At 64.5% G+C, this 54,064-nt stretch carries 52 protein-coding genes and 6 pseudogenes; 36 read left to right on the top strand and 22 right to left on the bottom strand.

Features of this window, described 5'->3' with window-relative positions; translation table 11 throughout:
- Nucleotides 1–211 precede the first annotated feature (211 nt).
- The 4 genes and pseudogenes from AC629_RS30060 to AC629_RS30045 form a co-directional block, all read right to left on the bottom strand.
- Complete coding sequence (locus tag AC629_RS30060; protein ID WP_084808467.1) at nucleotides 212–1,012, bottom strand: phytanoyl-CoA dioxygenase family protein; 801 nt, start codon at nucleotides 1,010–1,012, stop codon at nucleotides 212–214.
- A 162-nt stretch (nucleotides 1,013–1,174) separates the two neighbouring features.
- On the bottom strand, nucleotides 1,175–1,852 hold the full coding sequence (locus AC629_RS30055; RefSeq protein WP_084808466.1) for a GntR family transcriptional regulator: 678 nt from the start codon (nucleotides 1,850–1,852) through the stop codon (nucleotides 1,175–1,177).
- A 198-nt stretch (nucleotides 1,853–2,050) separates the two neighbouring features.
- Nucleotides 2,051–3,307 carry a M20/M25/M40 family metallo-hydrolase gene (locus tag AC629_RS30050; protein ID WP_084808470.1) on the bottom strand — a complete coding sequence of 419 codons (1,257 nt, stop codon included), beginning with the start codon at nucleotides 3,305–3,307 and terminating at the stop codon, nucleotides 2,051–2,053.
- An 88-nt stretch (nucleotides 3,308–3,395) separates the two neighbouring features.
- Nucleotides 3,396–4,247 (bottom strand): annotated as a pseudogene (locus AC629_RS30045) (sigma-70 family RNA polymerase sigma factor); the annotation flags it as partial.
- A 119-nt stretch (nucleotides 4,248–4,366) separates the two neighbouring features.
- Here AC629_RS30045 and AC629_RS30040 point away from each other — a divergent pair.
- Nucleotides 4,367–4,822, top strand: coding sequence for a carboxymuconolactone decarboxylase family protein (locus tag AC629_RS30040; RefSeq protein WP_084808464.1), 456 nt, complete (start codon nucleotides 4,367–4,369; stop codon nucleotides 4,820–4,822).
- 182 nt (nucleotides 4,823–5,004) lie between these two features.
- Here the strand turns inward: AC629_RS30040 and AC629_RS30035 are convergent, their stop codons facing one another.
- Both AC629_RS30035 and AC629_RS30030 read right to left on the bottom strand, forming a co-directional pair.
- Nucleotides 5,005–5,817, bottom strand: coding sequence for an alpha/beta fold hydrolase (locus AC629_RS30035; RefSeq protein ID WP_084808463.1), 813 nt, complete (start codon nucleotides 5,815–5,817; stop codon nucleotides 5,005–5,007).
- A 2-nt stretch (nucleotides 5,818–5,819) separates the two neighbouring features.
- Nucleotides 5,820–6,638 (bottom strand): alpha/beta fold hydrolase, encoded by an 819-nt coding sequence (locus tag AC629_RS30030; RefSeq protein WP_084808462.1) that lies wholly within the window; start codon nucleotides 6,636–6,638, stop codon nucleotides 5,820–5,822.
- Nucleotides 6,639–6,777: 139 nt separating this feature from the next.
- Between AC629_RS30030 and AC629_RS30025 the strand changes: the two genes are divergently transcribed.
- Complete coding sequence (locus AC629_RS30025; RefSeq protein WP_084808461.1) at nucleotides 6,778–7,320, top strand: methylated-DNA--[protein]-cysteine S-methyltransferase; 543 nt, start codon at nucleotides 6,778–6,780, stop codon at nucleotides 7,318–7,320.
- 141 nt (nucleotides 7,321–7,461) lie between these two features.
- Here the strand turns inward: AC629_RS30025 and AC629_RS30020 are convergent.
- Nucleotides 7,462–9,005 (bottom strand): annotated as a pseudogene (locus tag AC629_RS30020) (acyl-CoA synthetase).
- Nucleotides 9,006–9,113: 108 nt separating this feature from the next.
- A pseudogene (locus AC629_RS30015) lies at nucleotides 9,114–10,287 on the bottom strand (acetyl-CoA C-acetyltransferase).
- Nucleotides 10,288–10,525: 238 nt separating this feature from the next.
- Between AC629_RS30015 and AC629_RS30010 the strand changes: the two are divergent.
- The 8 genes from AC629_RS30010 (at nucleotide 10,526) to AC629_RS29975 (ending at nucleotide 19,750) form a co-directional block, all read left to right on the top strand.
- A complete protein-coding gene (locus tag AC629_RS30010; protein ID WP_245332039.1) occupies nucleotides 10,526–11,104 on the top strand; it encodes a TetR family transcriptional regulator in 579 nt (192 codons plus the stop codon).
- A 57-nt stretch (nucleotides 11,105–11,161) separates the two neighbouring features.
- The gene (locus AC629_RS30005) at nucleotides 11,162–11,920 is read left to right on the top strand and encodes an SDR family NAD(P)-dependent oxidoreductase (protein WP_084808459.1); all 759 of its coding nucleotides are present in this window, start codon (nucleotides 11,162–11,164) and stop codon (nucleotides 11,918–11,920) included.
- Nucleotides 11,921–12,111: 191 nt separating this feature from the next.
- Nucleotides 12,112–12,918: an enoyl-CoA hydratase/isomerase family protein gene (locus tag AC629_RS30000; RefSeq protein ID WP_084808458.1), complete on the top strand. Its 807-nt coding sequence runs from the start codon at nucleotides 12,112–12,114 to the stop codon at nucleotides 12,916–12,918.
- Between the two features lie 44 nt (nucleotides 12,919–12,962).
- Nucleotides 12,963–14,834: an AMP-binding protein gene (locus AC629_RS29995; RefSeq protein ID WP_084808457.1), complete on the top strand. Its 1,872-nt coding sequence runs from the start codon at nucleotides 12,963–12,965 to the stop codon at nucleotides 14,832–14,834.
- Nucleotides 14,835–15,012: 178 nt separating this feature from the next.
- Nucleotides 15,013–16,140: an acyl-CoA dehydrogenase family protein gene (locus AC629_RS29990; RefSeq protein ID WP_084808456.1), complete on the top strand. Its 1,128-nt coding sequence runs from the start codon at nucleotides 15,013–15,015 to the stop codon at nucleotides 16,138–16,140.
- Between the two features lie 122 nt (nucleotides 16,141–16,262).
- Nucleotides 16,263–17,510, top strand: coding sequence for an acyl-CoA dehydrogenase (locus AC629_RS29985; RefSeq protein ID WP_084808455.1), 1,248 nt, complete (start codon nucleotides 16,263–16,265; stop codon nucleotides 17,508–17,510).
- A 125-nt stretch (nucleotides 17,511–17,635) separates the two neighbouring features.
- A complete protein-coding gene (locus tag AC629_RS29980; RefSeq protein WP_084808454.1) occupies nucleotides 17,636–18,880 on the top strand; it encodes an acyl-CoA dehydrogenase in 1,245 nt (414 codons plus the stop codon).
- 171 nt (nucleotides 18,881–19,051) lie between these two features.
- Entirely contained in the window at nucleotides 19,052–19,750 is a 699-nt protein-coding gene (locus AC629_RS29975) for a nitroreductase (RefSeq protein WP_084808453.1), read from the top strand.
- A gap of 104 nt (nucleotides 19,751–19,854) precedes the next feature.
- Here AC629_RS29975 and AC629_RS29970 read toward each other — a convergent pair whose 3' ends face one another.
- Both AC629_RS29970 and AC629_RS29965 read right to left on the bottom strand, forming a co-directional pair.
- Nucleotides 19,855–20,403 (bottom strand): sigma-70 family RNA polymerase sigma factor, encoded by a 549-nt coding sequence (locus AC629_RS29970; RefSeq protein ID WP_084808452.1) that lies wholly within the window; start codon nucleotides 20,401–20,403, stop codon nucleotides 19,855–19,857.
- Nucleotides 20,403–20,633 carry a NepR family anti-sigma factor gene (locus AC629_RS29965; RefSeq protein WP_074121551.1) on the bottom strand — a complete coding sequence of 77 codons (231 nt, stop codon included), beginning with the start codon at nucleotides 20,631–20,633 and terminating at the stop codon, nucleotides 20,403–20,405. The genes AC629_RS29970 and AC629_RS29965 overlap by 1 nt, the downstream gene beginning before the upstream one ends.
- Nucleotides 20,634–20,860: 227 nt before the next feature.
- On the opposite strand from AC629_RS29965, the gene AC629_RS29960 reads away from it, so the two are divergent.
- Nucleotides 20,861–21,667: a response regulator gene (locus AC629_RS29960; RefSeq protein ID WP_084808451.1), complete on the top strand. Its 807-nt coding sequence runs from the start codon at nucleotides 20,861–20,863 to the stop codon at nucleotides 21,665–21,667.
- 167 nt (nucleotides 21,668–21,834) lie between these two features.
- Complete coding sequence (locus AC629_RS29955; RefSeq protein WP_084808450.1) at nucleotides 21,835–22,434, top strand: nuclear transport factor 2 family protein; 600 nt, start codon at nucleotides 21,835–21,837, stop codon at nucleotides 22,432–22,434.
- An 8-nt stretch (nucleotides 22,435–22,442) separates the two neighbouring features.
- On the opposite strand, the gene AC629_RS50285 is transcribed toward AC629_RS29955, so the two are convergent.
- The 4 genes and pseudogenes from AC629_RS50285 to AC629_RS29945 all read right to left on the bottom strand — a co-directional run bounded on the left by AC629_RS50285 (nucleotide 22,443) and on the right by AC629_RS29945 (nucleotide 24,503).
- Nucleotides 22,443–22,961: a sensor histidine kinase gene (locus tag AC629_RS50285; protein WP_349531253.1), complete on the bottom strand. Its 519-nt coding sequence runs from the start codon at nucleotides 22,959–22,961 to the stop codon at nucleotides 22,443–22,445.
- Nucleotides 22,962–22,979: 18 nt separating this feature from the next.
- Nucleotides 22,980–23,042 (bottom strand): annotated as a pseudogene (locus tag AC629_RS50280) (hypothetical protein); the annotation flags it as partial.
- A gap of 19 nt (nucleotides 23,043–23,061) precedes the next feature.
- Nucleotides 23,062–23,832 carry a hypothetical protein gene (locus AC629_RS50275; RefSeq protein WP_349531252.1) on the bottom strand — a complete coding sequence of 257 codons (771 nt, stop codon included), beginning with the start codon at nucleotides 23,830–23,832 and terminating at the stop codon, nucleotides 23,062–23,064.
- Nucleotides 23,829–24,503: a response regulator transcription factor gene (locus AC629_RS29945; protein WP_084808449.1), complete on the bottom strand. Its 675-nt coding sequence runs from the start codon at nucleotides 24,501–24,503 to the stop codon at nucleotides 23,829–23,831. The genes AC629_RS50275 and AC629_RS29945 overlap by 4 nt, the downstream gene beginning before the upstream one ends.
- A gap of 107 nt (nucleotides 24,504–24,610) precedes the next feature.
- On the opposite strand from AC629_RS29945, the gene AC629_RS49095 reads away from it, so the two are divergent.
- The 5 genes from AC629_RS49095 to htpG all read left to right on the top strand — a co-directional run bounded on the left by AC629_RS49095 (nucleotide 24,611) and on the right by htpG (nucleotide 28,973).
- Nucleotides 24,611–24,895, top strand: a complete 285-nt coding sequence (locus tag AC629_RS49095; protein ID WP_245332038.1) for a hypothetical protein — start codon at nucleotides 24,611–24,613, stop codon at nucleotides 24,893–24,895.
- A 58-nt stretch (nucleotides 24,896–24,953) separates the two neighbouring features.
- A complete protein-coding gene (locus tag AC629_RS29935) occupies nucleotides 24,954–25,328 on the top strand; it encodes an ArsR/SmtB family transcription factor (RefSeq protein WP_084808448.1) in 375 nt (124 codons plus the stop codon).
- A complete protein-coding gene (locus tag AC629_RS29930; RefSeq protein ID WP_084808447.1) occupies nucleotides 25,325–25,816 on the top strand; it encodes an SRPBCC family protein in 492 nt (163 codons plus the stop codon). Before AC629_RS29935 ends, AC629_RS29930 begins: the two co-directional genes overlap by 4 nt.
- Before the next feature lie 743 nt (nucleotides 25,817–26,559).
- Nucleotides 26,560–26,976, top strand: a complete 417-nt coding sequence (locus AC629_RS29925) for a hypothetical protein (RefSeq protein WP_084808446.1) — start codon at nucleotides 26,560–26,562, stop codon at nucleotides 26,974–26,976.
- 122 nt (nucleotides 26,977–27,098) lie between these two features.
- Nucleotides 27,099–28,973 carry a molecular chaperone HtpG gene (gene htpG, locus AC629_RS29920; RefSeq protein ID WP_084808445.1) on the top strand — a complete coding sequence of 625 codons (1,875 nt, stop codon included), beginning with the start codon at nucleotides 27,099–27,101 and terminating at the stop codon, nucleotides 28,971–28,973.
- Nucleotides 28,974–29,214: 241 nt separating this feature from the next.
- On the opposite strand, the gene AC629_RS29915 is transcribed toward htpG, so the two are convergent.
- The gene (locus tag AC629_RS29915) at nucleotides 29,215–32,349 is read right to left on the bottom strand and encodes a multidrug efflux RND transporter permease subunit (RefSeq protein WP_084808444.1); all 3,135 of its coding nucleotides are present in this window, start codon (nucleotides 32,347–32,349) and stop codon (nucleotides 29,215–29,217) included.
- 420 nt (nucleotides 32,350–32,769) lie between these two features.
- Between AC629_RS29915 and AC629_RS29910 the strand changes: the two genes are divergently transcribed.
- Together AC629_RS29910 and AC629_RS29905 are read left to right on the top strand one after the other, a co-directional pair.
- Nucleotides 32,770–33,048: a DUF3551 domain-containing protein gene (locus tag AC629_RS29910; protein WP_084808443.1), complete on the top strand. Its 279-nt coding sequence runs from the start codon at nucleotides 32,770–32,772 to the stop codon at nucleotides 33,046–33,048.
- A gap of 32 nt (nucleotides 33,049–33,080) precedes the next feature.
- Nucleotides 33,081–33,350 (top strand): DUF3551 domain-containing protein, encoded by a 270-nt coding sequence (locus AC629_RS29905; RefSeq protein WP_084808442.1) that lies wholly within the window; start codon nucleotides 33,081–33,083, stop codon nucleotides 33,348–33,350.
- Between the two features lie 13 nt (nucleotides 33,351–33,363).
- On the opposite strand, the gene AC629_RS29900 is transcribed toward AC629_RS29905, so the two are convergent.
- Both AC629_RS29900 and AC629_RS29895 read right to left on the bottom strand, forming a co-directional pair.
- A complete protein-coding gene (locus AC629_RS29900) occupies nucleotides 33,364–33,777 on the bottom strand; it encodes a hypothetical protein (protein ID WP_084808441.1) in 414 nt (137 codons plus the stop codon).
- A 91-nt stretch (nucleotides 33,778–33,868) separates the two neighbouring features.
- Nucleotides 33,869–34,849 (bottom strand): Bug family tripartite tricarboxylate transporter substrate binding protein, encoded by a 981-nt coding sequence (locus tag AC629_RS29895; RefSeq protein WP_084808440.1) that lies wholly within the window; start codon nucleotides 34,847–34,849, stop codon nucleotides 33,869–33,871.
- Nucleotides 34,850–35,078: 229 nt separating this feature from the next.
- Between AC629_RS29895 and AC629_RS29890 the strand changes: the two genes are divergently transcribed.
- From AC629_RS29890 to AC629_RS29870, 5 genes are all read left to right on the top strand, one after another.
- Nucleotides 35,079–36,893, top strand: a complete 1,815-nt coding sequence (locus AC629_RS29890) for a long-chain-acyl-CoA synthetase (protein ID WP_084808439.1) — start codon at nucleotides 35,079–35,081, stop codon at nucleotides 36,891–36,893.
- Between the two features lie 148 nt (nucleotides 36,894–37,041).
- Nucleotides 37,042–37,287 carry an acyl carrier protein gene (locus AC629_RS29885; RefSeq protein WP_074121533.1) on the top strand — a complete coding sequence of 82 codons (246 nt, stop codon included), beginning with the start codon at nucleotides 37,042–37,044 and terminating at the stop codon, nucleotides 37,285–37,287.
- Nucleotides 37,274–38,656, top strand: a complete 1,383-nt coding sequence (locus tag AC629_RS29880) for a class I adenylate-forming enzyme family protein (protein WP_084808438.1) — start codon at nucleotides 37,274–37,276, stop codon at nucleotides 38,654–38,656. The genes AC629_RS29885 and AC629_RS29880 overlap by 14 nt, the downstream gene beginning before the upstream one ends.
- Nucleotides 38,649–39,371 carry an SDR family NAD(P)-dependent oxidoreductase gene (locus AC629_RS29875; protein WP_084808437.1) on the top strand — a complete coding sequence of 241 codons (723 nt, stop codon included), beginning with the start codon at nucleotides 38,649–38,651 and terminating at the stop codon, nucleotides 39,369–39,371. Before AC629_RS29880 ends, AC629_RS29875 begins: the two co-directional genes overlap by 8 nt.
- 128 nt (nucleotides 39,372–39,499) lie before the next feature.
- The gene (locus AC629_RS29870) at nucleotides 39,500–39,709 is read left to right on the top strand and encodes a hypothetical protein (protein ID WP_143199547.1); all 210 of its coding nucleotides are present in this window, start codon (nucleotides 39,500–39,502) and stop codon (nucleotides 39,707–39,709) included.
- A gap of 101 nt (nucleotides 39,710–39,810) precedes the next feature.
- On the opposite strand, the gene AC629_RS29865 is transcribed toward AC629_RS29870, so the two are convergent.
- Nucleotides 39,811–40,197, bottom strand: a complete 387-nt coding sequence (locus AC629_RS29865) for a hypothetical protein (protein WP_084808436.1) — start codon at nucleotides 40,195–40,197, stop codon at nucleotides 39,811–39,813.
- Between the two features lie 212 nt (nucleotides 40,198–40,409).
- On the opposite strand from AC629_RS29865, the gene AC629_RS29860 reads away from it, so the two are divergent.
- A complete protein-coding gene (locus AC629_RS29860; protein ID WP_084808435.1) occupies nucleotides 40,410–41,555 on the top strand; it encodes a DUF3095 domain-containing protein in 1,146 nt (381 codons plus the stop codon).
- Nucleotides 41,556–41,686: 131 nt separating this feature from the next.
- Here the strand turns inward: AC629_RS29860 and AC629_RS29855 are convergent, their stop codons facing one another.
- From AC629_RS29855 to AC629_RS29845, 3 genes are all read right to left on the bottom strand, one after another.
- The gene (locus tag AC629_RS29855) at nucleotides 41,687–42,127 is read right to left on the bottom strand and encodes a DUF2147 domain-containing protein (protein WP_084808434.1); all 441 of its coding nucleotides are present in this window, start codon (nucleotides 42,125–42,127) and stop codon (nucleotides 41,687–41,689) included.
- 67 nt (nucleotides 42,128–42,194) lie between these two features.
- Nucleotides 42,195–43,595, bottom strand: a complete 1,401-nt coding sequence (locus tag AC629_RS29850; RefSeq protein WP_084808433.1) for an MATE family efflux transporter — start codon at nucleotides 43,593–43,595, stop codon at nucleotides 42,195–42,197.
- Between the two features lie 83 nt (nucleotides 43,596–43,678).
- Nucleotides 43,679–44,206 carry a GNAT family N-acetyltransferase gene (locus AC629_RS29845; RefSeq protein WP_084808432.1) on the bottom strand — a complete coding sequence of 176 codons (528 nt, stop codon included), beginning with the start codon at nucleotides 44,204–44,206 and terminating at the stop codon, nucleotides 43,679–43,681.
- 244 nt (nucleotides 44,207–44,450) lie between these two features.
- Between AC629_RS29845 and AC629_RS29840 the strand changes: the two genes are divergently transcribed.
- The 11 genes and pseudogenes from AC629_RS29840 (at nucleotide 44,451) to AC629_RS29790 (ending at nucleotide 52,542) form a co-directional block, all read left to right on the top strand.
- Nucleotides 44,451–45,047 (top strand): superoxide dismutase, encoded by a 597-nt coding sequence (locus tag AC629_RS29840; RefSeq protein ID WP_084808431.1) that lies wholly within the window; start codon nucleotides 44,451–44,453, stop codon nucleotides 45,045–45,047.
- Between the two features lie 304 nt (nucleotides 45,048–45,351).
- On the top strand, nucleotides 45,352–45,963 hold the full coding sequence (locus AC629_RS29835; RefSeq protein WP_084808430.1) for a permease: 612 nt from the start codon (nucleotides 45,352–45,354) through the stop codon (nucleotides 45,961–45,963).
- Nucleotides 45,960–46,462, top strand: a pseudogene (locus AC629_RS50270) (hypothetical protein). Before AC629_RS29835 ends, AC629_RS50270 begins: the two are co-directional and overlap by 4 nt.
- Before the next feature lie 44 nt (nucleotides 46,463–46,506).
- On the top strand, nucleotides 46,507–46,743 hold the full coding sequence (locus AC629_RS49085; RefSeq protein WP_084808429.1) for a hypothetical protein: 237 nt from the start codon (nucleotides 46,507–46,509) through the stop codon (nucleotides 46,741–46,743).
- A 2-nt stretch (nucleotides 46,744–46,745) separates the two neighbouring features.
- Nucleotides 46,746–47,498: a metal ABC transporter ATP-binding protein gene (locus AC629_RS29820; RefSeq protein ID WP_084808428.1), complete on the top strand. Its 753-nt coding sequence runs from the start codon at nucleotides 46,746–46,748 to the stop codon at nucleotides 47,496–47,498.
- 6 nt (nucleotides 47,499–47,504) lie between these two features.
- Complete coding sequence (locus tag AC629_RS29815; RefSeq protein WP_084808427.1) at nucleotides 47,505–48,374, top strand: metal ABC transporter permease; 870 nt, start codon at nucleotides 47,505–47,507, stop codon at nucleotides 48,372–48,374.
- A gap of 5 nt (nucleotides 48,375–48,379) precedes the next feature.
- The gene (locus AC629_RS29810) at nucleotides 48,380–49,243 is read left to right on the top strand and encodes a metal ABC transporter substrate-binding protein (RefSeq protein ID WP_084808426.1); all 864 of its coding nucleotides are present in this window, start codon (nucleotides 48,380–48,382) and stop codon (nucleotides 49,241–49,243) included.
- A 56-nt stretch (nucleotides 49,244–49,299) separates the two neighbouring features.
- Nucleotides 49,300–50,349 (top strand): CobW family GTP-binding protein, encoded by a 1,050-nt coding sequence (locus AC629_RS29805; RefSeq protein WP_084808425.1) that lies wholly within the window; start codon nucleotides 49,300–49,302, stop codon nucleotides 50,347–50,349.
- Nucleotides 50,349–51,368, top strand: coding sequence for a WD40 repeat domain-containing protein (locus tag AC629_RS29800; protein ID WP_084808424.1), 1,020 nt, complete (start codon nucleotides 50,349–50,351; stop codon nucleotides 51,366–51,368). Before AC629_RS29805 ends, AC629_RS29800 begins: the two co-directional genes overlap by 1 nt.
- 30 nt (nucleotides 51,369–51,398) lie before the next feature.
- Nucleotides 51,399–52,115 carry an MgtC/SapB family protein gene (locus tag AC629_RS29795; RefSeq protein ID WP_084808423.1) on the top strand — a complete coding sequence of 239 codons (717 nt, stop codon included), beginning with the start codon at nucleotides 51,399–51,401 and terminating at the stop codon, nucleotides 52,113–52,115.
- A gap of 100 nt (nucleotides 52,116–52,215) precedes the next feature.
- Nucleotides 52,216–52,542: a hypothetical protein gene (locus AC629_RS29790; protein ID WP_084808468.1), complete on the top strand. Its 327-nt coding sequence runs from the start codon at nucleotides 52,216–52,218 to the stop codon at nucleotides 52,540–52,542.
- Between the two features lie 203 nt (nucleotides 52,543–52,745).
- Here AC629_RS29790 and AC629_RS29785 read toward each other — a convergent pair.
- A pseudogene (locus AC629_RS29785) lies at nucleotides 52,746–54,064 on the bottom strand (homospermidine synthase); the annotation flags it as partial.

Raw genomic sequence — 54,064 nt, 5'->3', positions numbered from 1 at the left:
TGCAACTGTTCAGGTTGATAGATGGAACGGGCGGGAGACCGAGCCGGCTCACGGCGTCAAGCGCCAAGGACCCAACGGCTTCCCGCCCACCCTATCCTGACAGACTTCCAAGACACAGGGACCCAGGAGGAAAATTCCTTGTAGCATGGGCCCCGGCTCTGCAGCGCATCGTCGAAGAGACGCTGCGCTGCGTCGGGGCACGAGGCATTTCCTACTCCGCCGCCTGCCGCGGTGCACGTGCAAGGCGCACCAGCGCGTCGTCGTCCACCGTCTTGATCGGCGCGAAGTCGCGATGCGCGATGTACTCCGGCCGCGTCGGGGTGCGGATGTAGTTCGAGACCGCGTTCAGCGTCAGGTACACGATCTTGCGCGGATAGGGCGTGATGTTGCCGGCCGAGCCGTGCACGAGATTGCCGTGGAACATCAACATGCCCCCGGGCTTGCCGGTCGGCGCCACGATGCCGCCCTGCTTGACGAGGCGCGTCACCGTGTCCTCGTCCAGCGTCCACAGCGGATAGGACGTGGTGGCAAGGTCATGCGAGGCTTCGAGATCGCCGGCATTCTGGCTGCGCGGCACCAGCATCAGCGGACCGTTGATCGGCATCACCTCGTCGAGGAAGATCGCGATGTTCATTGCGCGCGGCTCCGGCATGCCATCGTCGCGCTTCCAGGTGCCGTAATCCTGGTGCCACTGCCAGACGTCGCCGGTGAAGGCCGATTTCGCGTTGATCTTGAACTGATGCATGTAGACCGGCTCGCCGAACACCTGCTCGACCGGCTCGATCATGCGCGGATGTGCGCCGAGGATGCCGAAGGCCTTGTTGTAGAGATGCGCGGCAAACGCCGTGCGTGGTGCGCCGCTCTTCTCGCGCCAGACCTCGGGCCGGTTGGCGTCATAAATGCCGACCGCCTCCCGCGCGAGGAAGTCCACCTCCTCCTGGCTGAACAGTTCGGGCAGGAACAGCCAGCCCTCGCGGTGGAAGAACTCCAATTGCTCCTGAGACAGTTTCAAGGGTCGTCCTCCTGTTGTTTGTTATTGTCATTCCGGGGCGATGCGCAGCATCGAACCTGGAATCCATTTATCCGCAGTCTCTGTGGTCCGATGGATTCTCTGATGCGCAATTGCGCATCATAGTTCACGCTACGCGTCGCCCCGGAATGACGGCGCGAATAGCTACGCCGCCGCCTCTTCCGTCGCCCTCAATCTCTCCTCAGTCATCCGTCCCGCCGTCTGCGCATGCGCCAATGCCGCGCTTTCGGCTGCCTTTGCGTCACCTGCCAGGATGTGGCCCGCAATCGTCGCATGCTCGGCCCAGGCGCTGTCGCGATAATCGAGCTCCGACAGCACCGTCGCCATCGAGCGGCGCATATGCGGCCATTGCGGCGCGATCGTTTCCTCGATCACGGGATTGCCGGCGAGCTGATAGATCGCGCGGTGAAAGTCGACATCGAGCACGATGAGCTCGGCAAGCGATGTCTTGCGGTCGATGCGGCGTCCGGCGGCGAGCGCTGCGTCGAGCCGCGCACGTCCGGCCGCGTCGCTTGCGGCGCGCATCGCGGCGAGCCTGGCGGCGAGCGCGTCGATGGCCCCGCGCACTTCGTAGAGCTGGCGGATGCGGGAGGGGTCGAGCTGGGTGACTTCAAAGCCGCGACGGCCGCTCTCGGCGACGAGCCCCTGCCGGTGCAACAGATGCAGTGCATGCGACACCGGCTGGCGTGACACGCCGAGCTTGTCGGCGAGCTCGTTCTGCCGGATGCGCTGGCCGGGCTGCAGCGTGCGATCGGAGATCGCCTCCAGGATCCGTGCGTAGACCTGGTCGATCAGGTTCGGGAGCGGATCGAGAGGGATCACGCCGGCAGCTCCGGAGGATGAGTAAGGAATACGGAATTCTGTATTCGAAGGTATCGCGGGAGGGGGAGGGCGTCAAGATATGCTTCGAGAGCGGCTCAAGCGGCCTTTTGAGCTGCTCTAAGTCGTTGATATTGCTAGGCCCCATCTACTGTGCATGGGGTTGTTATCGCCAAAATGGCTTGGCCTGCGCCGGACGTCCTACTTCTTCTTCCCCTGCTCGATCAGCATACGGGTCATCAGATAGAGCCGCGGCACGATCGAGCTGGTGTCGATGAATTCGTCGCGCGCGTGATAGCCGAAGCCGGCGAGGCCAAAGCTCTCGACCACGATCGCCTTGCCGCTGCGGTTGGCGTAGCCGGCGTCGGTGGCACCGCCGGTCATCTCGACGATGTCGAGCTTGCGGTCGATCTCGGCATAAATCGCCTGCCCCTCCTGCGCCAGCGCGCGGCCGCGATCGCTGGCGACGAATGGCGGGCGTCCCGCCGTGATCGTCACCGTGGTTTCGGTGTCGGTAACGAGCTTCTCTTTCAGCTTCGCGTCGAGCGCTGCCTGCAGTTTGGCGATGCCATCGGGAATGGTGAGGCGGATGTCGGCGCCGGCCTCGGCCTTTTCCGGGATCTGGTTGCGCACCATGCCAGCTTTCGCCGTGGTCCAGTTGAGCTGTGTGCCCGGGATAGACTTGGCGACGTCCCCGGTTTGGACCAATTGGTGCGCGAGCTCGATCAGCGCATTGCGGCCGAGATCGGGCGCGACGCCCGCATGCGATGCGCGGCCCTTCACCTCCATCTTCGCGGTCGCGGTGCCGCTCGCCCCCAGCAGCAGCGAGTCGTTCTTCGCCGGCGGCGAGGCCGCCGTCGGCTCGCAGGAGAGCACGACGTCATGCTGGTCGGCGAGCTCTGCGATGATCTCGCCCGATCCGATCGAGCCGACTTCCTCATCCGGGTTGAACGAGACGGTAAGCTTCGCATAGTCCTTCCAGCCCGCGTCCTTCAGGATCTTGAGCGCGTGCAGCACCACGGCGATGCCGCCCTTGTCGTCGGCGATGCCTGGTCCAAAAATCTTCGTGCCATCGACATGATACGGGTCGGTCGAGAGGATGCCGCGCTGATAGACCGTGTCCATATGCGCGATCAGCATCAGCTTGCGGGTGCCCGTGCCCTGGAACGTGGCGATCACCATTTCGGCGCGTGTACCCGCGGTGGTCTTGCGCCGCTCGGTGGTGGCGCCGAGCGCCTTCAGCCGTGCTTCCGTGAAGTCGGCCATCTTCTTCAGCCCTTCGGCATCGCCGCTGCCGCTTTCGATCAGCACCATGTCGTGCAGCGTCTCGATCAGCGGTGCCTTCTCCTGCTCGGCGGCGGCCTTCAGCTGTTCGTCGGGGGCCGCAAGTGCGGTCGTGCTGCCGGCGGCGAGGCCGAGCAGGGACAAAGCGAGCAGGGAAATGAAGCGGGCTGTCATTGAAGCATCCTTTCGCGTCTCGAGCGCCGGCACTGCGCGCGATTGGACAGAAGTGTAGCATCGGGACGGTCCGGATGCCACGCTGCCCCTAGCGCTCCAGCACCTCCACATCGAGCGTCGCAATCCGCTCGGCATCGGCCGTGGCCTCGATCGCTGCGATGCGCTCGCCTTTGAAGGTGATACGCAGCGCGATGCGCAGATGTCCGCCGAGGATGACCGCGACGCCCATCTCGCCATCGACCAGCGCAGTCCGTGCAGCCTGGGCGCGGCCCTTGTAGAGCTGCGCGACCGCATCCACGCCACGGATCTCCGGCAGCGTGCCAAGCCGCACCGCGGCCTGGTCGGCGCGGAACACGACATCCGGATCGAGCACGGCCAGCAGGCCCTCGAAATTGCCGTTGCGCGAGGCTTTGAGGAAGGCATCGACGATCTTGCGCTGGCGCGACCGATCCGCCTCGGGCACCGGCGCGCCCTGCACGCGGCGCCGCGCTCGGCTCGCAAGCTGGCGCGAGGCGTCGACCGAGCGGCCGACGATCGGCGCGATCTCCTCGAACGGCACCGCGAACATATCGTGCAGCACGAAGGCGAGCCGCTCCGCCGGCTGCAATGTCTCCAGCACGACGAGCAGAGCCGCGCCGACGGAATCGGCCATCTCCGCCTCGCGCTCCTGTGTCTCATCGACGGGCTCCGGCAAATGCGGGCCCATCGGATCCTCGCGGCGCGACTTTCGGGCGCGCAGCATGTCGAGGCAGATGCGTGCGACCACGGTGGTCAGCCAGCCCCGCAGGTTCGCGACGTCAGACGTATCGCTCCGGCTGAGCCGCAGCCAGGCCTCCTGCACCGCGTCGTCAACCTCGCCGCGCGAGCCCAGCATCCTGAACGCAACGGCGCGCAGATGGTCCCGGTTGGCCTCGAACTGCCGGGTGAGAAAATTTTCTTCAAAGTTTTTTTTGGGTCATCGGTCACATTCCCTCATCGCGATCCGTCATGCCCATGACGAAGCCAATCCGGCCGATGTGACCGGAACCTTCGAAATTCGAGAAACGGAGACGCAAGATGATGCACGCACGCATGAATCACCCGGTCATGGTTCTTCCTGAGGCCATGAATCACCTTCAGTCGCTTGGCAACCTGACCAAGCAGGGCCTTCCGGAAAAGCTCCTGGAACTGGTGCACCTGCGCGCAAGCCAGATCAATGGCTGCAGCGTCTGTGTCGATATGCATCCCAAGATCGCCCGTAAGCTAGGTGAGACCGATGAGCGCCTGTTCGCCGTGTCAGCCTGGCGCGAGGCGCCCTATTTCACTGATGCCGAGCGCGCCGCGCTGGCGCTCACCGAAGCCGTCACGCGCCTTGCGGATCGCGAAGATCCGGTGCCGGATGCGATCTGGAACGAGGCGGCCAAGTATTTCGACGAACGCGAGCTCGCATCCCTGATCCTCTCAATCGCGGCGATCAACGTCTGGAACCGTCTCAACGCGGCGATCAAGATGCCGGTCGGCGTGTGGAAGGTGTGAGGAATGTGAGGTGAGCACCGGTCGTGCACTCCCTCGCCCCGCTTGCGGGGAGAGGGTGAGGTGAGGGGGAGTCTCCACAGGGACGGTGACAGCTGGACTCGCGGAAGCTCCCCCTCACCCGGATCGCATCTTGCGATGCGATCCGGCCTCTCCCCGCACGCGGGGAGAGGCGAGGAGCTCGCCTACTCCGCCAGAAACCTGTTCACCACCTCGCCGAACTCCAGCGGCGCCTGCTCGAACATCCAGTGGCCGGCATTGGGGATCACCACCGTCTTGCTGCCTGCGATGTGCTCGGCCAGCACGCGCCATATCGCCGACAGGCTGCCGGTGGTGGCGCCGCCGCCGATCAGAAGCGTCGGCGTCCTGATCGCCTGCGCGTCCGCGAGCGTATAGGGTCTGCGCTGCTCGTTGATCTGGCCGATGAAGGTGAGCGCATTGTCGCGCAATTGCTGCTTGGCCGCTGCCGGCACGCGTCGCCACGAGCCGTCGCCCTCGATGCCCTCGTAGAAGTTCTGCAGCGCGCCCTCGATGTCGCCGGCATGGATCATCTCGACCGAGCGCGCGGTGCGTGCGCCCAGCGGCGGATGCGCGGGCGTGCCTGCCGGCAGCGGCAGGCTGGCATCGAGATCGCCACCGGGCTCGGCCAGCAACAGCTTGCGCAATAGATCGGGCCGCGCCTGGGCGACGCGAAACGCGATGTGGCCGCCGCGCGAATGTCCCATCAGGTCGACCGGTGCGGGCATGACCTGCTCCAGGAAGGTGATCATGTCGGCGACGTGCTGGGCCATCTTGTAATCGTCGCCGACGGCATCCCAATGTTCAGGGAAGAAATGTCGCAGGCTCACCGAGATCACGCGATGGGATTTCGACAGAGGCCCGAGCACCGGATACCAGGTGCGGAAATCGCCGAGCGTGCCATGCACGCAGATCAGCGGCCGGCCGTCTCCGACTTCGAGATAGGCCATGTCGTAACCGTTGACGCGAAAGCTCTGCATGGTCAGCTCGCCAGGAAATCCAATACCACTTCGGAATATTTCTGCGGCGCCTGCTCGAACATCGGGTGCGTCGCGTTCGGGATGATCGCCGTCTTGGAGTAGGGGACGTGCGCGGCGAGCGCATGCAGCACCTTCGGCAGCAGGCCCTTGGTCCGCGCGCCCAGGATGAACAGCGTCGGCATCTTGACCGACTCCGCATCCGCCTTCGAGAAGGGCGGGCGATTGTCGCGAACCTGGCCGATCAGGGTGTAGGCGTTGTCGCGCAGATTCTGCTTCACCATCGCCGGCAGCCGCGGCCAGGTGCCGGCCCCTTCCAGCGTGTCCACGAAGACGGCGAGGCCGCCGTCGACATCGCCGGCCGCGATCTTCTCGGCCGAAGCGGTGAAGTGCGCCAGCAGCGGCGAGGGGCCGCCGGCATAATCGGGATCGAGGCTCGCATCGAGCTCGCCCCCTGGCTCGGCCAGGATCAGCCGCCGCAACAGCTCCGGCCGCCGCTGGGCCACGCGGAAACAGATGTGGCCGCCCCGGGAATGGCCCATCAGGTCGACCGGGCCGAGATCGAGTTTCTCGATGAAGGCGATGACGTCATCGACATGCTGGGCGATGGAGTAGGTGTCGCCGACACCGTCCCAGCGGTCGGGGAAGAAGTGCCGCAAGCTGACGGGGATCACCCGGTGCCGCTGCGTCAGCGGCCCGAGCACGCAGCCCCAGACGCGGAAGTCGGACAGCGAGCCGTGCACGCAGACCAGCGGCGGGCCGCCTTTGGCTTCGCCCACGTCGAGATAGGGCATGTCGAATCCGTTGACGTGGAGGCTTTGCATTCTGGGCTCGCGAGAGTGGACAGGAACTCCCGTGCAAGATTCCCGGAAACCGGGTGGATCGCAACTATTTCCAAGCCTAGATTTGGCTGGAGATCACAATTGGGGCATGCGTCGAGGACGAGAGGCAAGGAACCAAGCCATGACCGACCAGCATTTTGCCCTGTTCGACACCAAGATCGGCCTGTGCGCCATCGCCTGGGGCCCGCGTGGCATCAACGGCACGCAATTGCCGATGGGCGGCGAGGAGAAGATCCGCACCCGCATCAGCCAGCGCCACGCTGACGCCAGCGAGGCCGAGCCGACCGAGGAAGTGCAGCAGGCGATCGACCGAATCACAAAACTGCTCGCGGGCGAGCCCGATGACCTCACGGACATTCCGCTCGATCTCGAGGGCGTGCCCGACTTCAACCGCGGCGTCTACGAGATCGCCCGCACCATCCCGCCCGGCAAGACCATCACCTATGGCGACATCGCCAAGCAACTCGGCGGCGTCCAGCTGTCGCGCGACGTCGGCCAGGCGCTCGGCCGCAATCCGTGCCCGATCGTTGTGCCCTGCCATCGCGTGCTGGCGGCCGGCAACAAGCCCGGCGGCTTCTCGGCGAATGGCGGCGTGGTGACGAAGCTGAAGATGCTCGAGATCGAAGGCGCGCCGGTGAACCACACGCCGAGCTTGTTTGATTGAGGCGGCCTTGAGCGTGCCCCGGACGCAGTGCAGCACGAAGTGATGCACTGCAGAGCCGGGGCCTAGCACCTCAACGAGGTGGGTCCCGGCTCTGCGGCGCACCGCTACGCGCTGCGCCGCGTCCGGGACACGAGATCTCTGCTAAATCTTCGTCGCCGTCTTCGGCCAATACTTGTCGCGCAGATGGCGCTTCACCAGCTTGCCGGTGGGGTGCGCGGCAGCTCGGCCTCGAAATCGATCGAGCGCGGGCACTTGATCGCGGAGAGGCGCGTCTTGCAGTAGGCGATCAGGTCGGCCTCGAGCTCCTTGCCTGCACGCTTCATGTCGTGCGGCTGCACCACCGCCTTCACTTCTTCGCCCATCTCCTCGTTCGGCACGCCGAACACGGCGACGTCGGCGATATCGGGGTGGGTGATGAGCACGTCCTCGGTCTCCTGCGGGTAGATGTTCACCCCGCCCGAGATGATCATGTAGGACTTGCGATCGGTGAGAAAGAGGAAGCCGTCCTTGTCGAGATAGCCGACGTCGCCGAGCGTCGACCAGCCCTTGGCGTTGTAGGCCTTCTTCGTCTTCTCGGGATCGTTGTGATAGGCGAAGGCCGGCGCATCGGCGAAATAGACCGTGCCGATTTCGCCCGTCGGCTGCTCCTCGTCGTTCTCGTCCAGGATCTTGATCTTGCCGACCACGGCGCGGCCGACGCTGCCGCGATGTTCAAGCCACTGCTGCGAGTTGCAAACGGTGACGCCGTTTCCTTCCGAGCCCGCGTAATACTCGATCAGGATCGGCCCCCACCACTCGATCATCCTGGCCTTGACGTCGATCGGGCAGGGTGCGGCGGCGTGGATCGCGCCTTTCAGCGTCGAGACGTCGTACTTCGCGCGGATCTCGTCCGGCAGCTTCAGCATGCGCACGAACATGGTTGGCACGAGCTGGGACTGTGTGACCTTGTATTTCTCGACCAGCTTCAGGAAATCCTCGGCGTCGAAATGCTCCATGATGATGGAGGTGCCGCCAAGCACGATCGCCATCATGTTGAAGCGCAGGGGAGCCGCGTGATAGAGCGGCGCCGGTGAGAGGTAGGTGCTGTCGGCGTTCATGCCGCACATGTCGGCGCAGAGCACGCGCAGGAATGCGTTAGGGGCGTCAATGGGATTGCCCTCGAACGCCTTCTTGATGCCCTTGGGGCGGCCGGTGGTGCCCGACGAATACAGCATGTCGTAGCCCGCGACCTGATCGGCGATCGGCGTCACCGGCTGGCTTGCTGCTTCCTTGTCGTAGGAGCGGAAGCCGGGCAGCGGCTCGTCGACCATGTAGAAGATCGGTTCGCCTGCGGTACCCCTGATCAGACCCTTGATCTGGTCGGCGCATTTCGGCGTCGTGATCACGACCTTGGCGCCGCAATCGCCGATGATGTATTCGATCTCGTCCTGCTTCAGGTAACGGCTGATCGCGGTGTAATAGAGTCCGCTCCGTTGCGCGGCCCAGCAGATCTCCATGAACGCAAGGCGGTTCTCCATCAGTAGCGCGATATGGTCGCCGGCCTTGAGCCCGAGCGAGCGGAACAGCTGCGCGCCCTGGTTCGAGAGCTCGTCGAGCTCGCGATAGGTGATCGCCTTGCCGGTTCCGGCCATCTGGTAGGCGATCTTGTCGGGCGTGGTCTTCGCGTAGACGGACGGATGGGTCATGGCGTTTCCTCAAAAAAAGAGGCGAGCGGTGAATGACGACCGGGGCGGATACCGCTCCCTATCGTCACTCGCCACTCGCCACTCGCCATTCGTTCTTCGCTTTTCTTCTTACAGTCGTTCGACGATCGTCACGTTGGCCATGCCGCCGCCTTCGCACATGGTCTGGAGGCCGTAGCGCTTGCCGCGCTGATGCAGGGCATGGACCAGCGTCGTCATCAGCTTGGTGCCGGAGCCGCCGAGGGGATGACCGAGCGCGATGGCGCCGCCGTTGACGTTGAGGCGGGCCGGATCGGCGCCGGTGGTCTTCAGCCACGCGGTCGGCACCGAGGCGAAGGCCTCGTTGACCTCGAACAGGTCGATGTCGCCGATCTTCATGCCGACCTTATCCAGCGCGCGCTTGGTGGCGGGCAGCGGCGCTTCCAGCATGATCACGGGGTCGCCGCCGATCATGGTCATGTGATGGATGCGGGCAAGCGGCTTGACGCCGAGCTGCTTGAGGCCGCGCTCGTTGACCACCATGACGCCGGAGGCGCCGTCGCAGATCTGGCTGGCGCTTGCCGCGGTGAGCTTGCCGTTCTCGGCGATCAGTTTGACGCCCTTGATACCTTCGATCGTGGCGTCGAACCGGATGCCTTCATCGATGTGGTGGGTGTCCTTGGAACCGTCGGCGCGGGTGATCTCGAGCGGCACGATCTCCTTCTTGAAGTGACCGGCCTGCGTCGCCGCGATCGCGCGCTGATGGCTGTTGTAGGAATATTCGTCGAGTTCGTCCTTCGACAGACCGTACTTCTCGGCCATCATCTCCGCGCCGGTGAACTGGCTGAACACGATGTTCGGATATTTCGCCTCGATGCCCGGGCTCTTGTAATTGCCGAAGCCGTTCTTGGCGGGCAACTGTGAGGACAGGCCCATCGGCACGCGCGTCATCGATTCCACGCCGGCGGCGATCACGACATCCATCGTACCGGACATCACGGCCTGCGCCGCGAAGTGCAGCGCCTGCTGCGACGAGCCGCACTGACGGTCGATCGAGGTGCCCGGCACGCTCTCCGGCAGCTTCGAGGCCATGATCGCGTTGCGCGCGACGTTGTTCGACTGCTCACCGACCTGCATGACGCAACCCATGATCACGTCCTCGACCAGGGCGGGATCGACCTTGGTGCGATCGACCAGCTCGTCCAGCACCTTTGCGGCGAGATCGGCCGGATGCCAGCCGGCGAGGCGGCCCCCCCTTGCGCCCGCCTGCGGTACGCGCAGCGGCGACGATATAAGCCTCGGCCATTTCGGTCTCTCCCTTGATTGTTCTGAAGCGGGTTGGGTTGTCGGGGGCGGATTTAAGGGACGGGAGATCGTTTAGTCAATCGATCAATTAACTCTTGTGATGAGACGCTGCTTCGGCTTATCTGCGCCCCGTTCATGCGGCGAGAACAGGGATCTCCGTGACTACCAGCGTACCGAACAGGCTCCCCAGCGGAAAGAGTTCCACGGCAGAGAAATTGCTCGTGGCCGCGAGCGAGCTGATGATCGAACGCTCCTCGATCGAGATCTCCCTCTCCGACATCGCCCAGAAGTCCGGCGCCAACGCCGCGCTGGTCAAATATCATTTTGGCAACAAGGACGGCCTCCTGCTGGCGCTGCTCGCGCGCGACGCCGCGACCGAGATGTCCAATCTCGAATATCTGCTGGAGCAGCCGATCACACCGACCGCCAAGCTGAAGCTGCATATCGGCGGCATCATCCGCGCCTATTACCGGTTCCCCTACATGAACCGGCTGATCCACTATCTCCTGCACGAGAGCAGCGCCGCCTCCGCCGACGAAGTCTCGAAGTTCTTCGTCGCGCCGCTGCTGGACTTCCATCGCCGCCTGCTCGCCGAGGGCATCAGCCGCGGCGAGTTCCGCCAGACCGACCCGGTGCTGTTCTACACCAGCCTGATCGGCGCCTGCGATCACCTGTTCTTCGGCCGGCACGCGATGTCCCGCGCGACCGGCGTCGGCCCGGTCACCGATGAAGTCTGCCGGCAATACATCAAGCACATGGAAACGCTGATCTGCGGCGGCATCCTCACGCAAGCCGAGGAAGCTGCCGCGGCCGGATAATCCGGCCGAAACGCTTCGAGTCCAGAGAAGAAACGCCCAAGGAAAAGGTAGCTTACGATGCAGTTGAAAGATGTAGCCGTTCTCATCACCGGCGGTGGTTCGGGGCTTGGTGCTGCGACCGCCCGCGCCATGGCCGCCAAGGGCGCCAAGATCGGTGTGATCGACCAGAGCAAGGAAAACGCCGAGAAGGTCGCCGCTGAAGTGAAGGGCGTCGCGCTTCATGCCGACGTCACCAGCGAAGAGCAGATCAAGGCGGCGATCGCCAAGGCGGAAGCCGCGCATGGTATCGCCCGCGTGCTGATGAACTGCGCCGGCATCGGCGGCTCGCAGCGCATCGTGGGCCGCGACGGCGTCTACCCGCTCGAAAAGTTCGCGCGCATCATCAACGTCAACCTGATCGGCACCTTCAACTGTCTGCGCCTGTTCGCCGAGCGTCTCGTCACCATCGAGCCGATCGGTGAAGAGCGCGGCGTCATCGTCAATACGGCCTCGGTCGCCGCGTACGAAGGCCAGATCGGCCAGATCGCCTATGCAGCGTCGAAGGGTGGCGTTGTCGGCCTCACCTTGCCGGCCGCGCGCGACCTCGCCAGCCAGAAGATCCGCGTCAACACCATCGCGCCCGGCCTGTTCTTCACGCCGCTGCTGATGGGTCTGAGCGAGGAGGCCCGCAAGAGCCTCGGCGCCCAGGTGCCGCATCCCTCGCGCCTCGGCGATGCCAACGAATACGGCGCGCTCGCGGTCCACATCGTCGAGAACCCGATGCTCAACGGGGAGACCATCCGCCTCGACGGCGCCATCCGCATGGCTCCGCGGTAACTCCGCTGTTCTTTCCTTCTCCCCCTGTGGGAGAAGGTGCCTTGCCGAAGGCAAGGCGGATGAGGGGTTTGCATCCGCGGAGACAGACCCCTCACCTAGCGAATTCCTGGCTAGCGACGTACATGCCCTCTCCCACAAGGGGAGAGGGCGCAATAACCGCCACTTCAAGCGCGGACGCAGGAGCGCCCCCCATGTCCCAACCGCTGCTGATCGAGCACAACGACGGCGTCGACCGGGTGACGCTCAATCGTCCTGGCAGCCTCAACGCGCTCGATCCTGCGCTGATCGACGCGCTCAACGTCTACTTCCAGGGCCTCCAGCGCAACCGCGACACACGCGTCGTTGTGCTGAAGGGTGCCGGCAAGAATTTTTGCGCGGGTCTCGATCTCAAGGCCGCGATGGCTCGCCGCGCCGGGCAGCAGGAGCCGCCCGGCGTCACGGAGTCGCTGGACTCGCAGCGGCGTATCGCCGACATCGTGATGCTGATGCGGCGCTGTCCGCAGCCTATCCTTTCGCTGGTGCAGGGCGCGGCGGCCGGTGGCGGTTTTGCGCTGGCGCTTGCGTCCGACATCCGCATCGCGACGAAGTCGGCGCGGATGAACTGTGCCTTCATCAAGCTCGGCCTCGGCGGCTGCGACATCGGCACCAGCTATTTCCTGCCGCGGCTCGTCGGCGTGTCCGTGGCCTCCGAGCTGATCCTCACCGGGCGCTTCATCGGCGCCGAGCGCGCGCTCGCGGTCGGGCTGGTTTCGGAGGTCGTTGACGAGGACAAGCTCGACGAAGCAGCCGAGCCTTATGTCGATGCGATGATGACCGCGTCGCCTGTCGGCCTGCGCTTGTCAAAGGAATGTCTCAACATGAGCGTGGATGCCGGATCGCTGGAAGCGGCGATCGCGATGGAGGACCGCAACCAGGTCCTGTGCAGCCGCTCCGAGGAGTTTTCGGAAGGCATCAGGGCCTTCCTTGAGAAGCGAAAGCCTGTCTATATCAGGCGCTGAACGACAAAGATCCGCAAAGGACCAATAATTCCGGGAGACGCAAAATGAGTGGAAGTGCGGCGGCGGTGATGTCAAAGCCCGCCTTTCGCAAGGTCGAGTGGCTCAAGCGCGACATCGACGTCGAACGCCGCGGCGACGGCACGGTGCTGCTGAAGTCGCGCATTCGGCTGCAAGCTTACGAGAAGCACCTTCCGGCCTCGCTCGCGAAATGGGCGAAGGAAGCACCCGAACGCATCTGGCTCGCGCAGCGCGGCGGACCGAGCCGCGAATGGCGCAAGGTCTCCTACGGCGAAGCGAAGCGCACCGTGGATGCGCTGACGCAGGCGCTGCTGAATCTCAAGCTCGACGGCCGCCCGGTGACGATCCTCTCCGGCAATTCGATCGAGCATGCGTTGATGACGCAAGCCGCGATGCAGGCGCGCTCACCGGCCGCACCGGTGTCGCCGGCCTACTCCTTGATGAGCCATGATCACGTCAAGCTGAAATACCTCTTCGACCTGGTCAAGCCGGCCGTGGTGATGGTGCAGGATGGGCCGACCTTCGAGAAGGCGCTGAAGGCGCTCGATCTCACTGGCGTCACCGTGGTCCACGTCGCGCGTCCCTGCGACGGCATCAAGAGCGCCAGCTTCGCCGAACTCGCCGCGACACCGGTGACGAAAGAGGTCGAGGATTCGATCGCCAAGATTACGCCTGACACCGTCGGCAAGCTGCTGTTCACGTCAGGTTCGACCGGCATGCCAAAGGCCGTCATCAACACGCAAGGCATGATGTGCGCTAACGCGGCGATGATGATGCAGGTGCGGCCGCGCACGCCGGGTGGGCCGCTGCCGACCATGCTGGACTGGGTGCCCTGGAATCACACCATGGGCGGCAACGCGGCGTTCCATCCCATTCTTGTCGATGGCGGCACGCTCTATATCGACGACGGCCGGCCGATGCCGGGCCAGTTCGACGAGACCCTGCGCAATCTGCGCGAGATTTCGCCGACCTATTATGCCAACGTGCCGGCCGGCTATGCCGCGCTCGCGGCCGCGATGGAGAAGGACGAGGCGCTCTGCCGCTCCTTCTTCAAGAACCTTTCGATCATGGCCTATGGCGGCGCGCGCCTGCCCGACGATCTCTACGAACGCATGCAGGCGCTGGCGGTGAAGACCACCGGCGAGCGCATCGTGTTCTACACAGGGTGGGGCTCGACGGAGACCGCGCCGACCTCGACCGGCACCTATTGGGACACCGAGCGCGTCGGTCTGATCGGCCTGCCGTTCCCCGGCGTCGAATTGAAGATGGTGCCATGCGGCTCGAAATACGAGCTGCGCCTGCGTGGCGTCAACGTCACGCCCGGTTATTTCGGCCAGCCGGATCTGACGAAGAAGATGTTCGACGAGGAAGGCTTCTACTGCATCGGCGATGCCGGGATCTTCGTCGACGATGCCGATCCGGTGCAGGGCATCATCTTTGCGGGCCGCGTCGTCGAAGACTTCAAGCTCACTACCGGCACGTTCGTCCATGTCGGCTCGCTCCGTACCGACGCGATCGCCGCCGCGACGCCTGTCGTGCATGACGCGCTGGTCGCCGGCCAGGATCAATGCTCCATTGGCCTGCTTGCCTGGCCGAACCTGCATGCCTGCCGCCAGCTCGTCGGCAATTCCGATCTGAGTTTCGAGGATGCGGTGAAGCATCCCGAGGTGATCGCCTGCTTCAAGCGTGGGCTCGAAGCGCACAACAAGGAGTGCGAAGGCGCGAGCAGCCGCATCATCGCGCGCGCGATGCTGATGGTCGAGCCGCCCTCGATCGACGGCAACGAGCTCACCGACAAGGGCTACATCAACCAGCGTGCCGGCCTCGAGCGCCGCGCTGCGCTGGTGGAGCGCCTCTATGCCGACAAGCCGGACCAGGATGTGATCGTGCTGCGATGAATGCGCAACTCTCTCCCATTGTCATTCCGGGATGGCCCGAAGGGCCAGGCCCGGAATCCATAACCCCGGCTCGTGGTTATGGATTCTCAGATGCGCAATTGCGCATCATAGCTCGCGCTCCGCGCGCCCCGGAATGACGGCATCAATGAGTATGACGAATCAACAAAGGTAAGCCGCCATGAACTTCGATTTCTCTGACGACCAGAAGCAGCTCCGCGATCAGGCGCGCAAATTCCTCGCCGAAAAATGCTCGCCCAAGGCGGTGCGCGTCGTGCTCGACGGCAAGACGCCCTATGACAAGGAGCTCTGGAAGGGTCTTGCCGAGATGGGTTTTCTCGGTGTCGCGATTCCCGAGGAATTCGGCGGCGCCGGCGCCGGTCATCTCGAACTCTGCGTGATCGCGCAAGAGATGGGGCGTGCGAACGCGCCGGTGCCGTTCTCCTCGACCGTCTATCTCGCCGCGGAAGCGCTGCTCATCGCCGGCAGCGACGCGCAGAAGAAGAGGTGGCTGCCGGCGATCGCCGCTGGCGAGGCGATCGGCACGCTGGCGCTGTTCGAGGGCAAGGGCAATCCGTCGCCGAAGAACGTCAAGCTGACGGCTGCGAATGGCGTGCTCAACGGCGTCAAGAAGCCGGTGGCCGATGGCGCGATCGCCGATTTCGCGGTGGTCGCCGCGCGCACGGGATCGAGCGGGCGAGAGGGCGACATCTCGCTGTTCCTGGTCGATCTCAGGGCTGGCGGCGTCGAGGTGAAAAGCCTCACCAATCTCGATCCGACCCGTGGCCAGGCCGAGATGACCTTCAGGGATTGCAAGGCCGAACCGCTGGGCGCCGCTGGCGAAGGCTGGAGCATCCTGAGCCAGGTGCTGGACCGCGCCGCGGTGCTCTGTGCTTTCGAGCAGGTCGGCGGCTCCGACCGCGCGCTGGAGATGGGGCGCGACTACGCGCTCGATCGCATCGCCTTCGGCCGCCAGATCGGCTCGTTCCAGGCGGTCAAGCATATGCTCGCCGACATGTACGTCTCGGCGACGCTGGCGCGCTCCAACAGCTATTACGGCGCCTGGGCGCTCTCGACCAACGCAGCAGAGCTGCCGGAAGCCGCCGCGGCCGCGCGCATCAGCGCGACGCAGGCGTTTCAGCACTGCGCCAAGAACAACATCCAGGTTCACGGCGGCATGGGCTTCACCTGGGAGTTCGACTGCCACATGTACTATCGCCGCGCCAACGCCATGGCGCTTGGGCTCGGCAGCTTGTCCTATTGGGAAGACCAGCTGATCGACCGCATGCGTAAGAAGAACGCGGCGTAATGATAGGTGCGTAGGATGGGTAGAGCGAAGCGAAATCCATCACACACGAATGCTGGACGAGATGGGTTTCGCTGCGCTCTACCCATCCTACGAGATGAATGGCGCGGCCGAGGACTAAGACCATGAACTTCGACGACACCCCGCAGGAAGCCGAATTCCGCGCCATTGCCCGCGCCTGGATCAGCGCGAACGCGCCCAAGCAGTATGAGGAAGAGCTGCGCAAATCCTCGCTCGGCCGCACCCAGCTCAAGAACGCCAACATCCTTGAGGTCGCAAAAGCCTGGCAGAAGAAGAAGGCCGACGCCGGCTGGGCCTGCCTGCACTGGCCGAAGGACTATGGCGGCCGCGGCTCGTCGCCGATCGAGCGCGTGATCTGGCAGCAGGAAGAGGGCGTGTTCGGCAAGCTCTCGCAGATGTTCATCATCGGCCATGGCATGTGCGGGCCGACCATGATGGCGTTCGCGCGCGAGGAGCATAAGCGCACCTATCTGCCGCCGCTCGCTTCCGGCGAAAAAGTCTGGTGCCAGCTCTTCTCCGAGCCCGCCGGCGGTTCGGATGTTGCGGGTCTGCGCACGCGCGCGGAAAAGGACGGCGACGAATGGGTCATCAACGGCCAGAAGATCTGGACGTCGGGCGCGCATTATTCCGACTACGGTATCCTGCTCACCCGTACGGATCCGACGGTGCCCAAGCACAAGGGCCTCACCATGTTCTTCCTGGACATGAAGAGCCCGGGCGTTGAGGTGCGGCCGATCAAGCAGGCGAGCGGGGCCTCCGACTTCAACGAGGTCTATTTCACCAATGTCCGCATCCCCGATCATCAACGCCTCGGCGAGGTCAATGACGGCTGGAACGTCTCGCTGACGACGCTGATGAACGAGCGCATGTCGATCGGTGCGGGCGTTGCGACGGGTTTCCCCGAGCTGTTCGACTATTGCTCCAGCCTGATGCTCGAGGATGGCCCTGCGATCGAGGACCGTGCGGTGCGCTCGAAGCTGGCGAACTGGGCGGTCAAGGCGAGCGGCTTGCGATATACCAGCATGCGCGCGATCTCGGCGCTGTCGAAGGGCGAGCGGCCGGGGCCGGAAAATTCCATCGGCAAGCTGGTCGCGGGCTCGATGATCCAGGACGTCGCGACCTACGCGCTGGACTTGCAGGGCGCGAGTGGCGTCGTCAGCGGTCCCGAGGACGCCGAGGTCGCCGGCCGTTTCCAGGCGATGCTCTTGCGCGCGCCGGGCACCCGTGTCGAGGGCGGCACCGACGAGATCATGCGCAACATCATCGCCGAGCGGGTGCTGGGCCTGCCCGGCGACATTCGTGTCGACAAGGACGTGCCGTTCAACAAGATCCCGACGAAGGGAAGAGGTTAGGAATCGTAGGGTGGGCAAAGGCGCGGAACGCGCCGTGCCCACCATCCTATCGAGAACGAGGGAAGGCGGTGGGCACGCTTCGCTTTGCCCACCCTACGCACCGAGCAAGGATTGAGAGGTTCGCCATGAATTTCGACGATACCCCGCAGGAAGCCGCATTCCGCGAGACCGCGCGCAAATGGGTCAAGGCCAATGCGCCGAAGGAGTTCGAGGAGGAGTTGTCGAAGTCTTCGCTCGGCCGCATCCGCCTCGCCAAGCACGACATCGTCGAGGTCGGCAAGGCCTGGCAGAAGAAGAAGGCGGAAGGCGGCTGGGCCTGCCTGCACTGGCCGAAGGAATATGGCGGCCGCGGCGCCACGCCGATCGAGCGGGTGATCTGGCAGCAGGAGGAGGGCGTCTACGGCAAGCTGACGCAGCCGTTCCAGATCGGCGAGGGCATGTGCGGCCCAACCGTGATGGCCTGGGGCAGCGAGGACGCCAAGCGCCGCTATCTGCCGAAACTCGCTTCGGGAGAGGAGATCTGGTGCCAGCTCTTCTCCGAGCCGTCCGCCGGCTCAGACGTTGCCGGCTTGCGAACGCGCGCGGAGAAGAAGGGCGACAATTGGGTCGTCAACGGCCAGAAGATCTGGACCTCGGGCGCGCATTATTCCGACTACGGCCTGTTGATCGCGCGCACCGATCCGAACGTGCCCAAGCACAAGGGCCTCACCATGTTCTTCCTCGACATGAAGAGCCCGGGCGTCGAGGTTCGCCCGATCAAGCAGGCCTCCGGCCTGCACGAGTTCAACGAGGTCTATTTCACCGACGTGGTGATCCCGGATAGCCAGCGGTTAGGTGCGGTCGGCGAAGGCTGGAACGTGTCGTTGACCACGCTGATGAACGAGCGCATGTCGATCGGCTCGCGGCTGGCGACCGGCGTCCCCGAATTGTTCGAGCTCTGCTCGAATTTGATGCTCGAAGACGGCCTCGCCATCGACGATCCTGCGGTGCGCTCCAAGCTCGCGAATTGGGCGGTGAAGTCGAACGGCCTGAAATTCACCAGCTACCGCGCGATTTCGGCGCTGTCGAAGGGCGAGCGTCCCGGACCGGAAAACTCCATCGGCAAGCTCGTGTCGGCCGCCATGCTGCAGGATATCGCGGCCTATGCGATGGATCTGGAAGGCGCGGCCGGCGTCTTCACCGGCGAAGCGGAAGAGATCGCGCGCGGCCAGTTCCAGCAGATGCTGCTGTCGTCGCCGTCGGGGCGGATCGCCGGCGGCACCGACGAGATCTTGCGCAACATCATCGCCGAGCGCGTGCTGGGCCTGCCCGGCGACATCCGCGTCGACAAGGACGTGCCGTACAATAAGATCCCGACCAAGGGACGCTAATCCCTCTCGTGTCCCGGACGCGGTGCGGCGCGAAGTTCCGCTCCGCAGAGCCGGGACCCAGGACCTACAATGGGCCCCGGCTCAGCAGCGCACCACCATAGCGCGTCAAAGACGCGCACAAACGCGCTTATGGTGCTGCGCTGCGTCCGGGGCACGAAAGCGAGCTGATCCATGGACGCTAAAGTCAAACAGAACGACCGCATCGGCGTGCTCGAAGAGCTCCTCAATGAGCGCTACTCCGTCCGCGCCTTCCTTCCGAAAGAAGTCGACCGGGCGACCATCGAGCACGTGCTGAAGACCGCGCAGCGCACGGCGTCATGGTGCAACAGCCAGCCCTGGCAGGTGCTGATCGCCAGCGGTGCGGCCAAGGAACGCTTTCGCAAGGCGATCTATGCGGAGGCGGCGAGCGGCGCCAAGGAGGACCACGACTTCACCCCGCCGCGCGAATATGTCGGCGTCTATCTGGAGCGACGGCGCGAGAGCGGCTTCCAGCTCTACAACACGCTCGGCATCGCTCGCGGTGACAAGATGGCCTACGCCAAGCAGGCCCTGGAGAACTACAATTTCTTCGGTGCGCCGCACGTCGCTGTTATCCACACCAACGAGCCACTCGGCATCTACGGTGCGATCGATTGCGGCGCCTATGTCTCGAACTTCATGCTGGCCGCGCAGGCGCTCGGGCTCGGCACGATTCCGCAGGCGGCGCTCGCGCGGCACTCCGGCCTGATCCGTCGCCACTTCAACCTGCCCGACGACCGCCGCGTCGTCTGTGGCATCTCGTTCGGCTATGCCAACGACGCGCACACGGTCAACAGCTACCGCACCTCGCGTGCGAGCGTAGCCGACACCGCGACCTTCGTGGACGAGTGATCGAGCGTTGCAGGCTCGGCGCCATCAGGTTTTCACACCCGCGTAAAGACGGCCGCGGGAACGGCCGCCTTCACGCTTTGTCTCGGGTCGCTTGACGTTGGCCTTTAGCCGCCGCTGCCACCGATCACGGCGCGCACGGTCTCGTCGGGCCCGAAGTCTTCGGCGCCATCGACGTAGAGCAGCGCGGCGAGCTTCGAGCGCGCGCGGTTGACGCGGCTCTTGATCGTGCCGACCGCGCAGCCGCAGATCGAGGCCGCGTCCTCATAGGAGAAGCCGGAGGCGCCGACCAGGATCAAGGCCTCGCGCTGGTCCTGCGGAAGCTTATCGAGCGCGCCGCGAAACTCCTCGAACTCGAGATGCGCGTTCTGCGATGGCTGCGTCTTCAACGTCTTCGCATAGTTGCCCTCGGCATCCTCGACCTCCCGCCGCCGCTTGCGATAGTCGGAGCGGAACAGGTTGCGCAGGATCGTGAACAGCCACGCCGGCAGGTTGGAGCCGGGCTGGAACGAGTCGATGTTGGCGAGCGCGCGCAACAGAGTTTCCTGCACCAGATCGTCGGCGCGGTCCGCATTGCCGCTGAGCGAGATAGCGAACGCGCGCAGGCTCGGTACGGCCGCGAGGATGTCGTTACGCAGGGAGTCCGTGAGAGGCATTAGTCCCTCCCATTGTTGTCGTTAGGTCCCCCATTGCCTTGATCTTGAGGAGTTCCTCCCGGCGTATCAAGCTTCTTGATCAGTTCCGCGAACCGATCCGGAACCCCCTGCCGCACCACGTCGTCATACATGGCGCGCAGCTGGTGCCCGATCCGGGATTGAATCTCCGGAGTGAGCCCTCCCTTTCCGGGGGTCGTGCTTTTGCTGGCTTGAGACTTGAGATCTTTCATGACCTGTTCCACGTTTCCCCGAGTTAAGTGACTGCAAAATAGAGAAATTTTCTCAACCGGGCGCCGTTCCCTGATTAGGCTCAATTCGAGGTTCGACAAAAAGTTCCCGGACCAGCGGAACTTTTCTTATCGTGAAGCGTAGTCAGCCCCAGCAGGGGAACCCGGGCCTCCCCTCGTGCGCCTCGTTCTTCAAGGTCGGTCCGAAGATGATGATGAATGGAGTGGGGATGTCCCGTTCACAGCTTGTTGCTGAACACTTGCCGCTGTTGCGCCGGTATGCGCGCGCCCTGACGGGCAGCCAGGCCTCCGGCGACGCCTATGTCGCAGCCATGTTGGAAGCCATGCTTGGGGATCCGTCGGTGTTCGACGAGAGCCATGGTCCGCGCGCCGGCCTGTTCCGGTTGTTCACCCAGATCTGGAATTCTGTCTCCGTCAACGACGATTCAGAGGTGACGACCTTGCCGATGCCGCCGGAGCGGCGGCTGTCGAACATCACGCCGCTGCCGCGGCAGGCCTTCCTGCTGCTCTCGCTCGAGGGATTCTCGGAAGAGGAAGTCGCCTACATTCTCGGCACAGATGTCGCCGAGACGCGGCGGCTTGCGGATGCCGCGGGACGCGAAATGGCCGCCGAGATCGCCACCGATGTGCTGATCATCGAGGACGAGACCTTCATCGCTATGGACCTCGAGAGCCTCGTGAAGAATCTCGGTCACAATGTCGTCGGCGTCGCGCGTACGCACGCCGACGCGGTGGCGCTGGCCAAGAACAAGCGGCCCGGCCTGATCCTCGCGGACATCCAGCTCGCCGACGGCTCGTCGGGTCTGGACGCCGTCAACGAACTGCTCCGTACCTTCGAGGTGCCGGTGGTGTTCATCACCGCCTATCCGGAACGCTTCCTCACCGGCGAGCGCCCCGAGCCGGCGTTCCTGATCTCAAAACCGTTCCAGCCCGCGATGGTGTCGGCGGTGGCGAGCCAGGCGCTGTTCTTCCAGCGTAACTCGCGCAACCGCGCACCCAGGGCGCCTGCGGCGTAAGAAAGGCGCCGGCGGCGTAACGAGGCGCCCGCGCCCCGCATTGGTGATGGTGATCTGATCCGGCGTGCTACCTGCACGCCGGATTTTTCGTGCCCACTTGGGACGCTTGACGGGCATCGAATTCGCCGCTCATACCTCGTGCATCGAATTCAATCGGAGATGTGCACATGGACCCGCAACTCCTCGATCGTCTCGCCATCCGCGACCTCGTCGAGAACTGGGCTGTCTGGCGCGATGCCGGTGACTGGGAACGCTTTGCCACCGTCTGGCACGAAGAGGGCTGGATGTCCGCCACCTGGTTTCAGGGGCCGGCGCGGGATTTCATGCGCGTCAGCCAGGAGGGGTTCGCCAAGGGTGTCCGTATCCTGCATTTCCTCGGCGGCACCAGCATCGATCTGGAAGGCGAGCGGGCCATCGCCCAGACCAAGATGACGATCTCGCAGCGGGCCCTGGTGCACGACGTGCTCTGCGACGTCGTCTGCACCGGACGCTTCTACGATTTCCTGGAGAAGCGGCAGGGCAAATGGGGTATCGTCCGCCGCCAGCCGATCTACGAGAAGGATCGGATCGACCCAGTCGACCCCGCCGCGACACTCCGCCTCGACCAGAAAGCGCTGGCCGCGTTGCCCGAAGGCTACCGCCATCTCGCCTACATGCAGGAGCTGATCGGCTACAAGGTCAAGCGCGACATGCCGGGCCTGATCGGCACTGAAGTCGAGAAGCTCTATGACGAAGGGCGGGAGTGGCTCGCAGGGAAGGCGAAGTGACTATGGAATCAGCCCGCGGGGGCCCCGCTCCCGGCCACCTCGGCTCTCGGGAAGACCATGCGCATGCAGGCGCCGCCGGAGAGCGACTGATCGGCTTCGACGTGGCCGCCGTGTAGGCGCATGATGGATTGCACGAGATCGAGGCCGAGACCGGCGCCGCGGCCGCCCTGATGCAGCCGATGGAACGGCTCGAAGATCTGGTCGCGCTCCGTGGGCGGGATGCCGTCGCCGTCGTCGGAGACCTCGATGCAGCGGTCGTTCGTTGCCCGCACCAGGATGGTTCCGCGGCGCCGGCCATGGTCGATGGCATTCTGCACCAGATTGGTGACCGCGCGTTCGAGCGAGGTCTGGTCACCGGTCACGACGACGGCCTCGTCGTCATGCTCGAAGGACATCTCGTAGCCTGCGGCGAAGGCGAGCGGTGCCAGCTCAAGCACAACCCGTCGGGCAACGCCCACCAGATCGACCGCGACGAACGCGTCCGTGCCCTGGTCGAGACGCTGGAGATCGAGAAGCTGGCCGGCCAAGACGCTGAGGCGGGTGGCGTCCTCGAGCAGGCACGTCTTCTCCGGACCTGCCTCGAGCGAGGATACACGCGTCGAAAGGATCGCGATCGGGGTCCTGAGCTCATGCGCGGCATCGGCGAGGAAGCGCCGGTGACGAACCCTTGTCGAGACGGCCGAGTGCGTCGTTGATGGCCTTGACCAGCGGAGCAATCTCGATCGGCACCTCGTCGAGCGGCAACTGCACGCCGCGCTTGTCGATGTCGATCCGTTCCGCCTGCGCCGCGGCCTGCCCCAGTCCCTTCATGGCCCGGCGTACCACGAACGGCGTCGCGACCAGCGTCGCTAGCGTCATCAGGACGACGATCGGGAGAATCACGTTGACGAACAGCAGTGGCGTGCTGGCCAGCGCCCGCCAGATGGAGAGCTGACCGTATGTCCCGGTCAGGATCTGGATCCGCCCGGCAGCGGTGTCGACCCATTTGACGAGCCCCGCTGGCGGCGACGGCTTTGCTGCATTCCAGCGCAGCCGCGCGTCGCTCACATGATCGAGCGCGGATGCGATCGGTGCGAATTCCGACGGGACAGTACCTTCGGAGAGCTGATGGCCCTGTGCGTCGCGGATCACGAACCAGAGGTCGGAATGCTCGGATCGAAGGGCCGACAATTCGGGTGTCTGGCGCAGCGTCAGTCCGCTGGCCGCGTCGCGTGCGATCGCGTCCTTCAGCGTATCGACCGTATTGCCTTCATAGTCGTCGAGGAGCAGCCCGGCGCGCAGCAGCACGATCGCAGCGAGCCCGACCAGGAGGATCAGGAGCGTCAGCATGATCGCCTGCAAGCCCGCCAGGCGCCCGACCAGGCGCCAGGTCAGGGAGTGCGGTCGCAGCGCGCTCACGTCGTCTCCCGCAGGACATAGCCCAGGCCTCGGACGCCGTTGATCGTCACGCCGGCGTCCAATTCGGCGAGCCTGCGGCGCAGGCGAGACACATGCGTATCAAGCGCGTTGGGCTGAACGGCGTCGTCGAGACCGTAGACCGCCTCCATCAGCGTCGAGCGCTGCACCATGCGTCCCATGCGATGCAGTAGCGCCTCCAAGAGCAGCAGTTCGCGTCGCGGCAGGTCGAGTGGCCGGCCGTCGACACTGGCCTCGCGGTGGCCGGAGTCGAACGCCAGGCGGCCGATCCGTGCAACGTCGCTCTGCACGTTGGCGGGGCGGCGCAGCAGCGCCCGCAGCCGCGCCAGCAACTCCTCGAACGCAAAGGGCTTGCCGAGATAGTCGTCCGCACCCTTGTCGAGACCACTGACGCGGTCGGCGAGCTCCCCGCGGGCGGTGAGCACAAGCACCGGAACGGCATTGCCGCGCTCGCGCAGTTTCGGGATCAGCGACAGGCCGTCGCCGTCAGGCAACTGGCGATCGAGCACGATCGCATCGTAATTGCCCTCGGCCGCGATCACGTCGGCCTCGCACAGGTCTGGCGCGTGATCGACGAGCATGTCGTGGCGCGCGAGCGCAGCGCGCAGCGCCGTGACCATTTCCGGCTCGTCTTCCACCAACAGCACCCGCATCGAGATGTCTCTCCTTCGCGCTCGTCGCCGCCGGTTTTATGTCCAATTCATTGCGACAACCTTGCGGCCCCGCCAGGCGAGAACGTCGCGGATGGTTCTTACGACAGATGCGCATTCGCGACAGATTCTCGCAATTTTCGAGTGAGACTGAAGCCATCATTGGGGCCGGCTTGATCATCCTGCCGTACGGCAAATACGTGCTGCTGCGGCCCTCGTTCTATCAGCAGCTCACCAATGCCTATCGCGGCAATCATTGCTGGATGACGCTGATCGGCCAGACGCTGCCGACCGTGCGCAAGCATCAAGGGTCCCCGATAGAACAGCCGTGTCTGTCGAGCCCGCGAAACCGAAAAAAATACTTAGGGATTGACCTAAGTATTTTCTCGCGATAGGAAGCAGCTAACGCCGAACGGGACGACGCCCTTCGGCGCCAAGGAAGGAGCCAAATTGATGGTCCCCCAGGCAGGTGGCACCAAGCCGCAGGGCGAGGTATCGCCCGCGATCATCGATGGCGTCTTTCGAGCGCTATCCGATCCAACAAGGCGCGACGTCCTGGGTCGGCTCAGTGCTCGCGCGGCCTCGGTCAGTGATCTCGCTGAACTCTACGACATGGCACTGCCCTCCTTCGTTGAACACCTCAAGGTGTTGGAACGCAGCGGGCTTGTTCGCTCGCGCAAGGCGGGGCGCGTCAGGACCTACGAGCTCGTGCCGGAGCAAATGAAGGTGGCCGAGAACTGGCTTGCCCGGCAGCGCTCCCTTTGGGAGCGGCGCCTTGATCAACTCGATAGCTATCTCATGAAGATGAAACAGGAGACTTTGAAGTGACCTCATCCGTCATCAAGATCGATCCGAAACTTGATCTTGTGCTCGAAAGAGAGATTGACGTTCCCGTCGAACTCGTCTGGAAAGCATGGACCACAGCCGAACATCTGCGCAACTGGTTCGCGCCGAAGCCTTGGGAGATCACTGCTTGCGAGCTGGATGTGCGCCCCGGAGGGGCGATCAACTTCACCATGCGCTCGCCTGACGGTCATGAATTCCCGAACACTCAATCCTATCTCGAAGTAACCCCGTTCGAACGTCTCGTCATGACCGATACGCTGCTTGGCGGCTACCGTCCGGCGCCCAGACCTTTCTTCACTGCCGTTCTCGAGCTTTCGAAGAAGGGCAACGGCGCGCACTACAAGGCCGTCGCCATTCACGGCAACGACGAAGCGCGCAAGAAGCACGAGGAGATGGGATTTCATGACGGTTGGGGCACCGTCGTGAAACAAATGGTGGAGTACATCAAGTCCGGAAGGATGCACTCCTGACCGTAGCGCCTTTACGGACGTGGACGGACCCTGCGGCTTTGCAGTGACTCCGCAGAGGTCCGCACGTGAAGCGCAGAAGGCGGGACACCAGCCCCGCCCGTCTTCTGCGCAGAAGCGGGGCGTCCTGGTTGCGTACAGGAAGGCTTCATGTCGATAGCTCGCCTTCGCAAAGCGGCACTCGCACTGCCGGGCGTCATCGAAGGGGCGCACCAAGGCCACGCCGACTCTCAGGCCGGCAAGCGCGTCTTCGCGACGCTTGGTTATCCTGATGCGGAATGCGGCATGGTGAAATCGTCACGGGACCAGCAAGCCTTGCTATCGAGACGCAACCCGTGGTCTTGCCCCGCCCCGGGTGCGTGGGGGCAAGAACGGGAGACCAACGTAAAGTTGGGGAAGGCCAGTCACACAACGGCGTCGCGCAACTTCGCACCCGGAGCGCTGCGCTAAGGGGCGCCCTCAGGGCCGGCTGCCAGTGCCGAACTAAGCCGTTGATGTCGCAGAAACAAGTAAGCCGCGACTGGCATCACCACAGTCGCGGCCTACGTCGCCGGCTTATGGGGCAGGGGGGAATAGCCGGCTGTTGAAACGACTCGCAGGCGCGGGAGTCGTTCCAAAGTTTGTGAAATATTTTGTGCGCCCTGCGACTTTTTTCGCACACGGTTAAGTGATCTTAACGGCCGAGAACTCCCGGTCGTCTCCTCGCGTTGTTCCCGTGATCGCCATGGGGCGAGGGACAGACAGCCATGTCACAGATTCAAAAGGTATTTTTGGGTGCGGTCGCGATTGCCGCGACGATTGGCGCCGTACAGGCGGGCGCGATGCAACTGTCCTCCGGCCACGATCTGGCCGACCGCTGGCAGGCGCTTGCCGACACGGCCGACAAGCCGGGCCACAATGTCAATCGTTCCGGCAAGGCCGACCGGCTCGCCGGGGTCAAGCCGGCGGCGGTTCAGACCCGCACGGTGTCGATGCGCCTGAATGACCTCGCCGATACGTCGGTCCTGCTGCGGGTCCCCGCGGTGATCGAGACCGGCAACGCCAAGCCGCCGGTGCTGCTCCAGAAGCAGGGCCGCAACAAGCCGACGATTGCCTGCGAGCCGATGGTCAGCTCCCTCACCGAGGTCGCCAAGCTGCTCCAGCCCGGCCGCTGCGTGACCTGACCTGCTTGGCCACTACCACGAACCAACCGCCCTCCCGCCAGGAGGGCGATCCGTGCACTTGATCCCCTATCCCATCGCGTTATATCCCGGCTTTCTCCACTTCCGATTGACCGGGTAAACGCATGACGACGTCAGATACGGCCGCGCATACGCAGCCTTTCCAGGCAGAAGTTTCCGAGCTGTTGCACCTCATGGTGCACTCCGTCTATTCCGAAACCGACATCTTCCTGCGCGAGCTCGTCTCCAACGCCTCGGATGCCTGCGACAAGCTGCGCTATGAGGCCATCGCCAATCCGGCGCTGCTCGGCGAGGGCGACGCGCTCAAGATCCGCATCATCCCGAACAAGACGGCCGGAACGCTGACGATCGCCGACAACGGCATCGGCATGGAGCGCCAGGAGCTGATCGACCATCTCGGCACCATCGCCCGCTCCGGAACCAAGGCGTTCGTGTCGAAGCTCAAGGAGGCCAAGGACGGCCTTGGCCTGATCGGCCAGTTCGGCGTCGGCTTCTATTCCGCCTTCATGGTCGCCGATAAGATCATGGTCATTAGCCGCCGCGCGGGCGAGAGCGATGTCTGGACCTGGACATCCTCGGGCGGCTCCGGCTTCGAGATCGCGCGGGCGAGTGACGAGGATGCGGCGCGCGTGACGCGCGGCACCGAGATCGTCCTGCACCTGAAGGACGACGCCAGGAAATACCTCGAGGCTTACGAGATCGAGCGCATCGTCGGCGCCTATTCCGACAACATCCTGTTTCCGATCGAGCTCGTCCCGGAAGAGGGCGAGCCGCGCCAGATCAATTCGGCGAGCGCGCTGTGGCAGCGCTCCAAATCCGAGCTGACTGCGGAGGACTACAAGAAGGCCTATCAGCAAATCGCATCCGCCTTCGACGATCCCGCAATGACACTGCACTATCGCGCGGAGGGCCGGTATTCCTACGCCGTGCTGCTGTTCGCGCCCTCGACCAAGCCGTTCGACCTGTTCGAGCCCTCGCGCAAGGGCCGCGTCAAGCTCTACGTCCGGCGCGTCTTCATCACCGATGATGCCGACCTCTTGCCGGGCTATCTGCGCTTCATCCGCGGCGTTGTCGACAGCGAGGATCTCCCGCTCAACATCTCGCGCGAGATGCTCCAGAACAATCCGCAGCTGGCGCAGATCCGGAAAGCGGTGGCGACGCGCGTCCTGTCCGAGCTCGAAAGCCTCGCGGAGAAGGATGCGGATAATTTTGCCAAGATCTGGGACGCTTTCGGCGCGGTGCTGAAGGAAGGCATCTACGAGGATTTCGAGCGCCGCGAGAAGCTGCTTGCGCTGTCGCGCTTCACCACGACGTCGGGCGAGAAGCGTTCGCTGAAGCAGGTCATCGCCGATTTCAAGCCGAACCAGACCGAGATCTACTATCTCGTCGGTGACAGCATTGAGCGGCTGAAGTCCAATCCGCGGCTCGAGGCCGCGACCGCGCGCGGCATCGAGGTGCTGCTGCTCTCCGATCCGGTCGATGCCTTCTGGACCTCGATGCCGACGGAGTTCGAGGGCAAGCCGCTGAAATCGCTGAGCCAGGGCGATCTCAATCTCGACCTGATCCCGCGCGTCGACGACAAAGACGAGGCGAAGACGGACGCGCCGGCCGCCGATGAAGCGGCCACCATCGCGGTGATCAAGGCCGCGCTAGGCGAGCGCGTCAGCGACGTCAAGGCCTCGACGCGCCTCACCAGCTCGGCCTCCTGCCTCGTCGCCGACAGCCAGGGTCCGAGCCGCGAGCTCGAGCGCATCCTGTCGCAGCAGAACCGCGGCATGCGCACCAAGCCGGTCCTCGAGATCAACCTGCGCCACCCGATGGTGGTTGCGATCACCAAGGCGCAAGCCGGCTCCAAGGTCGTCGACGATCTCAGCCTGCTGCTGCTCGAGCAGGCGCAGATTTTGGATGGCGAATTGCCGGAAGACCCGGCTGCGTTTGCGGCAAGGCTGAATCGGCTGGTGCTGCAGGGGCTGGGCTAGCGAACTTAGGTTGCGAGCGAACTTCGCGCTGCTTGCTCCGCTGCGCTCCCTCCCCCCTTGCGGGGGAGGGTGGGGAAGAGGGGTGGCCCAGGAAATGGTATTTGTCGTCGTCGCGAACTGCGCGGTCGCTCAACAGAGAAAGCGTGCCGTGTGGCACCCCCCCCCCTCCCTAACCCTCCCCGCAAGGGGGGAGGGAACGCATCTGGGGTCTCTCGGGCAGCTGTTGCTGAGGAGCGGCCGACTACTCCGCCGCATCCTTCCGCTCCTCGCTCGCGGCCTCCGCTTGCGGCTTCTTCTCCATCCAGCGCGTGAGCAGGTTGGAGAAGCGGTCGAGGTAGAGATAGACGACGGGGGTCGTGAACAGCGTCAGCGCCTGGCTCACCAGCAGGCCGCCGACCATGGCGTAGCCGAGCGGCTGGCGGATTTCGGCGCCAGTGCCGGTTCCGAGCATCAGGGGAACGCCGCCCAGCAGGGCCGCCATCGTCGTCATCATGATCGGACGGAAGCGCAGCAGCGCGGCCTGGCGGATCGATTGCTCCGGCGTCAGATGCTGCTCGCGCTCGGCGACGATAGCGAAGTCCACCATCATGATGCCGTTCTTCTTGACGATGCCGATCAGCAGAATGACGCCGATCAGGGCGATGAGGCTGAAATCGAAGCCGAAGATCATCAGGATCGCGATCGCGCCGACGCCGGCCGACGGCAGCGTGGATAGAATGGTCAGCGGGTGGATGTAGCTCTCGTAGAGCACGCCCAGCACCAGATAGACCACGACGAGTGCGGCGAGGATCAGCATCGGCACGGTGCCGAGCGATTGCTGGAACGCCTGCGCGGTGCCCTGGAAACTCATCGACAGGGTCGGCGGCGCGCCTATCCCGTCGACCGCGTGCAGCACGGCGTCGGTGGCCTGTCCCAGCGCCACGCCGTCGGCAAGGTTGAAGCTGATCGTCACCGCCGGAAACTGGCCCTGATGCGCGATCGCGAGCGGCCGCACCGGCTCGTCGGTCCAGCTGCACATCACCGAGAGCGGCACCTCTTCGCCGGACAGCGGCGACTTGATGTAGATCTTGTCGAGCGAGTCGAGCCTGCCCTGCAGAGCCGGCGTGATCTCGAGTATCACGTGGTAGCTGTTGGTCTGCGTGAAATATTGCGCCACCTGGCGCTGGCCGAAGGCATCATAAAGCGTGTCGTCGATCAGCTGCGGCTGGATGCCATAGCGTGAGGCGGTGTCGCGGTTGATCTTGAGCTGCAGTGTCGTGCCTTCGGTCTGCTGGTCGGTCGCGACGTCGCGGAGCTGCGGTAGCCCTTTCATGCTTTCCAGGATCTTTGGCGCCCACTCGTTCAGTTCGTCGAGATTGGCGTCCTGGAGCGTGAACTCGAACTGGGTGCGAGTGGCGCGGCCGCCGAGGCGGACGTCTTGCGAGGCCTGCATATAGAGGCGTGCGCCTTCGACCCTGGCGAGCTTCGGCCGCAGCCGCGCGATGATCTGTTGTGCATTGGCGTCGCGCTCCCCGATCGGCTTCAGCGTGACGTACATGCGCCCCGAGTTCAGCGCCGTGCCGCCCCCGCCGATGAACATCGCGATGGAATCGACGGCAGGATCGGCCTGCACGATGGCATTGAGTTCCTCCTGCCGCCGCTTCATTTCGGTGAAGGAGATGTCCTGGGGCATTTCGGACACCGCGGTGAGGAAGCCGTTGTCCTGCTGCGGGAAGAAGCCCTTGGGGATCAGGATGAACAGCAGTGCCGACAGCGCGACGGTGCCGAAGAAGATGAGAAGCGTGACGAAGCTGTGCCGCAACGCGAGGTCCAGCCCGCGCTCATAGGCGCCGAGCAGGCGCACGAACATCCGCTCGCTCCACTGGTAGAAGCGGCTGCGCCGGGCCTCGTCGTCGGAGCGCAGGAAGCGTGAGGCCATCATCGGCGTCAGGGTCAGCGACACCACGAGCGAGACGAAGATCGCCATCGACAGCGTCACGGCGAACTCGCGGAACAGCCGGCCGATGATGCCGCCCATCAGCAGCAGCGGGATCAGCACGGCGACCAGCGAGACGCTGATGGAGACGATGGTGAAGCCGATCTCGGCCGCGCCCTTGTAGGCGGCGGTGACCGGGCTCTCCCCCCGCTCGACATAGCGCGTGATGTTCTCCAGCATCACGATCGCGTCGTCGACCACGAATCCGACCGCGATGGTCAGCGCCATCAGCGAGAGATTGTCCAGCGAGTAGCCGAACACCCACATCAGCGAGCAGGCTCCGAGCAGCGCCAGCGGTACAGTGATGCTCGGGATGATCGTCGCCCAGAAGCTGCGCAGGAAGACGAAGATGACCATCACCACCAGCGCGATGGTGATCATGAGCGTGATCTGCACGTCATCGACGGCGGCGCGGATGGTGATGGTGCGGTCGCTGATGATCTTGATCTTGACCGCGGGCGGGATCGCCGCGATCAGCCGTGGCAGTTTCTCCTTGATACGGTCGACCGTCTCGATGACGTTGGCGCCGGGCTGCTTGAAAATGACCAGGAACACGCCGCGCTTGCCGTCGGCCCAGGCCGCGGTCTTCATGTCCTCCGGCCCGGACACGGCCTCGCCGATGTCGCGAATCCGCAAGGGCGCGCCGCTGCGATAGGCGACGATGATGTCCTTCCAGTGCGAGGCCTCAAGCAGCTGGTCGTTGGCGTAGATGGTGTAGGCGCGCCGCGTACCGTCGATGTTGCCTTTCGGGCTGTCCGTGGTGGCGTTCGCGATCTGGCTGCGCACGTCCTCCAGCGACAATCCCTTGGCGACGAGCTTGGCCGGATCGACCTGGATGCGCACCGAGGGCTTCTGCTGCCCGCCGACGAACACCTGTGCCACGCCGGGAAGCTGGCTGATCTGCTGCGCGAGCTGGGCGTCGGTGAGGTCGCTGACGGTGGTGAGCGGCAGCGTGTCGGAGGTCGCCGACAGGATCATGATCGGTGAGTCCGCCGGGTTGACCTTCCGATAGGTCGGCGGCGAGGGCAGGTTCTTCGGCAACTGGCCGCTCGCCGCGTTGATCGCAGCCTGCACGTCATTGGCGGCGGCATCGATCAGGCGGTTGAGATCGAACTGGATGGTGATCGATGTCGAGCCGAGCGAGCTCGTTGAAGTCATCTGCGTGATGCCGGGGATCTGCGCAAGCTGGCGCTCGAGCGGCTGTGCCACGGAGGAGGCCATGGTTTCGGGGCTGCCGCCCGGAAGCGATGCGGAGACCTGGATGGTCGGAAAGTCGACCTGGGGCAGCGGCGCAACCGGCAGCAGAGGGTAGGCCACAAGGCCTACGAATAGTATGCCCGCCATCAGCAGCGAGGTGCCGATCGGATAGCGGATGAACGGAGACGAGAAGCTCTCTTGCATGCCGTGAGACCACAGGCGGGCCAGTGCATCTTCTCCCCGCGCACGACGGAGCCGCGCTCGAGAGCGCGAATGTGCGTTTCCTTTAGCCCATGTGTTTGTTCATTGCCCTGGATCGCCGTCGGTCCGGGGCCGGCGTTATGATCGAAAGACTAGTCCGTTCGCCCAGGCCTGCGAACGGATTCCTGCGCCGGGTTCTTGCGACCTTTGTCGAAGGAAACCGGCAGCGAGATATGCGTTCAGTGCAGGCCGAAAACGGAGCGCTTTCCCGGTTTCGGATCGTTTCGGCGCCGTGTCTCATCTGTTTCGGCGTGTGTCACAAGCGGGAGAGGTATGATCAGGAATGATCGCTTCTTCCGCGCTGTTGTGCCATATCGAAATAGCATAACGCATGCAGTTGCCACCGATTCGAGGAAATGTCCGATGCGCCTGCCTCTCCTGACCCTTACCGCGATTGCCACGCTGTTCGTGGCGGCAGACGCCAGCGCCCAGACCTATGATCCGCGCTACCCGGTCTGCATGAAAGTCTATTCGCTGGGTGGCCGCGGCGGTGGCGGCGAGTTTTATGACTGCTCCTTTACTTCGCTGCCGCAGTGCCAAGCCACGGCTTCGGGCCGCGCCGCGAGCTGCGATCTCAATCCCTACTATGCCTTTAACGAACCGCCGCCGCCTCCGCCTCGCCGTCACAAGAAAGTGCATTAGCGACCTGCGGCCGGCGCGCAGGAACATCCCTCATGCGTATCCTATTCGGGCTGATCATCACTGTCGGTGCGCTACTGGCGGCCGCGCCGACGCGGGCCCAGACCTTCGATCCGAGCTACCCGGTCTGCATGCACGTCTATTCCGGCGCAAACGGGGGCGGCGGTGAGTGGTACGATTGTTCCTTCACCTCGCTGCCGCAGTGCCGCGCGACGGCTTCCGGCCGTCCCGCCACCTGCGATCTCAATCCCTATTATCCCGTCCGCGAACCGACGCCGCGCCGTCGCTACAGGCGCGGCGGCTAAGCGCCGCGCGCCGTCACCGCTCCCCAGGCCACCAGTCCGAGCGCGGATCGTTCGCGGAGATCTTGGTCCTGCGAAGCGCGATCAGATGGCTGCGCTTGTAGGGGCGCCCCGTCCGTTCCGAGCACTGCCGGCAGCGCATGGCGCGTTCGAGTTCGTGGATTGGCGTCGACTTCCTGCGCCTGACGATGTCGAGCGCCACTGTCTGATGCGTCTCGCAGCCCAGACACTTCACTTCGAGATAGCAATAGCCGGCATTCAGCGCGTCTCCCAGCACCGGCGACGGCTGCGCAGGGCCGCGGAACCCGAGCATCCGCTTGTTCCAGGCCTCGCAGGCGAGACGATCAGCGTCCTTCCGCGCTTCGGCCGCGCGCTCCGCCGCCGCGCGGACGGATGCACCATAGATTCGCTCGCGGGATTTGGTCGTCATGGCGCGGCAAAATGCGCGTGCACGTGACGCGAACGCAAGCCGCTAGGAATGGTGGGTGTGGACAGGCAGGACGCAAGCTGCGTTCCCGCCGCTACTCCTTCCGGATCCCCGACAGCTCCACCACCTTGCGCCAGCGGTCGGTCTCCGCCGTCAGCATGCCGCCGAACTCATTGGCGTTGCCGTGCAGCGGGATTGCGCCGAGCTCGGCGATGCGCGCCCTGATCTCGGCGTCGGACAGCGCGGCGTCGATCTCGCGATTGAGCAGCTCGACGATCTCGCGCGGCGTGTCGTGCGGCGCGCCCACGCCGTAGAACGATGAGGTTTCGTAGCCGGGAAGCGTGTCCGCGATCGGCGGCACGTCCGGCAGGGTCGCGGAGCGCTCGCGCGTGGTGACGCCGAGCGCGCGCAGCTTGCCGGCGCGCACCAGCTCGAAGGACGAGGTGACGTTGTCGAACATGCCCTGGATCTGGCCGCTCATCACGTCGGTCAGGCCCGGCGCCGAACCGCGATAGGCCACATGGGTGAATCGCACGCCGGCGAGAGCCTTGAACAATTCGCCGGAGAGATGCAGCGAGGTGCCGATGCCTGAGGAGGCAATCGACAACTTGCCGGGATTGGCCTTCGCATAGGCAACGAAGTCGGCGATGGTCTTCACGGGCAGGTCGTTGTTGACGACCAGCACCAGCGGGATCCGTGCGACACCTGCGACCGGCGCGATGTCCTTGGCGAAATCGTAAGGCAGCGCCGGATCGAACGAGGCATTGATCGCGTTCGCGGTCGAGGTCAGCAGCAGCGTGTAGCCGTCGGGCGCGGACGTGATGACCGCCTGTGTCCCGATATTGCTGCCGGCGCCGGGCTTGTTCTCGACGACGAAGCTCTGGCCGAGCCTGTCGGACAGGCGCTGGCAGAGCAGCCGCGACAGCACGTCGGTGGCGCCGCCCGGTGCATAAGGCACCACCCATTTCACGCTGCGCGACGGATAGGACGGATTGCCGAGCGCGAAAGCACGCGACGCGGCGAGCGCGGCTGCCGAACAGGTGGCCGATTGGAGGAGAAATCTTCTGGTGATCATAAGAGCCTCCAGTTCGCCTCGCCAAGCGTGCGGGGAAGGGGGGCACGTGCAGCGTGCCAAAATGACTGGCTTTGCTATCGCAAGAATTGCGCCGCAGCGCACGCCGATCCCGTCGGCTTGGTAAAGGATGACTGGAGTTAATCGTCGGCTAACCGGGTTTTACCTTGTCTCTTAACACCTGGGCAGGGCTCGCGGGTCTAATTTGCCGGAAGCAGAGACCGCCCGAAAGATGAACGATATGACCACCGGCGTCATCACGCAGCCGAAGGCCGCGCGCGCACCCTCGACCTCGAAAATCTGGCTGAAGGCCATCGAACTCACCGCGCGGATCGAGACGCTGCCGGGTCGCCTGTTCGCCGACGTCATCGACGACTGGGCGCAGCGCCAGCCCGATCGCGTCGCGCTGGTCGCCGACGATGCAGCCCTCAATTACGAAGGCCTGTCCAAGCGCATCAACCGCTACGCGCGTTGGGCGCGCGCGGTCGGCGTGGACAGGGGCGACACCGTCGCCCTGATCATGCCGAACGGTATCGACTATGTCGCCGCCTGGCTTGGCATCAGCCGGGTCGGCGGCGTGGTGGCGCTGATCAACACCAAGCTCGTCGGGCAATCGCTCGCGCACTGCATCGACGTCGCAAAGCCCTCGCACATCATCGTCGCGCATGAGCTGACGGAGATGCTGGACGGCGCATCGCCTTACCTGAAGACGAGCCCAACGATCTGGGTCCATGGCGATGCCCGCAGGGAACGCGCGATCGACGTCGCGCTCGCCGCACTCGCCGACGGCCCGCTCGCGCCGGATGAGCATGGCAACGTCAGCATCGACGACCGTGCGCTGCTGATCTACACGTCCGGCACCACGGGCCTGCCGAAGGCTGCCAGCATCGGCCACCGCCGCATCCTCAATTGGGGTTTCTGGTTCGCAGGCCTCACCGGCGCGACGCCGGAGGATCGCCTCTATGACTGCCTGCCGCTGTTCCACTCGGTCGGCGGCATTGTCGCGCCGTGCAGCATGCTGGCTGCCGGCGGCTCGGCGGTGATCGCGGAGAAATTCTCGGCCTCGAACTTCTGGCCCGACATCGTTCGGCACGACTGCACGCTGTTCCAGTATATCGGCGAGCTCTGCCGCTATCTGCTCAAGGCGCCGCCGTCGGAATATGAGAACCGCCATCGCCTGCGGCTCGTCTGCGGCAACGGCCTGCGCGGCGACATCTGGGAGGATTTCCAGGCGCGTTTCGCGATCCCCCGCATCCTCGAATTCTATGCGGCGACGGAAGGCAATTTCTCGCTATTCAACGTCGAGGGGCAGGCGGGCGCGATTGGCCGCATCCCGCCGCTGCTCGCGCATCGTTTTCCCGCAAGTCTCGTCAAGCTCGATCCCGGCACAGGCGCGCCGCTGCGCAATGAAGAGGGTTTTTGCATCGCCTGCGCTCGCGGTGAGGCCGGCGAAGCCATCGGCCGCATCGGCACTGCGGACGAGGGCGGTGGCCGCTTCGAGGGCTATACCGATGCCGGCGAGACCGAGAAGAAGATCCTGCGCGACGTCTTCGCCAAGGGCGATGCCTGGTTCCGCACCGGCGATCTGATGCGGCTCGACGACAAGGCATTCTTCCATTTCGTCGATCGCATCGGCGACACCTTCCGTTGGAAGGGCGAGAACGTCGCGACGTCGGAGGTGAATGATGCGGTGCGCGATTTCACCGGCGTGATCGATGCCACCACCTACGGCGTCAGCATCCCCGGCGCTGATGGCCGCGCAGGCATGAGCGCGATCGTCGTGAACGAGGGTTTTGACATCGCCGCTCTGCCCGCGCATCTTGCGCAGCGCCTGCCGGTCTACGCGCGTCCGGTCTTCATCCGCATTTCTTGCGAGATCGACGCGACCGAGACGTTCAAGCAAAAGAAGGGCGACCTTGCGCGCGAAGGCTTCGATCCCGGCGCGATCTCCGATCCGCTGCTTATGCTCGACCCGAAGTCCGACGCCTATGTCGCGCTCGATTCCGAAGTGTACGCGCAGATCGTCGACGGCACGATGCGGCTTTAACCGCGCGAAAATGCAGAGATAGGTCCAATTTTATCTGAATTGTCCAAGAAGCCATTTACTTCTGTCGGGTAAACAACACGGGCCATGGGGAGGCGGTCATCAAGAGCCGCCGCAATACGAACAATCGATAACAAGAAGCGAGCCAGCCATGTCGGTAAAGTCTAAGGTTATTGAAGCGATCAGGCAGATCGCCAAAGAGCAGCACGTCACGCTTCCCGAACTCTCGGACGATCTGTCCCTGCACGAGACGGGCTTCGACTCGCTCGCCTTCGCGATTCTGGTCGCGCGCCTCGAAGACGAGACCGGCGTTGACCCCTTCACCATTTCCGAGGACGCAGCGTTCCCCGCCACCGTGGGCGATTTCGTGCGGGCCTACGAAAATGTCCCCGCGTGAGATCTTTGCGCTCCGCGACCATCTCGGCGCGGAGCTGACGGGCCGCACGCTGTCCGATGCGCACCATGTCGTGTCGCTAACGGATATCCTCTCGCAGACGGTGCTGGGCGGCCGCCTGCGCGAATTGTCCGGCCGCGCGGTCCTGCTGAAATTGTCCGATCAGCTTCGGTCCGGCCTTGTCATGATCGAGCTCGACGGCATCGTCCGTCGCATGCTGTTGTGTCCGCCGGATATCAATCCGGCGCATCTCGACGCGTTGATCGCGGATGCCGGGATCGATGCGGTCGTCACCGACGAGCCCGATCGCTGGGCCGATACCGGCATCGCGCTGGTCGTCACCGCGCAATTGCCGCTCAAGGCCACCGCGCCGGCCAGGACCGAGCGCCCCACCGAATGGCTGATGCTCACTTCGGGCACCTCAGGGGTACCGAAAATCGTCGGCCATACGCTGGAAGCGCTCACAGGCGCTATCGTCGCCGAAGGTCCTGCGAAGGGACCCGCGCCGGTATGGGCGACATTCTACGACATCCGCCGCTATGGCGGCTTGCAGATTTTCCTCCGCGCCGTTCTCTCCGGCGGCTCGATGGTATTGTCGGACCCGCACGAGGCGCTCGCCGGTCACGTCGCACGGCTGAACGCGCGCGCGGTTTCCCACATCTCCGGCACTCCCTCGCACTGGCGCAAACTGCTGATGAGCGGCTCGGCCGCGCAGTTCTCGCCGCGCTATGTCCGCCTCTCCGGCGAGATCGCCGACCAGGCGGTGCTCGACGGCCTGAAGGCGGCATTCCCGAACTCTTCCGTCGGGCACGCCTACGCCTCGACCGAGGCCGGCGTCGGCTTCGCGGTCAATGACGGGCTCGAAGGCTTCCCGGCCGACTATCTCGGCAACCGCAATGGCGTCGAGATGAAGGTCGTCGACGGCTCGCTGCGCATCCGCTCGACGCGCACGGCGCACGCCTACATTGGCAGCAATGCCGCCGCACTCACCGATGATGACGGGTTTGTCGACAGCGGAGACATCGTCGAATTGCGCGGCGACCGTTACTATTTCGTGGGCCGCCGCGGCGGCATCATCAATATCGGCGGGCTGAAGGTTCATCCTGAAGAGATCGAGGCGGTGATCAACCGCCATCCCGACGTGCGGATGTCGCGGGCCAAATCGCGCCGCAGCCCGATCACCGGCGGCATCGTCGTTGCCGACGTGATCCTCGCCGACGGTACCGATCCGGCGCGGGCGAAGGAGATCCGCGGCCAGATCCTGGATCAGTGCCGCGCGCAGCTCGCCTCGCACAAGGTGCCGGCGGTGATCCGCTTCGTCGAGGCGCTCGACGTCACTCCGGCCGGCAAACTGGCGCGCACCGATGCATAATGTCCTCGTCACCGGCGGCAGCCGCGGCATCGGCCTTGCGATCGGCATGCGCCTCGTTGGCGCCGGCTACAACGTGATCGCGGCGGCGCGGCGCCAGAGCGATGAGCTCAAGGCTGCTATCGCTGAGTCAGACGGCCGCCTGCATTTCCGTGCCTGCGACCTCGCGGTGATCGATGCGATTCCCGCCTTCGCCAAGCTCGTTCGCGATGAGTTCGGCACGATCTACGGTCTCGTCAACAATGCCGGCCTCGGTACTGAAGGCCTGCTCGCGACCATGCACAATTCCGAGATCGAGGCGCTGGTGCAGCTCAACGTGCTGTCGCCGATCATCCTCACCAAATACGTCGCGCGGCAGATGATGGCCGATGGCGCCGGCCGCATCATCAACATCTCCTCGATCATCGCCACCACCGGCTATAACGGTCTGTCGGTCTATGGCGCGACCAAGGCCGCCGCGACGGGCTTCACCCGTTCGCTCGCGCGCGAGGTTGGCAAGCTCGGCATCACCGTGAACGCGATCGCGCCGGGCTTCATCGATACCGAGCTCACGCACAATCTCTCCGACGAGGGTCGCAAGCGCATCACCAGCCGCAGCGCGCTGCGTCGCCTGCCGGAGACGGACGATGTCGCGCGCATGGTGGAGTATCTCTTGGGGGAGGGCGGCCGCAACGTGACCGGCACCGTGTTCACGGTCGACGCGGGCAACACGGCGTAAGCGGAACTCTGCAGCCACACAATTGCGTTGATCTGGCCCAATGACATTCAGCCGGATTTGGTCGTAAGATGCCCCGCAATCGATTGGGTTACGTCAATCGATCTGCCCTAATCGACAGGGTGCAGTCCATGACCACGCCAGACATGACCGCCTCAAGCCCAGGTCGTACCGAGCAATCGCGCGCGGAGCCGGGCGACATTCACTGCCCGCCGATGGCGCATCAGAATTCCGGTGGCCACGGCTACCAGATGTATCCGCAGCAATTCGTTCGGCTGGTCGGCTGTCACGACGCGTCTCTGGATGCCCTGCGCAAGCGTCAGGATGAGAAGCTGCACTAGAGCCAATTCTGTACCGATCGGAACGGGGCTCCAGATACTTGTTTTGACGCGTTCTCTTTACGCGAACCGGTCGACTTTGCTCGAGAACGCTCTCGGCGCGTTCACGACCGCTGCTTCGGCAGGTCAATCCGTTCGTGTGAGAATTCCGGCGGCCCCTCCGTGAGGCGGCGGATGCGGCGCTCGCGTTCGTCGGCCGGCAAGGCGGGATCGAGCAGCGCCTTGATCTCGTGCACCGCCAGCTCCTCGATCCTGCCGGCGTCCGAGGCGATCGGGTGCGCTGACGGGAGTACCGGAGGCGCGATCCTGAGGGCCAGCTCGACCAGCTTGCAGATCGCGTCCGAGCGCGACAGGTGATGGGCTTCGGCCCAAGCATCGACGGCCGCGGTCAGCCCTTCCGGCATCTTGACCGCGCTGACCGGATCGCGCTTCTTGCGCCGTCGTACCGGAGCGGTGGAGTCCTTGTTGCCGAAGTCGGACACTTCGATCATCCCGCGTAACCCCTGAGTTAACCCGATCATAGTCGCTCTTCCGTCCTTGCCATTTGATGCCGATCAATAACTGGCTGCGGCATTGCCGCGCGGCCTCATCTTGTTGTCCGGGCCGGTTTCGGCCAATGATTGAAAGGGCGCGCCGGCTGGTGAACCCGGATCGATCCTGCCACGTATCTCGAACGCGCGTTCCAACCATCCGGCATCATCCGATGACATCAGGCGAATCTTTTTACGGCGACATTCCGGTCTTCCGCGGCTTCGCCAGCCTGATGGATCCCGTGCTCTATTCGCCGCTCCCGGACGACTGGAGCATCGGCGTCGCCGACATAGTCGATTCCACCAAGGCAATCGCGGCGCAGCGCTACAAGGCGGTCAACATGGCCGGTGCCGCCGTGATCGCGTCCGTGACCAATGCGCTGGAGGGGCGGGAATTCCCTTTCGTGTTCGGCGGTGATGGCGCGAGCTTTGCGGTCGCGCCTCACGATGTCGAGGCCGCCCGCGAGGCCCTTGCCGCGACCGCGACCTGGGTACGGGAAGATCTCGATCTGAAGATGCGCGTTGCGCTGGTGCCGGTGAACGCCATCCGCGCGCAGGGTCCTGACGTGCGCGTCGCGCGCTTCGGTCCGTCGGCCAATCTATCCTATGCGATGTTCTCCGGCGGCGGGCTCGCCTGGGCTGACGCCGCGATGAAGCGCGGCGAGTTTGCGGTCGCGGAAGCGCCCGCCGGCACGCAACCCGATCTCTCCGGCCTATCCTGCCGCTTCGAGGTGATTCCGGCTTCGCGCGGACTGATCCTGTCGGTGCTGGTGATGCCGGCGCGCGGCGCCGACCCGTTGGCCTTTCGCAAGGTGATCGAGGACATCATCCAACTCGTCGAGCGCAGCCCGGATGGCGCCCGTCCGGTGCCACCGCAGGGACCGCCGCTGAAATGGCCGCCGCAGGGGCTGGACTATGAGGCTCGCACCAGGCGCGGTGGTTCGCTGTTCACGCGACGTGCCAGTGTGCTGGCCTACACGCTGTTCGTCTATCTGATCATGCGTTTCGACCTGAAGGTCGGCGGTTTCGCGCCGAAACTCTACAAGCGCCAGCTGGTCGAGAATTCCGACTTCCGAAAGTACGACGATGGCCTGCGCATGATCCTCGACTGCACGCCCGAGCTCGAGCGCGCCCTCAGCGATCGTCTCGTATCGGCTGCGCGCGACGGCATCGTGCGCTACGGGCTTCATCGGCAGGATGCCGCGATGATGACCTGCTTCACGCCGTCGGCGCTGCGCAGCGACCACGTGCACTTCATCGACGGTGCGCGGGGCGGCTACGCCTCGGCCGCAACGGCGCTGAAGGCGATGATGGCGTAGCGCCGCTCTCGTGCCCCGGACGCAGCGCAGCATGAAATGATGCGCTGCTGAGCCGGGGCCCATAATTGTGTGGGGCCCGGCTCTTCGAAGCAGCGCTTCGCGCCGCATCGCGTCCGGGACACGATAGCCCGCTAGTGCCCCGCGCGCGTCCAGGTCTCGCCGCCGCAGAGCGCGCCGACGCAGCCTTCGACCCGCAGCGAGTCTGCGCCGCTCACGGTGACGCTGCTCGCATAGGTGCTGCCATCATCGGCATTGTAGATCTGGCCCGACCATTTGCTTGGACCGGACGGCTGCATCGCGCTGAACAACGGCAAGCCAATCATCGGACGCCTGGCGAGCGCGGGATTGGGATTTTTGCTGTCGGTGGCCGGCTGGCCGGTCGCAGTGTCGTACGGTTCGCGCAGCCAGACGATGACGCCGCAGATGCCGCCGCCGCATTTGCTGATCTTCACGCGCGCGTCGCCGGCCTGGGTGAGCCAGGTGCCGCTGGCATCGGCGCTCTGTGCATGCGCGGCAGTCGCGCCAGACAGCGCAGCCAGGACGACGGAGAGGATGGCGAATCGGTTGAACATGGAGAGGGCCCCGAAAATGGAGGCGTCTCCATAGCAGCCCGGCAGGATAGTGCAACGCTGGATGGAATCACATTCCTGCGCTCATTTGCCCCAACGGACGAAGGGCGACCGAGGCTGCCGTCGAGAGCCCGAACACGACCATTGCGCCGCCGACGAGCGCGAACAAGGTCCATGCCGGCGCCTGCGCCATGACGAGGCTGATACCCCCGATGGCGACGATCAGAAGCCGAGCCGTGGAGGCCAGCACCGGTCCGCCGACGCGGGCCGCGCCTTGCGAGGAGAAGTACAGCGATACGCCGATGCCGAAGAACACGAAGGCCGGGCCGGCCCAGTGGAAGTAGCTGTGCGCCGCGGCGGTGACGCCGGGGTCCCGGGTGAAGAGCGAGACCCACAGCGACGGATCGAGCGCGACAACGAGGCCGATCAGGCCGACCGTGAGGCCGGATGCTGCGGCAGCCGTCCAGGCGCCGCGCCGCGCGCGCTTTAATTGTCCCGCGCCGATCGCCATGCCGACCATCGGCACCGAGGCGATGCCGAAGGCGAAGGTGATCGGGATCAGCAAGAATTCCAGCCGCGAGCCGATGCCATAGCCGGCCAGCATCTCGGTCCCGAAGGTTGAGAGGATCTTGGTGAAGATCAGAATGGTGAGCACGGTCTGGAGCGGCGACAGGCAGGCCACCGCGCCGACCTTGAGGATGTCGAAGAACATCGCGCGCTCGAAATGGAATGCGCGCAAATTCAGCGGCAGCCGGCTGCGGCCCGACAGGAGATACCAGAGGAAGAAGATCGCGGCGCTGGTGAACGCGATCAACTGGCCGGCGGCAACGCCGGGCATGCCGAATTGCGGCACGCCCAACAGGCCGAGCCCGAGCGTGCCGCCAAGCGCGACCTGCACCAGGCTCGCCCCGATCAGCGTCATCGACGGCAGGCGCATGTCGCCGGTGCCGCGGATCACCGAGGCCAGCGTGTTGACGAGCCAGATCGCGATGGCGCCGGAGAACAGCACCTGTGAATAGCCGCAGGCCTCCTCGAGCACGCGGTCGCGCCCGCCGAGCAGCGTGAAGAATGCGCGGCCGAAGACGAGCATCATCACCATGAAGAACAGCCCGCCGCAGAGGCCGATGATGGCGGCATGCAGCGCCAGCATCGCGGCGCGGTCACGTTTCCCCGCGCCCAGCGCCCGGCTGATCGCCGAGGAGACGCCGCCACCCATCGCGCCCGCGCTCATCATCTGCGTCAGCATCGCGAACGGAAACACCAGCGCGATCGCGGCGAGCGGAATGGTGCCGAGCCGGCCGATATAGGATGTCTCGGCGATCGCAACCAGCGTGCTGCCGACCATCGCGATCATGTTGGGGATCGCCAGACGCAGCAGCATCGGCAGGATCGGCGCGGTCAGCAGGCTGGCGATGGGAGAGGCGACCGGGGCACGCGGCGGCGCGGCGTCTATGGGGGCGTCGATCGTCATGTCTCACCGGGTAGAAAATTGGATGATGACCGACATATTACAGGGCGGACGACGCCAGCACCAGCCCTCTGGTCACGCAGGCCTCACCAGGGCAGGCCGCATAGGTCTATCGTGCCCAGCGTCGGCGCGCGGACGATGTCGAAGACGTAGGGCGCCATGTAGTCGAAGCGAATCCGCCCCTCCGGCTGCTCGCAATAGACCTCGCCCGTAAATGGTTGCCATTTGCGGGCCTCGTAGAACGCGAAGTTGTGCGGTTCGCAGAACAGGATCGCGAAGCGGACTGCCTCATTGGCCCGCATGGTGTGCACCGCCGCGTCGATCGCCATGGTTGCGTAACCGCGGCAACGGCGGTCCTCGCGCGTGCAGACGCCGCCAATGCCGCCGACATGCACCTTGCGGCCGTTCCAGCTGATGGTGCGGAAGTAGATGCCGACATGGCAGACGAGGCCGTCCTCGGGCGTCTCGATCAGCACGCGAAGATCGGCATTGGCCCACTTAACATGGCCCCAGGGCTGCTTCTCGACCATCGCCGGTCCCCAGACCGACTGATGCAGCGGCTTTGCGATCGACCATGAGGCGTCGCCGTTCAAAATGTCGATCTCGACGCTCATGGCTCTCTCTTTCGCATTTCGGCCGCGTGGTGCATTCGTTCTGTCATAAGCGGTTCAAAGGCAATGATATTTTGCGACGAACGATCAAGCCGGTGTGAATGTCGGCTTGCCTGCGGCAAAGTTGTGCATCCAAGCCATGCCTCGCATCAGGCGTTTTCGCAAATTGACGGTATTTAACATCGCAGGAACCTTCTATAAGAGTCCCCGTTAAGCCAGTTCCCCACCCAGTTGCGGACAAGAACCCATGACCTTTACGCTGCCCCCTCTCCCTTACGCCTATGACGCCCTCGGCCAGTTCATGTCAAAGGAGACGCTGGAATTCCACCACGACAAGCATCATCAGGCCTACGTCACCAACGGCAACAACGCGCTCAAGGGCACCGAATGGGAAGGCAAGTCCCTTGAGGAGATCGTCAAGGGCTCGTTCGGCAAGAACCCCGCGGTGTTCAACAATGCCGGCCAGCACTACAACCACATCCACTTCTGGAGCTGGATGAAGCCGAACGGCGGCGGCACCAAGCTGCCCGGCAAGCTCGAGAAGAAGATCAACGAGGACCTCGGCGGCTTCGAGAAGTTCAAGACCGACTTCCAGGCGGCCGGCGTCGGCCAGTTCGGCTCCGGCTGGTGCTGGCTCCAGGTCAAGAACGGCAAGCTCGAAATCTCCAAGACCCCGAATGGCGAGAATCCGCTGGTGCACGGTGCCACGCCGATCCTCGGCTGCGACGTCTGGGAGCACTCCTACTACATCGACTATCGCAACCGCCGTCCGGACTATCTCAAGGCGTTCGTCGAGAACCTCGTGAACTGGGAATACGTCGAGTCCCTGTTCGAGAAGGCGTAGCATCTGGAGTCATTCCGGGGCGCGCGAAGCGCGAGCTATGATGCGCAATTGCGCATCTGAGAATCCATTTCTCCGCACGGGCTGACGCCCGATGGATTCCGGGCTCGGCACTGGCGCGCCGCCCCGGAATGACAGAATAGAAAAAGGCGGCCGCATGCGCGGCCGCCTTTTTGCTGTGCGGAATTCGCAGCTTCCCCGCATGGCCCTGCGCGAGGCGCGCATCACTTCCATCATCGTACTGTTTGCATCGCGTGGGCGGCGCCCTTAATCAGGAGGGGCATCACCCTCGAGCCGACCAAGCCCGTTGTTAGACTCTTCCCCGAAACCGCCGGCGCCTGCCGAGGACGCCGAATCCGAGCCGCGGCCGGGGCGTGCGCGAAAGCCGATTGGCTGGTCGACGATCATCATCGCGGCTCTTGTGGCGGTGAGCGCTGCGCTGGTCTGGCGGCGCGACGGCACTGACGGTGTCCTGGAGATTCTAACCCACGATCTCTCGCTGTTCGGCGGCATCCTGCCGCGCGTGCTGGCGGGCTGCCTGCTCGGGGCGTTCATCTCGGAAATCCTGCCGCACGAAAAAGTCTCGCGCTCGCTCGGACCGAAATCCGGCCTAATGGGCCTTTTGATCGGCACCGCCTTCGGTGCGATCCTGCCCGGTGGCCCCTTCACCGCCTATCCGGTGGCGAGCGCGCTGCTCGCGGTCGGCGCCGATTTCGGCGCCACCATCGCCATGGTCGTGAGCTGGACGCTGATCGGTTACGGCCGCGCGGTCGCCTGGGAAATCCCGATCATGGGCACCGACTTCACGCTGTGGCGCATTCTGATCTCGCTGCCACTGCCGGTGCTCGCTGGCGCGCTCGGCCGCTTCGTCTATGTCCGGGTCTATCCGAAGCGCGCAAGCGACGAGGGGGCGGCGTGAGCGCGGCACTCCTCATCGATATTCTGTTGTGGGGTTCGGTATTCGGCGTCGGCCTGATCGCCTTCCGCCGCGGTCCCCCCCGTGTTCAAGGCCTCGCTGCGCGAAGGCTCGATGGACTTCATCAACATCGTGCCGCGCATTGCGCTGGGCGTGATCGGCTCCGGCTACATCGCTGCCATCATCCCGCAGGAGGTGATCACCGGCTGGCTCGGTCCGGACAGCGGCTGGCTCGGGGTCGCGACTGCCGTGTTCGCGGGCGCCGCCACCCCCCGGCGGCCCGGTGATCGGCTTTTCCATCGGCACCGTGGCGCTGAAATCGGGTGGCGGGGTGCCGCAGGTGGTCGCCTATGTCGTCGCCTGGGCCCTGTTCGCGTTCCAGCGGGTGATTTTGTGGGAAATTCCGTTCATGCCGGCCCGTTTCGTCTGGTTCCGCTGTGCGGTGTCGGTGCCGTTCCCGTTCGTGGCGGCAGCCATCGCGATGGTGATCGGCAAGCCCTGAGCCGGGCGTGGACACGGGTAATGTTATAATATAACGTCCTTGGAATGGTTCCCGCCGCGTCCCACGCCCATCATCACGACCATGCTCATGGCCATTCCCATGGCCACGGGCATTCGCACGGGCACGACCACACCCACGCCCATGTCCACGATGCGGCCTCTCCGCATCCGGCCCAGGACGCGCCCTGGTCGATCTTGCGCATGACCCTGGCAGGCCGTCTTTCGGCCGCGGCCGCCGTCTGCGCCGTGCTCTGGGGCATCGTTTGGCTGGCGATGAGGTGACCATGGCAGCGCTGCACTTTCATAACGTCACGCTCGGCTACGACCGCCATCCGGCCGTGCATCATCTCAACGGCGAGGTCGTGCCTGGCGCGCTGGTCGCCGTGATCGGCCCGAACGGTGCTGGCAAGTCGACGCTGCTGCGCGGCATCGTCGGAATCCTCAAGCCGCTCGACGGCAGCATTCATCTTGGCGGGCTCGATAGCAGGGACATCGCCTATCTGCCGCAGAGCGCGGAGATCGACCGCAGCTTCCCGATCTCGGTGTTCGACTTCGTCGGCACCGGACTGTGGCGCGGGACCGGCCTGTTCGGTGGCATCGGCAAGGCTGCGCGCGAAAAGATCCTCCGCGCGATCGCGGCCGTTGGCCTCAATGGCTTCGAGAATCGTCCGATCGGCACACTCTCCGGTGGGCAGATGCAGCGCGTGCTGTTCGCGCGCGTGCTGCTCCAGGACGCGCGCCTGATCGTGCTCGACGAACCCTTCAACGCGATCGACAGCAAGACAACGGTCGACCTGCTCGCGCTGGTGAAACACTGGCACGGCGAGGGCCGCACCGTGCTCGCCGCGCTGCACGACATGGAGATGGTGCGCACGCACTTCAGCGAGACGCTGGTGCTGGCGCGCGGCCCCGTGGCGTGGGGACCGACGGCAGAGGTGCTGACGCCGGAAAACCTGATGGTGGCGATGCGGATGTGCGAGGCCTTCGATGACAGTGCCACGGCCTGCGCCGAGGATGGACGCTCACAGGCAGCGTGACGTCCCATGATCCATGACGTTCTGATCGGCCCGTTCACCGAATTCGAGTTCATGCGGCGTGCGCTCGCAGCGGTCGTCGCGTTGTCGCTCGCAGGCGCGCCGATCGGCGTATTCCTGATGCTGCGGCGGATGAGCCTCGTCGGCGATGCCATGGCCCATGCGATCCTGCCGGGCGCGGCGGTCGGCTTCCTGCTCTCCGGCCTCAATCTGTTTGCGATGACGGCCGGCGGGCTGATCGCCGGCTTTGCGGTTGCGATCCTCGCCGGCGTGGTCGCGCGCTCGACCGGGTTGAAGGAGGACGCTTCGCTTGCGACCTTCTATCTGGCGTCGCTGGCGCTGGGTGTGACCATCGTCTCGCTCAAGGGCACCAATATCGACCTGTTGCACGTGCTGTTCGGCAACATTCTCGCGATGGACGATCAGACGCTGCTGATGGTGGCTTTCAACGCCACGATCACGCTCGTGGTGCTCGCGGTGATCTACCGCCCGCTGGTGATCGAGAGTGTCGATCCACTATTTTTGCGCACCGTGAGCCGGGCCGGCGGACCTGCGCATCTCGCTTTCCTCGCGCTCGTCGTCATCAACCTCGTCAACGGCTTCCAGGCGCTCGGCACCTTGCTGGCGGTCGGCCTGATGATCCTGCCTGCCGGCATTGCGCGGTTCTGGTCACGCGATCTCACAGCCATGATCTGCATCGCCGTGATCGCCGCCGCCGTCTCGGGCTACGCCGGCCTCGCGCTGTCGTTCCAGACCCGGGTGCCCTCGGGCCCTGCGATCATCCTGGTGGCGACGGTGTTCTACGTCGTCTCCGTCCTGTTCGGCCGTGTCGGCGGCGTCGTCAGGCAGATGTTTCCCGGTCGGCATCTGGAAGCGTGAGGGCCATGCGCTTCCTTCTGCTCCTTGCCTCGCTGATGATCGTCTCGCCGCTGCACGCGGCTGAACGGCTCAACGTCGTCGCGAGCTTCTCGATCCTTGCCGATTTCGTCCGCAACGTTGGCGGCGACCGTATCAATCTGACGACGCTGGTAGGGGCGGACAGCGACGTGCACGTCTATACGCCCGCGCCGGGCGATGCGAAGCGGATCGCGGAGGCGAAACTCGTCATCGTCAACGGGCTTGGGCTGGAGGGCTGGCTGCCGCGGCTCGTGCAGTCCTCCGGAGCCAAGGCGCAGGTGGTTACCGCGAGCGCCGGCATCGCGCCCCTGAAGCTCGGTTCGGCCGCCGATCCCCATGCCTGGCAGTCCGTCCCCAACGCTAGGATCTACGTGACCGACATCGCCGATGCGCTGGCCACGGCTGATCCGGAGAATGCGGATGTCTTCCGCGCGCAGGCAAAGGCCTATCTGGAAAAGCTCGAAACGCTCGACCGCGAGGTCCGCGAGGCCGTGGCCAAAATCCCGCCGGAGCGTCGCAAGGTGATCTCCACGCACGACGCCTTCGGCTATTTCGCCGCCGAATACGGTATCCAGTTCATCGCGCCCCTGGGGGTCTCCACGGAAACCGAGCCCAGTGCGCGGGACATCGCGGCCATCATCGGTCAGATCAAGGCCCAGAAAATCCCGGCTGTCTTCCTGGAGAATATCAGCGACGACCGGCTGATCCGGCGGATCGCGGCCGAGACCGGCGCAAAGGTCGGCGGGACCCTGATTTCGGACGGTTTAACGGGCGAAAAGGGGCATGCACCCACTTACATTGACATGGTCAGGCACAATATAAAGGCCCTGACCAGCGCGCTTGACCATTAGGGCAGGGGGCCACCCCGCCTCGCGTCGCGCCGAAAAAGCCCGACCTCGGAGTTGTTATGTCTGAAGCGACCTCCCAAAAAATTCCTGTGACCGTTCTGACCGGCTATCTCGGTGCCGGCAAGACCACGCTTTTGAACCGCATCCTGTCGGAAAACCACGGCAAGAAATACGCCGTCATCGTCAACGAATTCGGCGAGATCGGCATCGACAACGACCTCATCATCGGCGCCGATGAGGAAGTGTTTGAGATGAACAACGGCTGCATCTGCTGCACCGTGCGCGGCGACCTCGTTCGCATCATGGACGGGTTGATGAAGCGCAAGGGCAAGTTCGATGCCATCATCGTCGAGACCACGGGCCTTGCCGATCCGGCGCCCGTCGCCCAGACCTTCTTCGTCGACGAGGACGTGCAGAAGAACGCCCGGCTCGATGCGGTCGTCACGGTCGCCGACGCCAAATGGCTGTCCGACCGGCTCAAGGACGCGCCCGAGGCCAAGAACCAGATTGCCTTTGCCGACGTGATCGTGCTGAACAAGACCGATCTCGTCACCAAGCCCGAGCTCGCCGAGGTCGAGGCCCGCATCCGCGGCATCAATCCCTATGCGAAGCTCCACCGCACCGAGCGCTGCTCGGTGGCGCTGGCCGATGTGCTCGACCGCGGCGCGTTCGACCTCGACCGCATCCTCGACATCGAGCCGGATTTCCTGGAGGCCGACGATCATGACCACGACCATGATCATCACCACCACGACGGCCACGATCATCACCACCATGATCACGGCCATGGCCTGAAGCACTATCACGACGAGGACATGCAGTCGCTGGCGCTCAAGACCGACAAGCCGCTCGATCCGAACGTATTCATGCCCTGGCTCCAGAACCTGGTGCAGGTGGAGGGCGGCAAGATCCTGCGCTCCAAGGGCATCCTCGCCTTCCATGATGACGACGACCGCTACGTCTTCCAGGGCGTGCACATGATGCTGGAGGGCAACCACCAGCGGAAGTGGAAGGAGGGCGAGCCGCGCGAGAGCCGCCTCATCTTCATTGGCCGCGAATTGCCGGAAGAGGTCATTCGCAAGGGTTTTGAGAGCTGCATCGTCTCGTGATGAAAGAGTTTACGCCGGCCCCCGAGTCCGCCTCGATCGTTTCCGTTACCGACCGCGTCAAGCCGGTCGCGCTCGGAATGGGCGTGACGTCGGTGCATTTTCTCGCCGACCGCGCCGCCTTCGTCGGCGGTGAGGAGAACGTCGCGCTGGTCGACGCCAAGGGCGAGTTCACCACGGTCGCCGTTCACAGCGGCGCCATTCTTTCGACCGCCTCCGACGGCAAGCGCCTGGTGGTGGGCGGCGACGACGGCAAGGTCGTGTCGCTCGATGCCAAGGGCGAGGTGACGCTGCTCGCCACCGACCCGAAGCGGCGCTGGATCGACGCGGTGGCGCTGCATCCGGACGGCGCTTTCGCCTGGTCGGCCGGCAAGACGGCTTCCGTCAAGAGCGGCAAGAACGAGGAGAAATCGATCGACGTGCCCTCGACGGTCGGCGGGCTTGCGTTTGCGCCGAAGGGCCTGCGTCTCGCGATCGCGCATTACAACGGCGCGACGCTGTGGTTTCCGAACATGGCCGCGACAGCCGAATTCCTGCCCTGGGCCGGCTCGCATCTCGGTGTCACCTTCAGCCCCGACAACAAGTTTCTGGTCACCTCGATGCACGAGGCGGCTCTGCACGGCTGGCGCCTTGCGGATAACCGCCACATGCGCATGACCGGCTATCCCGGCCGTGTCCGCTCGATGTCCTGGAGCGCGGGCGGCAAGGCGCTGGCGACCTCGGGCGCCGACACGGTGATCCTGTGGCCGTTCGCGAGCAAGGACGGCCCGATGGGCAAGGAGCCCGCGATGCTCGCTCCGCTGCAGGCGCGCGTGTCGGTCGTCGCCTGTCACCCGAAGAACGACATCCTCGCCGCCGGCTACAGCGACGGCACCGTGCTGATGGTGCGATTGGAGGACGGCGCCGAGATCCTGGTTCGCCGCAACGGCACGCCGCCGGTGTCTGCGCTGGCCTGGAACGCCAAGGGCACGCTGCTTGCGTTCGCCGATGAAAATGGGGACGGCGGCCTGCTGGAGCTTTAATCTGTCATCGTTCTGACCGTAGATGGGCACATGCGGTTTCTGACGACCTTCCAGATTGCCGATTTCATCGACACGCTGATCAGCTTGTTCACGGCCTTTGTGCTGGGCACGCTGATCGGCGCCGAGCGGCAGTATCGGCAGCGTACCGCGGGCCTGCGTACCAATGTGCTGGTCGCGGTCGGCGCCGCCGCCTTCGTCGATCTCGCCATGCATCTGACGGGTGCGGACGGTGCGGTCCGGGTGATCGCCTATGTCGTCTCCGGCATCGGCTTCCTCGGCGCCGGCGTCATCATGAAGCAGGGCATGGACGTGCGCGGGCTCAATACCGCGGCGACGTTGTGGGCCTCTGCCGCCGTCGGCTCCTGCGCCGGTGCCGACCTGGTTGCCCAGGCCGCGGTGCTGACCGTGTTCATCATCGCCGGCAACACGATGCTGCGGCCTCTGGTCAATGCCATCAACCGTATTCCGCTGAATTTAAAGGCGCTGGAGGCGACCTATTACTTCAAGCTCGCGGTCGCGACCGACGCCTTGCCTGACATGCGCGACCGCCTCGTCGACAAGCTCGAGGCCGCGAATTATCCGGTCGCCGATGTCGACGTGGTCGAGATCGGCGACGATATCCTGGAGATCGTCGCAAAACTGGTGGCGACTGCGGTCGACCCGAACGAGCTGAACACGGTGGCGACCGACCTGCAGCATCAACCGGGCGTGCGCCACGCCACCTGGGAAGTCAGTACTACGGAGTAAGCGGGCGTTTGGGCGCGCAGGCGTCCGGTTCCCGCTTCACCGGGCTCGGAACCGCACTCGGGTAAATTCGTTGATCCCGCGGACAAGTGCGGTGATCGACATGAGTAATCATGACAAGCGCAGACTGAAACTGGACCTGATGATCGCCTTCTCGCTGTTCGCAGCAGGCGTCGTGGTAACAGCCCTGTCGCTGGAGCGGATCCGTGCCGAAAGCCAGATGGAGCTGGCGCAGGCAACGAAACCGCTTCAGGGCACACCGTCCGACGATCACAGCAAGGCCCCCGCGGAAGCCAAGCCCGGCGGTGATCGGCCGACGACGCCTGCCCCCGAACCCGCGCGCCCCGAGCCGCAGACGCAAGGCGCCGCGAAGTCGGTGTTACCGCCGGCTCCGGCCGAGAAGGTCGCGCCGCCGATCAAGGAGAAATAGCGCCGCGCCCGCAGTCACACACTCGGTGTCATCACCCGCGAAAGCGGGTGATCCAGTATTCCAGAGGCGGTGATGGGATGCGGATGAGCCGCGGCGTACTGGATGCCCCGGTCAAGCCGGGGCATGACGGTCGTGTGCGGAGCCGACATTCCGGGCTCGGCGCTTGCGCGCCGCCCCGGAATGACAGGCGGAGAGGCGTCACCTCAGCGCACCAGAACGTTCCGGAACTGCCACGGATCACTCGTATCGATATCTTCCGGAAACAGTCCCGGACGATCCGTCAGCGGCGTCCAGTCGGTGTAGAAGCCCTTCACCGGGCCGAGATACGGCATCTGGATTTCCAGTAGACGATCGAAATCCATCTCGTCGGCTTCGACGATGCCCTTGTTCGGGTTTTCCAGTGCCCAAACCATTCCGGCGAGCACGGCGGAGGTCACCTGCAGGCCGGTGGCGTTCTGATAGGGCGCGAGTTTGCGGGTCTCTTCGATGGAGAGTTGCGAGCCGTACCAGTAGGCATTGTTGTCATGGCCGTACAGCAGCACGCCGAGTTCGTCGATGCCATCGACGATTTCGTTCTCGTCGAGGATGTGGTGCTTCTCCTGCATCTTCGCTGCGCGGCCGAACATTTCATGCAGCGACAGCACGGCATCGTCAGCCGGATGATAGGCATAGTGGCAGGTCGGCCGATAGATCGCCGTGCCCGATGCGTCACGCACCGTGAAGTAATCGGAGATCGAGATCGACTCGTTGTGGGTGACGAGAAAGCCATACTGCGCGCCGCGGGTCGGGCACCAGGTGCGCACGCGTGTGTTGGCGCCGGGCTGCATCAGATAGATGGCGGCGCCGCAACCAGCTTCGTGGGTATGCGCATTCTCCGGCATCCATTTTTCATGGGTGCCCCAACCGAGTTCGGACGGCTGCACGCCTTCCGACAGGAAACCTTCCACCGACCAGGTGTTGACGAAGACGTCCGGCTCTTTCGGCGACTTGGAGCGCTGGGTGTCGCGTTCGGCGATGTGGATGCCCTTGACGCCAGCCTGCCGCATCAAGTCCGCCCATTCGGCTTTGATCTTCGGCTTGGGGGCATTGAGCTTCAGATCAGCGGCGACATTGAGTAGCGCCTGCTTGACGAAAAAGGAGACCATGCCGGGATTGGCGCCACAGCAGGAGACGGCCGTCGTCGAGCCCGCGGGGCGCGCCTTCTTGGCGGCCAGCGTCACTTCGCGAAGGGCGTAGTTGGAACGCGCTTCCGGGCCCTTCGAAGAATCGAAATAGAAGCCGAGCCAGGGCTCGTTGACGGTGTCGATATAGAGAGCGCCAAGTTCGTTGCAGAGCTCCATGATGTCGGTAGAGCCGGTATCGACCGAGAGATTGACGCAAAAACCTTGGCCGCCACCTTCAGTGAGCAGCGGGGTCAGCAATTCGCGATAATTGTCCTTGGTCACGCCCTTCTGGATGAAGCGCACATTGTGCTTCTCKCGCAATGTGCCCTGCGGCCCTCGTCCTTGGGATCGATCACGGT

It is taken from the genome of Bradyrhizobium sp. NAS80.1 (assembly GCF_001908205.1).
In the GTDB taxonomy this organism is placed as follows: Bacteria; Pseudomonadota; Alphaproteobacteria; order Rhizobiales; family Xanthobacteraceae; genus Bradyrhizobium.
The sequence above is the reverse complement of the archived record's forward strand: the minus strand, read 5'-3'. Positions and strand labels throughout refer to the sequence as shown.

Bases quoted from the DNA above. Each gene is read 5' to 3' on its own strand.
- AC629_RS29815 (WP_084808427.1), top strand. From the start codon at position 47,505: ATGATCCATGACGTTCTGATCGGCCCGTTCACCGAATTCGAGTTCATG.
- AC629_RS30010 (WP_245332039.1), top strand. From the start codon at position 10,526: ATGATCGAACGCTCCTCGATCGAGATCTCCCTCTCCGACATCGCCCAG.
- AC629_RS29800 (WP_084808424.1), top strand. From the start codon at position 50,349: ATGAAAGAGTTTACGCCGGCCCCCGAGTCCGCCTCGATCGTTTCCGTT.
- AC629_RS29805 (WP_084808425.1), top strand. From the start codon at position 49,300: ATGTCTGAAGCGACCTCCCAAAAAATTCCTGTGACCGTTCTGACCGGC.
- AC629_RS29985 (WP_084808455.1), top strand. From the start codon at position 16,263: ATGAACTTCGACGACACCCCGCAGGAAGCCGAATTCCGCGCCATTGCC.
- AC629_RS29795 (WP_084808423.1), top strand. From the start codon at position 51,399: ATGCGGTTTCTGACGACCTTCCAGATTGCCGATTTCATCGACACGCTG.
- AC629_RS29960 (WP_084808451.1), top strand. From the start codon at position 20,861: ATGTCCCGTTCACAGCTTGTTGCTGAACACTTGCCGCTGTTGCGCCGG.
- AC629_RS29965 (WP_074121551.1), bottom strand. From the start codon at position 20,633: ATGAAAGATCTCAAGTCTCAAGCCAGCAAAAGCACGACCCCCGGAAAG.
- AC629_RS29990 (WP_084808456.1), top strand. From the start codon at position 15,013: ATGAACTTCGATTTCTCTGACGACCAGAAGCAGCTCCGCGATCAGGCG.
- AC629_RS29910 (WP_084808443.1), top strand. From the start codon at position 32,770: ATGCGCCTGCCTCTCCTGACCCTTACCGCGATTGCCACGCTGTTCGTG.
- AC629_RS29970 (WP_084808452.1), bottom strand. From the start codon at position 20,403: ATGCCTCTCACGGACTCCCTGCGTAACGACATCCTCGCGGCCGTACCG.
- AC629_RS30050 (WP_084808470.1), bottom strand. From the start codon at position 3,307: ATGACAGCCCGCTTCATTTCCCTGCTCGCTTTGTCCCTGCTCGGCCTC.
- AC629_RS29840 (WP_084808431.1), top strand. From the start codon at position 44,451: ATGACCTTTACGCTGCCCCCTCTCCCTTACGCCTATGACGCCCTCGGC.
- AC629_RS30035 (WP_084808463.1), bottom strand. From the start codon at position 5,817: ATGCAGAGCTTTCGCGTCAACGGTTACGACATGGCCTATCTCGAAGTC.
- AC629_RS29915 (WP_084808444.1), bottom strand. From the start codon at position 32,349: ATGCAAGAGAGCTTCTCGTCTCCGTTCATCCGCTATCCGATCGGCACC.
- AC629_RS29935 (WP_084808448.1), top strand. From the start codon at position 24,954: ATGGTCCCCCAGGCAGGTGGCACCAAGCCGCAGGGCGAGGTATCGCCC.
- AC629_RS29875 (WP_084808437.1), top strand. From the start codon at position 38,649: ATGCATAATGTCCTCGTCACCGGCGGCAGCCGCGGCATCGGCCTTGCG.
- AC629_RS29880 (WP_084808438.1), top strand. From the start codon at position 37,274: ATGTCCCCGCGTGAGATCTTTGCGCTCCGCGACCATCTCGGCGCGGAG.
- AC629_RS30030 (WP_084808462.1), bottom strand. From the start codon at position 6,638: ATGCAAAGCCTCCACGTCAACGGATTCGACATGCCCTATCTCGACGTG.
- AC629_RS29870 (WP_143199547.1), top strand. From the start codon at position 39,500: ATGACCACGCCAGACATGACCGCCTCAAGCCCAGGTCGTACCGAGCAA.
- AC629_RS49095 (WP_245332038.1), top strand. From the start codon at position 24,611: ATGCGCATTCGCGACAGATTCTCGCAATTTTCGAGTGAGACTGAAGCC.
- AC629_RS30040 (WP_084808464.1), top strand. From the start codon at position 4,367: ATGCACGCACGCATGAATCACCCGGTCATGGTTCTTCCTGAGGCCATG.
- AC629_RS29810 (WP_084808426.1), top strand. From the start codon at position 48,380: ATGCGCTTCCTTCTGCTCCTTGCCTCGCTGATGATCGTCTCGCCGCTG.
- AC629_RS30025 (WP_084808461.1), top strand. From the start codon at position 6,778: ATGACCGACCAGCATTTTGCCCTGTTCGACACCAAGATCGGCCTGTGC.
- htpG (WP_084808445.1), top strand. From the start codon at position 27,099: ATGACGACGTCAGATACGGCCGCGCATACGCAGCCTTTCCAGGCAGAA.
- AC629_RS29975 (WP_084808453.1), top strand. From the start codon at position 19,052: ATGGACGCTAAAGTCAAACAGAACGACCGCATCGGCGTGCTCGAAGAG.
- AC629_RS29955 (WP_084808450.1), top strand. From the start codon at position 21,835: ATGGACCCGCAACTCCTCGATCGTCTCGCCATCCGCGACCTCGTCGAG.
- AC629_RS29860 (WP_084808435.1), top strand. From the start codon at position 40,410: ATGACATCAGGCGAATCTTTTTACGGCGACATTCCGGTCTTCCGCGGC.
- AC629_RS29905 (WP_084808442.1), top strand. From the start codon at position 33,081: ATGCGTATCCTATTCGGGCTGATCATCACTGTCGGTGCGCTACTGGCG.
- AC629_RS29945 (WP_084808449.1), bottom strand. From the start codon at position 24,503: ATGCGGGTGCTGTTGGTGGAAGACGAGCCGGAAATGGTCACGGCGCTG.
- AC629_RS29900 (WP_084808441.1), bottom strand. From the start codon at position 33,777: ATGACGACCAAATCCCGCGAGCGAATCTATGGTGCATCCGTCCGCGCG.
- AC629_RS29925 (WP_084808446.1), top strand. From the start codon at position 26,560: ATGTCACAGATTCAAAAGGTATTTTTGGGTGCGGTCGCGATTGCCGCG.
- AC629_RS30005 (WP_084808459.1), top strand. From the start codon at position 11,162: ATGCAGTTGAAAGATGTAGCCGTTCTCATCACCGGCGGTGGTTCGGGG.
- AC629_RS29790 (WP_084808468.1), top strand. From the start codon at position 52,216: ATGAGTAATCATGACAAGCGCAGACTGAAACTGGACCTGATGATCGCC.
- AC629_RS29895 (WP_084808440.1), bottom strand. From the start codon at position 34,849: ATGATCACCAGAAGATTTCTCCTCCAATCGGCCACCTGTTCGGCAGCC.
- AC629_RS29845 (WP_084808432.1), bottom strand. From the start codon at position 44,206: ATGAGCGTCGAGATCGACATTTTGAACGGCGACGCCTCATGGTCGATC.
- AC629_RS29855 (WP_084808434.1), bottom strand. From the start codon at position 42,127: ATGTTCAACCGATTCGCCATCCTCTCCGTCGTCCTGGCTGCGCTGTCT.
- AC629_RS29890 (WP_084808439.1), top strand. From the start codon at position 35,079: ATGAACGATATGACCACCGGCGTCATCACGCAGCCGAAGGCCGCGCGC.
- AC629_RS29885 (WP_074121533.1), top strand. From the start codon at position 37,042: ATGTCGGTAAAGTCTAAGGTTATTGAAGCGATCAGGCAGATCGCCAAA.
- AC629_RS29850 (WP_084808433.1), bottom strand. From the start codon at position 43,595: ATGACGATCGACGCCCCCATAGACGCCGCGCCGCCGCGTGCCCCGGTC.
- AC629_RS29820 (WP_084808428.1), top strand. From the start codon at position 46,746: ATGGCAGCGCTGCACTTTCATAACGTCACGCTCGGCTACGACCGCCAT.
- AC629_RS29995 (WP_084808457.1), top strand. From the start codon at position 12,963: ATGAGTGGAAGTGCGGCGGCGGTGATGTCAAAGCCCGCCTTTCGCAAG.
- AC629_RS29980 (WP_084808454.1), top strand. From the start codon at position 17,636: ATGAATTTCGACGATACCCCGCAGGAAGCCGCATTCCGCGAGACCGCG.
- AC629_RS29865 (WP_084808436.1), bottom strand. From the start codon at position 40,197: ATGATCGAAGTGTCCGACTTCGGCAACAAGGACTCCACCGCTCCGGTA.
- AC629_RS49085 (WP_084808429.1), top strand. From the start codon at position 46,507: ATGGTTCCCGCCGCGTCCCACGCCCATCATCACGACCATGCTCATGGC.
- AC629_RS30000 (WP_084808458.1), top strand. From the start codon at position 12,112: ATGTCCCAACCGCTGCTGATCGAGCACAACGACGGCGTCGACCGGGTG.